General features: G+C 73.1%; 51 protein-coding genes, 1 tRNA gene and 3 pseudogenes (1 of these 55 only partly in view). 26 read left to right on the plus strand and 29 right to left on the minus strand.

Features of this window, described 5'->3' with window-relative positions; genetic code table 11:
• Nucleotides 1-1,041 precede the first annotated feature (1,041 nt).
• The 8 genes from JQN83_RS29515 to JQN83_RS29550 all read right to left on the minus strand — a co-directional run bounded on the left by JQN83_RS29515 (nt 1,042) and on the right by JQN83_RS29550 (nt 7,851).
• Entirely contained in the window at nt 1,042-1,764 is a 723-nt protein-coding gene (locus JQN83_RS29515; protein WP_208570426.1) for a hypothetical protein, read from the minus strand.
• A gap of 75 nt (nt 1,765-1,839) precedes the next feature.
• Nucleotides 1,840-2,556, minus strand: coding sequence for a response regulator (locus JQN83_RS29520; protein WP_208570427.1), 717 nt, complete (start codon nt 2,554-2,556; stop codon nt 1,840-1,842).
• A complete protein-coding gene (locus JQN83_RS29525) occupies nt 2,526-3,908 on the minus strand; it encodes a pentapeptide repeat-containing protein (protein WP_244253479.1) in 1,383 nt (460 codons plus the stop codon). Before JQN83_RS29525 ends, JQN83_RS29520 begins: the two co-directional genes overlap by 31 nt.
• The gene (locus tag JQN83_RS29530) at nt 3,898-5,121 is read right to left on the minus strand and encodes a sensor histidine kinase (protein ID WP_208570428.1); all 1,224 of its coding nucleotides are present in this window, start codon (nt 5,119-5,121) and stop codon (nt 3,898-3,900) included. The genes JQN83_RS29525 and JQN83_RS29530 overlap by 11 nt, the downstream gene beginning before the upstream one ends.
• 155 nt (nt 5,122-5,276) lie before the next feature.
• Entirely contained in the window at nt 5,277-6,110 is an 834-nt protein-coding gene (locus JQN83_RS29535; RefSeq protein ID WP_307799883.1) for an alpha/beta fold hydrolase, read from the minus strand.
• 25 nt (nt 6,111-6,135) lie between these two features.
• Entirely contained in the window at nt 6,136-6,675 is a 540-nt protein-coding gene (locus JQN83_RS29540) for a DUF4240 domain-containing protein (protein WP_208570429.1), read from the minus strand.
• A 97-nt stretch (nt 6,676-6,772) separates the two neighbouring features.
• Entirely contained in the window at nt 6,773-6,970 is a 198-nt protein-coding gene (locus tag JQN83_RS29545; protein WP_208570430.1) for a DUF397 domain-containing protein, read from the minus strand.
• The gene (locus JQN83_RS29550) at nt 6,967-7,851 is read right to left on the minus strand and encodes a helix-turn-helix domain-containing protein (RefSeq protein WP_208570431.1); all 885 of its coding nucleotides are present in this window, start codon (nt 7,849-7,851) and stop codon (nt 6,967-6,969) included. Before JQN83_RS29550 ends, JQN83_RS29545 begins: the two co-directional genes overlap by 4 nt.
• Nucleotides 7,852-8,105: 254 nt before the next feature.
• Here JQN83_RS29550 and JQN83_RS29555 point away from each other — a divergent pair, with 254 nt between their 5' ends.
• The 3 genes from JQN83_RS29555 to JQN83_RS29565 are packed head-to-tail and all read left to right on the plus strand — an operon-like array spanning nt 8,106 to nt 8,834.
• Entirely contained in the window at nt 8,106-8,285 is a 180-nt protein-coding gene (locus JQN83_RS29555; protein ID WP_208570432.1) for a hypothetical protein, read from the plus strand.
• 40 nt (nt 8,286-8,325) lie between these two features.
• Nucleotides 8,326-8,502 (plus strand): hypothetical protein, encoded by a 177-nt coding sequence (locus tag JQN83_RS29560; RefSeq protein ID WP_208570433.1) that lies wholly within the window; start codon nt 8,326-8,328, stop codon nt 8,500-8,502.
• The gene (locus JQN83_RS29565; protein ID WP_372444175.1) at nt 8,499-8,834 is read left to right on the plus strand and encodes a hypothetical protein; all 336 of its coding nucleotides are present in this window, start codon (nt 8,499-8,501) and stop codon (nt 8,832-8,834) included. The genes JQN83_RS29560 and JQN83_RS29565 overlap by 4 nt, the downstream gene beginning before the upstream one ends.
• A gap of 53 nt (nt 8,835-8,887) precedes the next feature.
• On the opposite strand, the gene JQN83_RS29570 is transcribed toward JQN83_RS29565, so the two are convergent.
• The gene (locus tag JQN83_RS29570) at nt 8,888-9,841 is read right to left on the minus strand and encodes a ketopantoate reductase family protein (RefSeq protein WP_307799886.1); all 954 of its coding nucleotides are present in this window, start codon (nt 9,839-9,841) and stop codon (nt 8,888-8,890) included.
• Nucleotides 9,842-9,918: 77 nt separating this feature from the next.
• Here JQN83_RS29570 and JQN83_RS29575 point away from each other — a divergent pair, with 77 nt between their 5' ends.
• Nucleotides 9,919-10,488 carry a TetR/AcrR family transcriptional regulator gene (locus JQN83_RS29575; RefSeq protein WP_208570434.1) on the plus strand — a complete coding sequence of 190 codons (570 nt, stop codon included), beginning with the start codon at nt 9,919-9,921 and terminating at the stop codon, nt 10,486-10,488.
• Nucleotides 10,489-10,591: 103 nt separating this feature from the next.
• Here JQN83_RS29575 and JQN83_RS29580 read toward each other — a convergent pair whose 3' ends face one another.
• From JQN83_RS29580 to JQN83_RS29590, 3 genes are all read right to left on the minus strand, one after another.
• The gene (locus JQN83_RS29580; protein ID WP_208570435.1) at nt 10,592-12,013 is read right to left on the minus strand and encodes a hypothetical protein; all 1,422 of its coding nucleotides are present in this window, start codon (nt 12,011-12,013) and stop codon (nt 10,592-10,594) included.
• A gap of 268 nt (nt 12,014-12,281) precedes the next feature.
• Nucleotides 12,282-13,982, minus strand: a complete 1,701-nt coding sequence (locus JQN83_RS29585) for an ArnT family glycosyltransferase (RefSeq protein WP_208570436.1) — start codon at nt 13,980-13,982, stop codon at nt 12,282-12,284.
• Nucleotides 13,983-14,155: 173 nt separating this feature from the next.
• A tRNA-Arg gene (locus tag JQN83_RS29590) sits at nt 14,156-14,228 on the minus strand.
• Nucleotides 14,229-14,378: 150 nt separating this feature from the next.
• Between JQN83_RS29590 and JQN83_RS29595 the strand changes: the two genes are divergently transcribed.
• On the plus strand, nt 14,379-15,062 hold the full coding sequence (locus tag JQN83_RS29595; RefSeq protein WP_208570437.1) for a hypothetical protein: 684 nt from the start codon (nt 14,379-14,381) through the stop codon (nt 15,060-15,062).
• Between the two features lie 17 nt (nt 15,063-15,079).
• On the opposite strand, the gene JQN83_RS29600 is transcribed toward JQN83_RS29595, so the two are convergent.
• The gene (locus JQN83_RS29600; protein WP_208570438.1) at nt 15,080-16,072 is read right to left on the minus strand and encodes an alpha/beta hydrolase; all 993 of its coding nucleotides are present in this window, start codon (nt 16,070-16,072) and stop codon (nt 15,080-15,082) included.
• A gap of 127 nt (nt 16,073-16,199) precedes the next feature.
• Nucleotides 16,200-16,628, minus strand: coding sequence for an HPF/RaiA family ribosome-associated protein (locus tag JQN83_RS29605; RefSeq protein ID WP_208570439.1), 429 nt, complete (start codon nt 16,626-16,628; stop codon nt 16,200-16,202).
• A 432-nt stretch (nt 16,629-17,060) separates the two neighbouring features.
• Here JQN83_RS29605 and ssb point away from each other — a divergent pair.
• The 3 genes and pseudogenes from ssb to JQN83_RS29620 all read left to right on the plus strand — a co-directional run.
• Nucleotides 17,061-17,765: pseudogene (gene ssb, locus JQN83_RS33525) on the plus strand (single-stranded DNA-binding protein); the annotation flags it as partial.
• A 416-nt stretch (nt 17,766-18,181) separates the two neighbouring features.
• Nucleotides 18,182-19,219: a cobalamin biosynthesis protein gene (locus JQN83_RS29615; protein WP_208570440.1), complete on the plus strand. Its 1,038-nt coding sequence runs from the start codon at nt 18,182-18,184 to the stop codon at nt 19,217-19,219.
• Complete coding sequence (locus JQN83_RS29620; protein WP_208570441.1) at nt 19,216-20,760, plus strand: cobyric acid synthase; 1,545 nt, start codon at nt 19,216-19,218, stop codon at nt 20,758-20,760. Before JQN83_RS29615 ends, JQN83_RS29620 begins: the two co-directional genes overlap by 4 nt.
• Nucleotides 20,761-20,894: 134 nt before the next feature.
• Here JQN83_RS29620 and JQN83_RS29625 read toward each other — a convergent pair whose 3' ends face one another.
• Nucleotides 20,895-21,296, minus strand: coding sequence for a rhodanese-like domain-containing protein (locus JQN83_RS29625; RefSeq protein ID WP_208570481.1), 402 nt, complete (start codon nt 21,294-21,296; stop codon nt 20,895-20,897).
• Between JQN83_RS29625 and JQN83_RS29630 the strand changes: the two are divergent.
• From JQN83_RS29630 to JQN83_RS29645, 4 genes and pseudogenes are all read left to right on the plus strand, one after another.
• A pseudogene (locus JQN83_RS29630) lies at nt 21,231-22,059 on the plus strand (uridine kinase family protein). The gene JQN83_RS29625 and the pseudogene JQN83_RS29630 sit on opposite strands and share 66 nt — an antisense overlap.
• A gap of 125 nt (nt 22,060-22,184) precedes the next feature.
• Nucleotides 22,185-23,537, plus strand: coding sequence for a dipeptidase (locus JQN83_RS29635; RefSeq protein WP_208570482.1), 1,353 nt, complete (start codon nt 22,185-22,187; stop codon nt 23,535-23,537).
• Nucleotides 23,538-23,615: 78 nt separating this feature from the next.
• Nucleotides 23,616-23,822: a hypothetical protein gene (locus tag JQN83_RS29640; RefSeq protein ID WP_208570443.1), complete on the plus strand. Its 207-nt coding sequence runs from the start codon at nt 23,616-23,618 to the stop codon at nt 23,820-23,822.
• Nucleotides 23,823-23,925: 103 nt separating this feature from the next.
• Entirely contained in the window at nt 23,926-25,545 is a 1,620-nt protein-coding gene (locus tag JQN83_RS29645) for an ATP-dependent DNA ligase (RefSeq protein ID WP_244253481.1), read from the plus strand.
• Between the two features lie 23 nt (nt 25,546-25,568).
• On the opposite strand, the gene JQN83_RS29650 is transcribed toward JQN83_RS29645, so the two are convergent.
• Together JQN83_RS29650 and JQN83_RS29655 are read right to left on the minus strand one after the other, a co-directional pair.
• Nucleotides 25,569-26,303, minus strand: a complete 735-nt coding sequence (locus JQN83_RS29650) for a hypothetical protein (protein WP_208570445.1) — start codon at nt 26,301-26,303, stop codon at nt 25,569-25,571.
• Between the two features lie 567 nt (nt 26,304-26,870).
• Entirely contained in the window at nt 26,871-27,686 is an 816-nt protein-coding gene (locus JQN83_RS29655; RefSeq protein WP_307799890.1) for an SURF1 family cytochrome oxidase biogenesis protein, read from the minus strand.
• A 179-nt stretch (nt 27,687-27,865) separates the two neighbouring features.
• On the opposite strand from JQN83_RS29655, the gene JQN83_RS29660 reads away from it, so the two are divergent.
• A complete protein-coding gene (locus JQN83_RS29660; protein ID WP_208570446.1) occupies nt 27,866-29,242 on the plus strand; it encodes a cobyrinic acid a,c-diamide synthase CobB in 1,377 nt (458 codons plus the stop codon).
• A gap of 58 nt (nt 29,243-29,300) precedes the next feature.
• On the opposite strand, the gene JQN83_RS29665 is transcribed toward JQN83_RS29660, so the two are convergent.
• Nucleotides 29,301-31,433 carry a transglycosylase domain-containing protein gene (locus tag JQN83_RS29665; protein WP_208570447.1) on the minus strand — a complete coding sequence of 711 codons (2,133 nt, stop codon included), beginning with the start codon at nt 31,431-31,433 and terminating at the stop codon, nt 29,301-29,303.
• Nucleotides 31,434-31,569: 136 nt separating this feature from the next.
• Here JQN83_RS29665 and cobC point away from each other — a divergent pair, with 136 nt between their 5' ends.
• From cobC to cobA, 3 genes are read left to right on the plus strand one after another with little or no spacing between them, the layout of a single operon-like run.
• Nucleotides 31,570-32,706: an Rv2231c family histidinol phosphate aminotransferase CobC gene (cobC, locus tag JQN83_RS29670; RefSeq protein WP_208570448.1), complete on the plus strand. Its 1,137-nt coding sequence runs from the start codon at nt 31,570-31,572 to the stop codon at nt 32,704-32,706.
• Nucleotides 32,706-33,812 carry a nicotinate-nucleotide--dimethylbenzimidazole phosphoribosyltransferase gene (cobT, locus tag JQN83_RS29675; protein ID WP_208570484.1) on the plus strand — a complete coding sequence of 369 codons (1,107 nt, stop codon included), beginning with the start codon at nt 32,706-32,708 and terminating at the stop codon, nt 33,810-33,812. The genes cobC and cobT overlap by 1 nt, the downstream gene beginning before the upstream one ends.
• Nucleotides 33,809-35,116, plus strand: a complete 1,308-nt coding sequence (gene cobA, locus JQN83_RS29680; RefSeq protein WP_208570449.1) for a uroporphyrinogen-III C-methyltransferase — start codon at nt 33,809-33,811, stop codon at nt 35,114-35,116. Before cobT ends, cobA begins: the two co-directional genes overlap by 4 nt.
• Before the next feature lie 98 nt (nt 35,117-35,214).
• Here the strand turns inward: cobA and otsB are convergent, their stop codons facing one another.
• Together otsB and JQN83_RS29690 are read right to left on the minus strand one after the other, a co-directional pair.
• On the minus strand, nt 35,215-37,776 hold the full coding sequence (gene otsB / locus JQN83_RS29685; protein ID WP_208570485.1) for a trehalose-phosphatase: 2,562 nt from the start codon (nt 37,774-37,776) through the stop codon (nt 35,215-35,217).
• A 41-nt stretch (nt 37,777-37,817) separates the two neighbouring features.
• A complete protein-coding gene (locus tag JQN83_RS29690; RefSeq protein ID WP_208570450.1) occupies nt 37,818-39,218 on the minus strand; it encodes an alpha,alpha-trehalose-phosphate synthase (UDP-forming) in 1,401 nt (466 codons plus the stop codon).
• Nucleotides 39,219-39,543: 325 nt separating this feature from the next.
• Here JQN83_RS29690 and ettA point away from each other — a divergent pair, with 325 nt between their 5' ends.
• The 4 genes from ettA (at nt 39,544) to JQN83_RS29710 (ending at nt 43,074) form a co-directional block, all read left to right on the plus strand.
• Entirely contained in the window at nt 39,544-41,220 is a 1,677-nt protein-coding gene (gene ettA / locus JQN83_RS29695) for an energy-dependent translational throttle protein EttA (protein ID WP_208570451.1), read from the plus strand.
• Between the two features lie 2 nt (nt 41,221-41,222).
• Nucleotides 41,223-41,669: an acyl-CoA thioesterase gene (locus tag JQN83_RS29700; RefSeq protein ID WP_208570452.1), complete on the plus strand. Its 447-nt coding sequence runs from the start codon at nt 41,223-41,225 to the stop codon at nt 41,667-41,669.
• A complete protein-coding gene (locus JQN83_RS29705; RefSeq protein ID WP_208570453.1) occupies nt 41,642-42,361 on the plus strand; it encodes a DUF8185 domain-containing protein in 720 nt (239 codons plus the stop codon). The genes JQN83_RS29700 and JQN83_RS29705 overlap by 28 nt, the downstream gene beginning before the upstream one ends.
• A gap of 131 nt (nt 42,362-42,492) precedes the next feature.
• Nucleotides 42,493-43,074 carry a type III secretion system chaperone family protein gene (locus JQN83_RS29710; RefSeq protein WP_208570454.1) on the plus strand — a complete coding sequence of 194 codons (582 nt, stop codon included), beginning with the start codon at nt 42,493-42,495 and terminating at the stop codon, nt 43,072-43,074.
• 30 nt (nt 43,075-43,104) lie between these two features.
• Here JQN83_RS29710 and JQN83_RS29715 read toward each other — a convergent pair whose 3' ends face one another.
• The 3 genes and pseudogenes from JQN83_RS29715 to JQN83_RS29725 form a co-directional block, all read right to left on the minus strand.
• Nucleotides 43,105-43,527, minus strand: a complete 423-nt coding sequence (locus tag JQN83_RS29715; RefSeq protein ID WP_208570455.1) for a globin — start codon at nt 43,525-43,527, stop codon at nt 43,105-43,107.
• A 51-nt stretch (nt 43,528-43,578) separates the two neighbouring features.
• Nucleotides 43,579-44,946, minus strand: a complete 1,368-nt coding sequence (locus JQN83_RS29720) for an MFS transporter (protein WP_208570456.1) — start codon at nt 44,944-44,946, stop codon at nt 43,579-43,581.
• 478 nt (nt 44,947-45,424) lie between these two features.
• Nucleotides 45,425-46,468: pseudogene (locus JQN83_RS29725) on the minus strand (mechanosensitive ion channel family protein); the annotation flags it as partial.
• A 307-nt stretch (nt 46,469-46,775) separates the two neighbouring features.
• On the opposite strand from JQN83_RS29725, the gene JQN83_RS29730 reads away from it, so the two are divergent.
• On the plus strand, nt 46,776-47,321 hold the full coding sequence (locus JQN83_RS29730; protein ID WP_208570457.1) for an HNH endonuclease: 546 nt from the start codon (nt 46,776-46,778) through the stop codon (nt 47,319-47,321).
• A gap of 18 nt (nt 47,322-47,339) precedes the next feature.
• Here the strand turns inward: JQN83_RS29730 and JQN83_RS29735 are convergent, their stop codons facing one another.
• The 3 genes from JQN83_RS29735 to JQN83_RS29745 all read right to left on the minus strand — a co-directional run bounded on the left by JQN83_RS29735 (nt 47,340) and on the right by JQN83_RS29745 (nt 49,316).
• Complete coding sequence (locus JQN83_RS29735) at nt 47,340-48,185, minus strand: class F sortase (RefSeq protein WP_307799898.1); 846 nt, start codon at nt 48,183-48,185, stop codon at nt 47,340-47,342.
• Between the two features lie 57 nt (nt 48,186-48,242).
• Nucleotides 48,243-48,767, minus strand: a complete 525-nt coding sequence (locus JQN83_RS29740; protein ID WP_244253482.1) for a hypothetical protein — start codon at nt 48,765-48,767, stop codon at nt 48,243-48,245.
• Between the two features lie 87 nt (nt 48,768-48,854).
• Complete coding sequence (locus tag JQN83_RS29745; protein WP_208570459.1) at nt 48,855-49,316, minus strand: Lrp/AsnC family transcriptional regulator; 462 nt, start codon at nt 49,314-49,316, stop codon at nt 48,855-48,857.
• Between the two features lie 146 nt (nt 49,317-49,462).
• Between JQN83_RS29745 and JQN83_RS29750 the strand changes: the two genes are divergently transcribed.
• A complete protein-coding gene (locus JQN83_RS29750; RefSeq protein ID WP_208570460.1) occupies nt 49,463-50,365 on the plus strand; it encodes a tryptophan 2,3-dioxygenase in 903 nt (300 codons plus the stop codon).
• A 97-nt stretch (nt 50,366-50,462) separates the two neighbouring features.
• Here JQN83_RS29750 and JQN83_RS29755 read toward each other — a convergent pair whose 3' ends face one another.
• A complete protein-coding gene (locus JQN83_RS29755) occupies nt 50,463-51,407 on the minus strand; it encodes a poly(ethylene terephthalate) hydrolase family protein (RefSeq protein ID WP_372444176.1) in 945 nt (314 codons plus the stop codon).
• Nucleotides 51,408-51,796: 389 nt separating this feature from the next.
• Here JQN83_RS29755 and ctaJ point away from each other — a divergent pair, with 389 nt between their 5' ends.
• Both ctaJ and JQN83_RS29765 read left to right on the plus strand, forming a co-directional pair.
• Nucleotides 51,797-52,099 carry an aa3-type cytochrome oxidase subunit CtaJ gene (gene ctaJ / locus JQN83_RS29760; protein ID WP_433229041.1) on the plus strand — a complete coding sequence of 101 codons (303 nt, stop codon included), beginning with the start codon at nt 51,797-51,799 and terminating at the stop codon, nt 52,097-52,099.
• Nucleotides 52,086-52,499 (plus strand): DUF5130 family protein, encoded by a 414-nt coding sequence (locus JQN83_RS29765; protein WP_208570461.1) that lies wholly within the window; start codon nt 52,086-52,088, stop codon nt 52,497-52,499. Before ctaJ ends, JQN83_RS29765 begins: the two co-directional genes overlap by 14 nt.
• A gap of 69 nt (nt 52,500-52,568) precedes the next feature.
• On the opposite strand, the gene JQN83_RS29770 is transcribed toward JQN83_RS29765, so the two are convergent.
• Nucleotides 52,569-52,802 (minus strand): hypothetical protein, encoded by a 234-nt coding sequence (locus JQN83_RS29770; RefSeq protein WP_244253484.1) that lies wholly within the window; start codon nt 52,800-52,802, stop codon nt 52,569-52,571.
• Between the two features lie 83 nt (nt 52,803-52,885).
• Nucleotides 52,886-55,432 carry an aminopeptidase N gene (gene pepN / locus JQN83_RS29775; RefSeq protein ID WP_208570489.1) on the minus strand — a complete coding sequence of 849 codons (2,547 nt, stop codon included), beginning with the start codon at nt 55,430-55,432 and terminating at the stop codon, nt 52,886-52,888.
• Between the two features lie 221 nt (nt 55,433-55,653).
• Between pepN and JQN83_RS29780 the strand changes: the two genes are divergently transcribed.
• Together JQN83_RS29780 and JQN83_RS29785 are read left to right on the plus strand one after the other, a co-directional pair.
• Complete coding sequence (locus JQN83_RS29780) at nt 55,654-56,277, plus strand: mycothiol-dependent nitroreductase Rv2466c family protein (protein WP_208570462.1); 624 nt, start codon at nt 55,654-55,656, stop codon at nt 56,275-56,277.
• A 123-nt stretch (nt 56,278-56,400) separates the two neighbouring features.
• On the plus strand, nt 56,401-56,946 hold the beginning of the coding sequence (locus JQN83_RS29785; RefSeq protein ID WP_208570463.1) for a DUF1015 family protein. The gene runs 657 nt beyond the window's last position; 546 of the gene's 1,203 nt are visible here — the first part of the coding sequence; it begins with the start codon at nt 56,401-56,403; its stop codon lies beyond the right edge, outside the window.

Raw genomic sequence — 56,946 nt, forward strand, 5'->3', positions numbered from 1 at the left:
GCTGGGGGTGCGGCGCGGGCGGTGCTGGGGGTGCGGCGCGGGCGGTGCTGGGGGTGCGGCGCGGGCGGTGCTGGGGGTGCGGCGCGGGCGGTGCTGGGGGTGCGGCGCGGGCGGTGCTGGGGGTGCGGCGCGGGCGGTGCTGGGGGCGGTGCGGACATTCCGGGCGGACGGAGGCTGGCGGGTCGGGAGGAGAGGGTGGTGTTCGCGTCCTTTCGAGCTGATGACGTCAGCGATTCAGGCATGACCGGTCCGACCGGCCGACCCGATCGGCGTGGCCGGCTGGTCCCCGCCTAGCCGGGGCGGACTACCCGGTTCGCCGGGCGGACCTGGCCGGTTCGGACAACCTGGCTCGCTGGTCCCGGCCTGGTCGGGCCGGACTACCCGGTTCGCTGGGCGGACCTGGCCGGGGCGGACTACCTGGCTCGCTGATCCGGCCTGGCCGGTCCGAACAACCCGATTCGCTGGGCGGACCTGGTCGGGCCGGACTACCCGGTTCGCTGGGCGGACCTGGCCGGGGCGGACTACCTGGCTCGCTGATCCGGCCTGGCCGGTCCGGACAACCTGGCTCGCTGGGCCGACCTGGCCCGGCCGGACTACCCGGTTCGCTGGTCCCCACCTGGCCGGTCCGGACAACCTGGCTCGCTGGGCCGACCTGGCTGGGGTTGGTCGACACGGCTGCCGGGTTCCGACCCGGCCAGGTTGGTCGACGCGGTGGCTCGACATCTGTGGGGGAAGCCGATACACGCCCCACCACTGAGAGCTTGCGACGCAACCGCCGCCCACCGGTCCGGTACCCGGGGGACGAGCATCGTCGGCGATTCGTCAACGTCATCAGGTCGAAAGGACGCTGAGTGGTACACCTACCGGCCGTCCCGGCCAGGCAGATTGGGCCAGATCCAGGCCCAGCCCAAACCCACAGCAGGCTCAGGCCCAGACCCACAGCATGCCCAGACCACACCCAGCCCAGACCCAGCCCAGGCCAACACCAGGCCTAGGTCCAAGCCCAGACCAGGCCCACAGCAGGCCCAGGCCAGGGTGGGGTCAGCTGCCGACCGCGTCCTTGCCGGCCCGTTCCGGGACGCGGTAGTAGTCCTCGCGGGACAGGAACTCCACCGGCAGTGATCCGGGCAGGGTCACCCGCCCCTCGCCGGTCACGGGTGCGGCGGTGGCCCGCCGGATCAGCACGTCCCGCTCCGGGGGCGCCAACTCCACCAGCTCGGGTCGGGTGACCCGGAAGCAGGCCACCGTCCGGCGGATCAGCCGGGCCAGTTCGGTCACCGTGCCGACCGTGCCGCCCAGCGCCAGGGCCGGCTGCTGGATCGTACGCAGCGCGTCGCAGACGACCAGCAGTTCCGCCTCCGCAGTGGCGTCCTGGGTGGGGCCGGTGGTCCGCAGCTCCAGCCGGGACGGCCACTGCCAGCGGATCTGTCCGCTGACCAGGCGGGGCAGCCGGACGTTGCGCCGGTGCCGGACCCCCGTCGAGTCGATCTTCCCGGCGACCAGGGCCAGGTCACCGGCGAGGCAGACGTAGGCGAGCCGGCGGTCAGTGACGGTGACCGAGGCGGGGGCGGGGAGCACCCAGTGTCCCCGGGCCCCGGTCGGGCTGACCAGGCAGCCGGCCACCGACGTCGGATAGCGGCCGAGCACCCGTTCGCCGGGTTCCGGGACCAGCTCGTAACGGCGGTCGAGCACCGGGGCGGCGTCGTCCTCCGGTGCGTCGAACCGGTGTGGCGCGATGAAGAACGGGGACTTGTCCTCGCGCATGGTCACGACCTCCCCCGCGCAGTGGTCTTCGGGCGTTCAGCCTTGTCGACCCCTGGTGTGCTGTCATGACACCCGTTAGGGGGTCGGCCGGTCGTACGACGCCTGTGACCGGTAGATGCCGATCTCCTCCGGCCGGACGAGGCCGTCCTCGATCGCCCGGGCCAGTAACGCGGCCTTCGTGGCGGCCGGTCGGCCCGCCCGGGTGTACTTGATCCGTGCCCGGTCCACATATTGTTTGACGGTGTGCTCGCTGATCTGCATCCGGCGGGCCACCGACGCCTTCGACATCGACTGGAACCACAGCAGCAGCGCTTCCCGTTCCTTGTCCGACAGGGCCGGTCGGTCCGGGCGCGGATCGCCCACCATCGCCCCGGCCAGCGCCGGCGGCACGTACGGGCGGTCGCTGGCGGCGGCCAGCACCGTCGCCACGCAGTGTTCCCGCCCCTCGTGCTTGGCCAGGAACGCGGTCGCCCCGGCGTCGAGCACGGCGAGCATGGTCGCCGGGTCGGTGTGCTCGGAGTAGACCACCACCCGTCGGCCGGCGGCGCTCAGCTCGGCCAGCTTGTCGAGCATCATCCGCCCGTGCAGTCGCAGATCCAGTAGGATCACGTCGGCCTCCGGCGCGGCCCGCAGCACCAGGTCCGGGTCGTCACCGGTGGCGAGCACCCGCAGTCGGGGCTCGGTGGTCAGCCAGGCCCGGACCCCGTCGATCACCACCGGATGGTCGTCGACGATCGACACCCCGATCGGGGCTTCCCCGCTCATGGCCGACGCCATCGGGTCTGCGTCCACCTGATCTCCCCGTCCCGTTCGAGTACGTGTTCCACCTGCTCGCCCACCGGGTCGGCTGGCGCATCGACGGCCGCTGGACCGTCCACGTCCGGCGTCACCAGGCTGATCACCACCTCCTGCGGGTTGGCCACCACCGTCAGCCGGGCCCAGCCGGTGGCGTCGGCGAGCGCGGCGGCCAGCGGGTCGGCCAGCCGTCGGCGGATCTCGACCGGCAGGGGTGGCGGCGTGCCGATGGCGATCAATTCGATCGGCAGCCCGTTGCGTTCGGCCAGGTCGGCGGCGGCCCGCAGCTCGTGCAGTAGCGGGTCCGGCACGTCGTCGGACTCGGCGATCAGCCGACGCAGCCGGGTCGCGGCGAGCACGCACCGGCGTTGCACGAGCGGGTCGGTCGGGTCGGCGCGGCCGTCGGCCAACTCCGCCAGCACCTGTTCGGCGGCCCCGCCGACCAGCGCCAGCCGGGCCCGCCGGTCCGCCCAGGCCCGCTCGGCGGCGTCCCGTTCGGCGCGGACGGCGAAGGTCGCCGTGGCGGTGTCGGCGCGTTCCCGGGCGAGGGTGGCGATCACCGCAGCCCCGGTGAAGACCGCCACCGGCAGCGACGAGGTGCCGTAGACGTACATCGCGTAGCGGGTCAGGTCGGCGGGGGCGGTCGCCCCGTCACCGACCAGCGCGGCGAGTGCGATCACCGCGTGCCCGGCCAGCAGGACGATCATCCAGCGGATCCGCCGGCTCCACAGCACCACCACGAAGAACCAGGCCAGCCCCGTCCACGCCCAGTTCGCGGCGGCGAAGAGCTGCTCGCGGCCGGCCGCCGCGAAGACCGCCGCGTCGACCACCAGCAGGGCCGCCGCCAGTGGCAGCGCCGGTGGCAGCAGGCCGTGCAGCAGCCGGTGCGCGGCGTACCCGCCGATGGCGCAGGCGGCCAGCCAACCCGCCGCCACCACCGTGGGGGCGGCCAGCGTGGGCCAGGCGCCGAGCAGTGCCGGCAGCCCGATCGCGACGTGCCACACCAGGGCGATGGCGACCGCCGCGATCCGGGCCCCCCGGTCCGAGGCGCGGGCCACGTCGACCGCCGGGCCTTCGGCCGCCGCCGGGTCCGTCGCCCTCTGCTCCGGCCGGGGTACGCGGGCCGAGGCGGTCGCGCCGAGGTCAGTCGCGCCGAGGTCAGTCGCGCCGAGGTCAGTCGCGCCGAGGTCAGTCGCGCCTAGGTCGGTCGTGCCGAGGTCAGTTGTGCCGAGGTCAGTTGTGCCGAGACCGGTCGCGTTGAGGTCAGTCGGGCTGAGGTCAGTCGTGCCGAGTTCGGTCGTGCTGAGGTCAGTCGCGCCGAGACCGGTTGCGTTGAGGTCAGTCGACATGCGGCCACTCCAGCGTGATCCGGGTGCCCATGCCAGGGGCGGAAGTCACCACCGCCCGGCCACCGACCTCGGCCATCCGGCCCCGGATCGACTCGCGGACCCCGTACCGGTGCAGGGGGATGGTGGCCGGGTCGAAACCGGGACCGTCGTCGACCACCTCGACCACGATGCCGCCGTGGCTGCGGCCCAGCCGCACGGTCACGGTGGCGTCCGGCGCGTGCCGGGCCACGTTGGCCAGCGCGGCGGCGGTGGCGTCGACGAGGGCGGCGGTCACCCCGGCGGGTGCCGCGCAGGGCGGCAGCGTTGCCGTCACCCGCAACTGCGGGTGGGTGGCGAGCAGCGCGCGCAGGCCGGCGTCGACGTCGACCGGACCGGCGTCGACCGGGCCGACTTCGGTCGGGCCGGCGTCGGTCGGATCGCCCACCGGGCCGGCCCGGGCGTGCGCGAGGCCGACCAGGGTACGCAGGTCGGCGGCGGCCCGGTCGCGTAACGCCGCCGAGCCGGCCGGTAGGGCACCCAACCCGACCATGGTGAGCGTGGCCAGGACGGTGTCGTGCAGGTCCCGGTTCTGCCGCCGTTCGACCTCGCGGGCCGTGCGGGCCAGCACCACGTGCCGGCGCAGCCGCTGGAAGTCGGCGAAAGCGGTGTCGGCCCGGCCGATCCACCGGCGCATCACCGCCGCCATCATCGCCGTGCAGGCCGTCTGCATGAGCAGGGTCGCCGCGTGCGCGCCGGCCTCGACGGTGTTGCCGGCGGCCGAGGTGCCGGCCGCGTATCCGGCGGTGACCAGCAGGCCGGCCGGCACCGACCAGCGGGCCGGCGCGGTGGCCTGCGCGTTGATCACGGTGGTGCTGGCCAGCACGGCGAGCCAGCTACCCTCGCCGGGCAGCACCTCCGGGGCGACCAGCAGCGGGGCCAGCAGGCTCGCCGCGACGGTGAACGTGACGTCCCCGGCGACGAGCCCCGGGCCGATGCCGACCCGCAGGGCGCGCGCCGCATACCACAGCGACCAGCCGGTGAGCGCGGCCACGGCGGCCAGCAGCAGCGGCACCCGCACCGGTGGGGTACGCACCGCCAGCGCGGTCACCGCACCGAACAGCCCGCAGGTCAGCCGCAGCAGGGCCGGCAGGGTGGTGAAGATGAGCTGGAGTGCGCCACCGGCCGGCCGGTCCAGCAACGACGGTGACGAGGTCGGAGCGGGCAGGGCCGACATCGGGGGGAGTGCGTCCTTCGGGCGGTGACCCGTCCGGGTCTGCTCGGCGGTGCATCGACGCCGGAGAATAACATGAGCAGCCCTAACTGTTCACCTTTGGTGTGCGGCGTGTCGCGTTGCGTTCGGTGAACATGTCGGTCGACATCCGGTGCCGATCAGCGGCGGAGCCACTCCAGGGCGGCCGGCGCACCACCCAGCACCGACAGGTGCCCGTCGTCGTCGGTGATCCGCAGCTCGGCCGCCGGGCAGACCCCGGCCAACCAGCGGCTGTGGCTGGCCGGCACCACCCGGTCGCGCCCGCCGTGCAGCAGCAGCACCGGGACGGTCACCCGGGCCGGGTCGAAACCCCACGGGGTGACGTAGGCGAGGTCGTCGTCGACCAGGCCGTCCGGGCCGCCCCGCACCGCCGGACCCACCACCTCTTCGAGCCAGGCCCACGGCCCGGCCAGGGTGGCGAGGTCGGCCGGGGTGAACTCCGGGTCGTAGTCGGTGTCGGACGCCGCGTGCCGCTCCTTGACCGCCCGGCCCTGGGTGGCGGCCCGCAGCGACTCCTGCCCGGACGGCGTCATCCCGGCGAACCAGTCGAGCCCGGCCGCACCGTAGGGGGCGAGGCCGGCGACGGCGACGACCCCGACCACCCGGTCGGGGTGCAACGCGCCGCTGGCCAGCGCGTGCGGTGCCCCGCCGGAGTGACCCATCGTGGCGTACCGGGGCAGGCCCAGCGCGTCGGCGACCCGGGCGACGTCACCGGCGGCCGAGGCCACGTCCCGCCCGGGGCGTCGGGTGGAACCGCCGTAACCGGGCCGGTCGTAGGACACCCAGCGCAGGCCGAGCCGGTCGGCGGCGGCGAACAGCGGTGCCGGCGGGGTGCCGATGTTGGGGGTGCCGTGGTGCCAGACGACCGGCAGCCGGCCGGTGCCGTCGTCGCCGGTGTCGTAGACGTGCAGGGTGCCGCCGTCGGGCAGCGCCACGTCACGCTCGGTCAGCACGACGACTCCCCGACGGGTGCGCGGCTCACCGGTCGGCCCAGCCGGCCGGGTTCATGCAGGACTCCCGGGAAATGCCGGAGCCGGTCTGGGGCGACCCGCCGAAGCGCTGCTGGTGCAGGCGGGCGAAGAAGTAGCCCATGCCCTGGAGGTAGCCGTCGGGCAACGCCCAGGTCGGGTCGGCCCGGACCGCCTCGTAGAACTCCCGCCCGAGCGCCACCACGTGGCCCCGGCCATAGAGGAAGCCGTCGTCGGAACCGTCGATCACCGCGTGCACGTCGGCCCGGTCGAGGTCGTACAGCTTGCGTTCGACGACCCGGTCGAGGGCGGTCAGCTCGGGGCCGGACAGGTCGGCGCAGAGCTGGCCCAACTGGTCGAGGAAGGCGTCCAGCCAGCCGTCGATCGCGTACACGCTGTCGTCGGCGGCGGCCCGGTCACGGGTGAGCAGCGCCCGGCGCAGCGCGGCCGGCTCGGGGCCGAGCCGCTCCCAGGCGGCCTCCACCAGGGCCCAGAACCGGGCCTCCTCCTCGGCCGTGGGCAGCCGATTCGCGGTTTCCGTGTCACTCATGAGCAGCACCGTAGCGGGTCACCCCGACGTTCTCCGGGCGACGCCGTGGCACCGACGCGTCGGGGCCGCCCACCGGGGTGGGCGGCCCCGCGAGGGTTCAGCGTGGTCCGCGAGGTACCGCGTGGACGAAGGTGGACCAGGCGGTGGGGTGGAACCGTAACGCCGGGCCGGACCGGTCCTTGCTGTCCCGTACGCCGATCAGGCCGGGCAGGTTGTCGGCCACCTCGACGCAGTCGCCGCCGCTCCCGCCGCTGCGGGTGCTCTTGCGCCAGACGGCCCCGGCCAGGTCAGTCATGCTCGCTCCTCGATGATCGCTCTGATCATTTTCTCTGATGCCGCCTCGTCCGCCGCGAGCGTCTCCAGGTCGGCCCAGACGCGGTCGTAGGCGGCGACCTCCGCCGGCTTGTCCAGATAGAGCGCGCCGGTGATGTTCTCCAGATAGACGGTAGTCGGCTCCGTCGATGCCCGTCCGAACGCCTGCGGGAAGTCCAGCAGGACGAAGGTGCCCGTCTCGCTGGCCAGCGGCGGGCCGGCGGTGAACGGCAGGACGCGCAGGCTCACGTTGGGCAGGGTGGCCATGTCGAGCAGGTGCCGTAGCTGCCCGGCCATCGCCTGCCGGTCGGGGAGGGTGCGCCGCAGCACCGCCTCGCTCAGCACCACCCTGAGGGTGGGCGCGCTGGGCAGCCGGCGGGTCAGGACGTGCTGGCGCTGCATCCGGACCTCGACGAGCTTTTCCCGATCCGCCGCGCTCATGGTGGGATTCTTGCGAAGAAACAATTCTGCGGCGTACTCGCGGGTCTGGAGCAGGCCCGGGATCAGCTCCGAATCGTATCGGCGCATGAGGGTGGCCGACGATTCGAGGCCGACGTAGAGCGAGAACCAGGAGGGGACCACGTCGCCGTAGGAATGCCACCAGCCCTTGGCGCGGGTCTCCCGGGCGAGCCCGGCGACGATGGACGTCATCTCCTCCGGCACCCGGTACATCGCACACATGGCACGGGCGTCCACCACCCGCACCGGCACCAGGCCCTTTTCGATGCGCCACACCTTCTGCCGGGAGCAGTCCAGCCCCTCGGCCGCGCTGTCCAGCGAGACCGAGGCGTCCTCACGGAGCTGGGTGAGCAGCCGCCCGAGCTGCCGTCGGGGGACGGTCGACCCGCTTGTTTCATCCGTCATGCAACATCACCGCACCCCTGGTGCAACAACAATTGTTTCCTCCGACGCATTTGTCTCCTCCATTCCTCGCGGATCAATTCGACCCGAGGTTAGGGGGAGGGGTGGGCGTTGCGCAAGGTGTGCGGCATGTTGCAGGCTGTGTATTGCCGGACGGAGATCCGAGGTGCCGGAAATGGCACCGACAATAGCCCGCTGTCCCGTCCGCTGCGAATAGCGCGTGGGCGGGGCGGCGCTATTTCCGGGAAGGACACCCGATGCGCGTGACCTATGAGGACTACCTGCTCGCCGCCGCGCTGACGCTGGCCCGTCGGCACCGGCCGACCTGGAGCTGGACCCGGTGGCGTCGGGTCTGCCGCTGCGGCGCGGAGTTGCCCTGCCGCGCCGGCCGCCGCAGCCTCCCCGCCCCGGGGCACTGGCCCGGGGCGGCGTCGTGACGGCCCGCCGTGCGCTGCCGGTGCTGATCCGGGTGGCGTGGTGACGGCTCCCCGCGAATTGCCGGTGCTGATCCTGGCGGCGTGGGACTGCCTGGACCGGCACCGCCGCAGTCGCTGTCCGAAGTGCGCCGAGGCCGGGTTCTGCCCGCTGGTGGAGGCCGCCCGGGGCCGGATCAGGCAGTGGCGCAGATTCCGGCACGTCTGGGGACGGCGGTGATCGCCCCACCGCCGAAAGCGGGTGACCTGGTGGTGGTCGGCCGGGCGGCCAGTGTGCAGTTCGTCGAGCCGATCAGATGCCGGGTGATCCGGGTGCTGGACTGGATCACGTACGACGGGTGGTGCTGGCTCGACGTCTACCAACTCGATGCCAAGGGGGACGCGGTGGCCCGGCGGTCGATCTTCGTACAACCGGCGGGGTTGCAGGTGTCGCCGGCCGCGCCGACGCCCCGGACGCCGGCCCGGTCGGGTGTGGCCCCGAACGCCAGGCGGCGGGCCCGGCCGGCCGTGGTGCCGCCGTCGGCACCGCGCCCGGCGGGCGGTGGCCGGTAGCGGCGTCAGCGGGTCGGGACGTCAGCGGGGCAGGGCTTCGGCAGGCCGGGGCGTCAGCGGGTCGGCGCGCTGGAGAAGTGGGGCTCGGCCGCCTCCAGCCTGGGCACCCGCACACCCAGCCGGCGGGCCTCCGCCAGGGTGTCGCGGCAGACCGCGCGCAACTCCTCGGGGTTGGCGTGCGCCTGCGTCACCCGGCGCATCGGCGGAAAATGCCCCATCAGCCAGGACATGGCCGGTGCCGCCAGCGAGAGGGGAGCGGTGAAGGGCAGCAGTTCGGCGCGGTGCCGTCGCAGGTCGACGCCCCGGGCCTCGACCAGCGGCAGCAGCTCGCGGGTGGCGAGGATCGCCTCGCGGAGGTCCCGGGTGGTCAGCCCGGACAGGGTGCCCCGCCGCAGGCTCTGGGTGTGCAGGCCGGCGTTCTGGACGAAGTGGACCGACAGCCAGCCACGGAAGTCGGCGTTCTCCCGGACCCGGAACCCTGCTCCCCGGAACACCTGGCGTACGGCCCGCTCGCGGTCGGTCGGCGGCCGGTCGAGCGTGCCGAGGAAGACCACGGGCAGCAGGGACGCGCGCAGCACGCCGTCGTCGCCGAACCCGCCGCCGGCCCCGGGAAAGCCCCAGGCCACCTGGTCGACGGGGAGGTCGGCGGTCGCGGTCAGCGGCTCCACCCACAGGTTGTTGAAGACGAGCACCGTGGCTCCGCCCACCCGGGGCCCGAGGAAGGCCGCCGCCTCGGCGAAGTTGTAGTGCTGCACGCTCAGCACGATCAGGTCGAAGTCGTGGTCAGGCTCCAACGTCTCGCGGTAGCGCACCGGCCACGTCTCGACGACCCGCCGGCCCCACGGCCGCCGCCGGGCGTCGAGCAGGTCGAGGTCGATCGCCTCCCCGTACGCCGCCGCCCGGCCCGGCCGGACGTAGAACTCCACGTGGTGGCCCGCCCGTTCCAGGGCCCATCCGTAGGTCGCGCTGATCACGCCACGGCCGAACATCAGGATCTTCACGCGCACCTCGGGGGCTATAATCGGAGACCATCTCCACTTACAAAATATGGAGACAGTCTCCACTTGTCAACGCGAGGCCCCACATGACCGACGCCAAGCCACTGCGCGCCGACGCCCGCCGCAACCGCGACGCCCTGCTCGCCAAGGCCCGCGAACTGTTCGCCGAGGGCCGCTACGACCTGCGCTTCGACGACTTCGCCACGCTGGCCGGGGTCGGCGTCGGCACGCTCTACCGGCACTTCCCCACCCGGGAAGCCCTGGCCGAGGCGGTCTACCGGGAAGAACTCGCCGCCATGTGCGACCGGGCCCGCGAGGCGCAGACCACCCTGCCCGCCGACGAGGCGCTGGAGTCGTTCCTGCGGGGATTCGTGGCCCACCTGCACGACCACGAGGGCCTCGCCCGCACCCTGTCCACACTGATGGCCGCCCGCTCGGGCGCGCTGGCCGAGGGCGCCGAAGCCCTCGGTCGGGCCGTCACCGACCTGCTGGCCGCCGCCGTGCGGGCCGGGAAGATCCGAGACGACGTGGGAGCCGGCGCGGTCATGATGGCCCTCCAGGGCATCTGCGCGGCCTACGGCCACCCGGCCTACCGGCCCGACGCGGACGGGGTGATCACCCTCGTCCTCGCCGGACTGCGCCGACCGGCACGATGAGCGCGGCCCGCGCCCCTACCGCTGGTGGCGGGGGAACGCGGGCCGGGCAGGAAGCCGGGGCGGGGTACGGGCCGCTCGTGGCTGCCCGTACCCCGCCGATGGCTCAGGTGTCGTAGCGGCAGGTACCGCCGGTGTTCGCCGTGCAGTCGTTGAGCTGGAGGCTGTCCAGGTTGATGGCCTGGTTGCCGGTGGTCGACTGGGTCGGCACGTTCACCGTGATCCGCACGCTGGCGGCGTTCGCCGGGGCGGTGGCGGTCGTCCGGTACTCCAGCCAGTTGCTGGCGAGCGTCTCGGTCGCCCCGGTGCTGGTCGACAGCAGGGTGCCGCCCGAGTTGTACCAGGCGAGCTGGAGTTGGGTGTTGACCGCCACGCCACTGCGCAACCGGGTGAACAACTTGTACGTCCGGCCGGCGGTGACCGTTGCCCGGTTCGTCAGCGAGATCGACGACGTGTTGGACGGCCCGGTGTAGGTGTTGAGCTGGACCGACCGGCGGCCGTCGAAGTAGGTGCAGGAGTTCGTCGAGATGCCGCAGGCGGGCGTCACCTGGTGCCAGCCGCCCGACGTGGTGAACGTCGACGTGCTGCTGCTCGGGGTGGCGGCCTCGACGGTGCGCTGTTCGGCGGTGAGCAGGTCGTTGTTCGCTCCCACGTCGCAGCAGACCGGGGCGGTCAGCATCGGGTGGTTCGCGACGTTCACCTTCGCCGTCGACGGGCTCGGGTCGATGTAGAAGCTGGCCGACAGCTCACTCGGGTCGTAGTAGCTGCGGAACCCCGGGTCGGTGTTCCAGTTGTCCCACCAGCCGTACATGATGTCGGGGACGTAGGAGGCCCCCGTCTCGGCCATCCAGGCGTGCCCCGCGCCGAGGACGTGCAGCAGTTCGTGCCCCGCGACACCGGTGGTCCACGACTCGGTGACCGCCGAGCAGTGCACGCCGCTGGAGTTGCCGCCGGTCGGGCACTGGTAGGCGTCGGAGTTCGACGCGAAATCGGTGAAGACCAGGTAGATCCGGTTGCTGTCCTGGTATCCGGCGGAGATCAGGTCACTGCGGACGGTGCTGGCGGGGGTGTTCGGGTTCGCCCCGGCGTCGATCTTCTCGGGCACGACCAGGGAGCGGGCGTAGCCGGCGTACGTGCTGGTGTCGTACCCGGTGCGGCAGCTGAAGTTGTAGTGCTGGTCGTAGTTGGTCGACTCGTCGAGCGCCCAGTCGATCCGGTCCACCACCTTGGCGATGTACTCGACGTTGGCCTCGTAGTTGTTGCCGACGCCGTCGTGCCACGCGTAGATCACCTGGACGGCGGGGGTCGCCCCCGTCGGTGCGGCCGGGTTGGCGACGGTGGACTGGCAGCCGCGCTTGGGCACGGTGGGCATGCTCGGTTGCGCGTACGGCTGGGCCGCCTCGGTGCCTGGCCCCCAGGCCAGGGCAGCGGTGGGGGCGGAGACCACCGCGAGGGCGGTGGCCAGGGCGGCGGTGACGACGGCGGTGAGGGTACGCGGCCGTCGGGTCCGGAACGGGGACCGGGGCAAGGGTGCTCCTCGATTGGTGGGGACACTGCCGGTGGGCAGCGCTTTCCATCCAAACCGAGTGACATGACATACATCAATGTAAATGAATGGTGAGCAAGGTCATTCCCAGGTCCTGGGTAAATGCTTGTCCCGGCGCACATAACGTGCAGTAAGCGAACGGTCACGGTGGGCGTCGGTGGTGGAGCCGGCTCACGCGGGCCACCCCGACCTGCCCGACCTCCGACCACCGCCCCGCAGGGCGGTGGATTCCACCCGCGAGGTGTTGCCGTCAGCCGCGCTCCGGCCGCTGGCGGCAGAGGTACACGTCGTAGCCGCCGAGCTCGTACCGAGAAACCACGTCGACGCCGAGCGCCGGGGTGGACCGGGCGAAGTTGACCGACATCGTGCCCGACGAGGGAAGGACGTAGGCCACCCGAGCGGACCCACGGACCTGGTCCCGGTACGGTCGATAGCGATCGAGACCGGGCGACAGGTCCTCATCGAGGACGGCGCACCGCACCTGCTCCCGACTGCGGTAAGCGAGCCGGTTGCACGTCCAGTACCCGGAATAGACGTGGCTGACGCCGGCCGTTCGCAGACCGTCCACAAGCCGCTGTTCATCGTCGGCCTGAGCGGCGTAGTCGGACCGGTGGGCGATCAACTGCCCGGTGGCGACCGACAGACCGACGACGAACGCACCGGCGAGTGCGATACAACCAGCGGCCAGGAATGCACCGCCCAGGCTCGGGCCGGTCACCCGCCGTCGGATTCCACCATGGTCGCCAGAGGTGCCGGACCCCACCTTGCCGACCACGGAGGCCGCACCGACCCACAGCGGCCAGAGAACGGCTGGCAGCGACACCAGCCCATAGTGGAGGTAGCGGGCACTCTCGACGGGGGTCATCGCCGACGAGGAACTCGCGACGTACGCGGCGAGGGTCATCGCGGCACCGGCGACGAGCGCCAACCGGCCGGCGTGCACGCGACGTCCACCGCCGTCGGCGCGACGAAACGCGGCGACCGCGACGGCCGTCGCCGCCACCAGCAGGACAAGATAGGTCGGCCCCCACCACAATTGCCAGGTGGCACAGTGGCTCGGCGCACACAACCCGGAGCTGAGCGGTAGGCCGACCAGGACCGCGCCGTGCAACCTGTCCGACCAGGCGGCCGGCTCGGTCGCACCACTGAGGGAAAGCAACACCGAAAACGAATCGGGACGGCCCGGGCGAAGATTGAACACGATCAGTGGCGCCGCACCGAGGAGGAATCCGCAGACCGCCAGGGACACCCGACGTAGCGTCATCCCCGCCCGTCCCACCCATGCCACGAGCAGGACGGCGGCGGCAACGTACGGCAGGGCGAGCCAGTGGGTCCAGACGATGTAGCCGGCCAACCCGCCCCACACGACGAGCATCGTCCTCGGCTTCTCCGGCCGCAGGACCAGCAGTGCGGACGCCAGCATGAGGCCGGCGACGGCGGTGGCGACGTCGGAATAGCCGCCGGCGCCGATGATCTGATCCTTGACCACCCGATCAGACCCGAACGCCAAGACTGCCGTGACGAAGACGGCGAACCAGGAAGAATAGAGGGTACGCGTCAACCGGAAAACGAGGAGGAGGAACACGGCGTACATGACGAGTGCCGGCAGCCGCAGGGTCCACCAGTGCGTGCCGAACACCTGCACCAACGGAGCCGCAAGATAGGAATAGAAGGTGCCCATGTAGTCCTGGCCGTAAAAGAAGGTCGGCCAATCCCGGCCTTCTCCGATGTGCAGAGCGGCCAGGCCGGCGGTGCCCTCGTCGCTGTTGGCCGGTGGGACGTCCACAGCTATCAGAATCGCCCGGTAGACGACACCCACAAGGCCGAGAATTGCTGCCGCGCACCATGGAAGCGACTTCCGCAGGCGAATCCCCGCAGTGGCTCCCACTGCCGTGTCTCCTGCGTTTCCCACCCGCCCGACGAGGTTGTTGCTTTCCGCCAGCTTTGCCACGGCCCCCCTTTCCGAGCGGCGTCCACATCCCCATCGGGCCGTACCGGGCGATTCTGCCACAGCGTGCGGCGGGCACCGGCCGCTGCGGAGCGGTTGTCGTTGGCCTGCCCGGCCGGGCCGCAAAGGTGTGCGGTGGCGGCAACGCGCCCCATCTACCGACGGAGGAGTATCTGTGCGCCCGGCAGGATTCGAACCTGCGGCCTTGGGATTAGAAGTCCCCTGCTCTATCCGCTGAGCTACGGGCGCGCGGCGTACGTGTCGCGCCAAGAGGGTACCGCCGACCCCCTGCCATCCGGGGGCACGGGTCGCGTCCGGACAGGCGTGATCAGCGTCGCACGACACCCCCCATCCGGGCACCCGGCTTCCGGCCGGCGCGTCGGCCCGTACCCTCGGTCCGTGCTGCTGGAACCGGACACCGAGAACGAGGTCGCCTACGAGCTGTGCCAGCTCCTGGGTCGGGCCATCCTGCCGGTCCACACGGCAGGTGACCCGGGCACCGCCTTCTTCCTCGACCACCCCGGGGGCGGTTTCCTGCTGACCGCCGACGTGGTCGCCGCGCAGGCGCGGTGGCTCGGCCTGCGGCCCAGCGTCACCGAGCCGACCGGCACGGCCGGGGAGTCGCTGACGCTTACGGACCTGCCGGCGCGGTGGGTACGCGATGCCCGGCTCGGGGTGGCCGTCCTGCCGGCCGCCGCCCTGCACGGGTTCGCCGCCGGGCAGGGCTGGCGGTGGCGGGTGCAGCCGGTGCCGGCCGCGGTCGCCGTCCGGGCGGACGACCTGGCCGGCTTCGGTGCCGGGCCGGTCACCGCGATCGTGCTGGCCCTCGGCGTCGGCGTCGACGGCGCCCGACCGCTGGAGGTCGCCGTCGAGCGTGCCGTCCGCGACGGCGACTCGCTGCGCATCGCCGCCGCCCTCCCCGCCGGCTACGTCGGCGCCCCCGTCTTCGGGGTACGCCCCGACGCCGACGGGGAGATCGGCCTGCGCTGCCTCGGCGTGGTCCTGCCCGGGGACGGTGCACCCGGGGACGGGCATCCGGTGGCGACCCTCGACCGCGTGCTCGCCGCCCTCCCCGCCGCCTGACCCGCCGCCGTGCCCGCCTAACCAGGCGGCGTGGTCGTCGACCCGGCGGCGGAAGGCGTCGGGCCGGCACCGAGGAACGCGTCGGCCCAGCGACCGACCTCGGCGAAGACCTGCTCGCGGACGGCGGGGCCGGACAGCACCAGGTCGTGCTTGCCGCCGTCGAAGCGGGTGACGGTGACGTGCCGGCCGAGTCGGGGCGCCCAGCGGACCATGTGTTCCACGTCCAGCACCGCGTCGGCCAGCGCCGCCGAGTCGTGCCAGCGGGTGCCCCGGAAACTCCGGGTCGAGCAGGCCATCAGCACCGGAACAGGGATGTCCAGCCCGGCGCGGAGCTGCCGTTGGGCGGTACGGATCGCGGTCAGCCAGCCGGCCCGGACGGGGAACCCGGCGAGCGGCTTCCAGGCCAGGTCGTACGTCCACTCGCCGCGATGGTCGGCGTGCAGGCTCTCGCCGTACACGGTGCCCAGGCCGAAGGGGAGGATGCGGTGCGGCGCGCGACGGCCGAACCGGGCGACGGCCGCCGCGAGGGGTCGACGGACCACCCAGGGGGCGTTGAGGTCGAAGAAGGGGCTGTTGAGGACGAGCCCGTCGACTCTGCCGGCGTCGCGGCGGGCGTGCGCCCAGAGCGAGATGATCAGGCCGCCGGTGGAGTGGCCCATGGCGAGCAGGGTGTCGTGCCCGTCCTCGTCGCGGATGATCTTGGCGGCGGCGTCCAGCTCGGGGAAGTAGTCGCTCAGGTCGCGGCAGAAGTTCGGGGTCTGGTGGGGTAGCAGGCTGCGGCCGTACTTGCGCAGGTCGAGGGCGTAGAAGTCCCAGCCGCGCTCGGCGTAGAAGTCGGCCAGGTGGGTCTGGAAGAAGTAGTCGACGAAGCCGTGCACATACAGCACCGCCCGGCCGGTCGGGCGGTCGGCGCGCCGCCGGACCAGCGTCGCGACCACCGGACCCTCGTCGTCGGTGCCCAGGTCGATCGACTGCCGCTCGTACGGCGGCCCCAGCACGTCCTGTTCCACGACCGCGACGCTACGCCCGCCGACTACCCGGCGGTAGCCCCGGTGCCGGGGTGGCCGAACCCCACGTCGACGCGACGGGTCGCCCCCACCCGGCGTGACGCCTGGGCAGGGGCGACCCGGTGACCGGTCAGGCGGTTTCGGCGTCCACCCGGTCGGTGTCGTTGTCGGCGTCGAGGTCCGGCAGCGGCGCGGGGACGGGCTGGGCCATCTCCCGGATGTGCTTGTTGTGCCGGGGCTCCTGCTTGGTCTTGGCGTCGTTGAGCTTGCGGCGCAGGTCGTCCCGGGCGTCGTTGAGGGCGGCCCGCAGATCCTCCTCGCTCGACGTGGTGACGATCTTCTGCCGACCGGCGATCCAGCACTCCAGGGTGACCTTCTGCCCGCGCGCCTCCCGGTCCTTGACCGACACCTCCAGCTCGGTGGCGTCGGCGTGGAAGGCGGCCAGCCGGGCGTCCAGGGTGCCGAACTGCTCGACGATCCAGTTCCGGTCGCCCTGGGAGAAGCCCGCGCCCATCCGCAGGCACTCGGCCACGGTCGCCGGGTTCGTCACCGCGCTCATCGCCGCACCTCCCGCTCGGTGCGGACGGAACCGGTGGTGCTGAGCGGGGTCCGAATCATCAGCACTGCCTTTCTCTTCGGACGTCGTGCCTGGTGGTACCTGGTTGATCAACTCATTACCCAGTCGGGGTCGACCTCACTCCGGGTAACGCCGTCTTCTCGGTGTCGTTGTCGCTCGATGCCGGTCGTTGCCTCCGATGCCGGTCGTCGCCCCGCCCCTGCGGTGGCCTCTGGTCCCATCCTGGTCCCGGCCCGGCAGGGTCCTCCAGGGCCGGTCGACCTAGCACGACGGGACCTTGATCAGGTCGTCGTCCACAGGCGCTCCGGTTGTCCACAGGGCGGGGCGCGGGGCTCGCGTCGTCCCGCCGCGCGGGTCAGGCTCGGTCCGAGTCGACTCGCCACCGCATCCGCAGGACCCCTGGGAGGGGGAACGATGTTTGACACTTATGTAACTATTGTCGGCAACGTACTGACCGCGCCGGAGTGGCGTCGTACCGCGCAGAGCAACACCCTGGTCGCCAACTTCAAGGTGGCCTCGACCGCCCGCCGCCTCAACCGGGACAGCGGCCGGTGGGTGGACGGCAACAGCCTCCGCGTCCGGGTCAACTGCTGGCGCAAGCTGGCCGAGGGGGTGGCCGCCTCCGTCATGGTCGGCGACCCGGTGGTGGTCGCCGGGCGGCTCTACACCCGCGACTGGACCGACGACGCCGGCAACCACCGGGTCCTCTACGAGTTGGAGGCGGTCGCGGTCGGCCACGACCTGTCCCGGGGCCGGTCCCGCTTCCTGCGCAACCGGCCGAGCATGGCCACCAGCGCGGTGGAGGACGACGAGGCGGCCCAGCGGGTGCAGGGTGAGCCGACCGAGCCGGTCCCGGTCGGGCAGGCTCCCGCCGGGCCCGACGACCGGCCCCTCGACGACGACTTCGAGCTGTCCGGCTTCGGCTTCCCGCGCGCCGGCCACGACCTGCCCGGCCACGACCTGCCCGGCCACGACCTGCCCGGCCACGACCTGCCCGGCCACGACCTGCCCGGCCACGACCTGCCCGGCAGCGGGTACGCCCCGGCGACCGACCCGTTCGACGGCGAGCCCGACGACGACCTCACCCCGCTGCCCGACGACGGGACCGACACCGGTGACGACCCGACGGCCCGGTCCGGCGACTGGGCCGAGCCGCACCGGTCGGGCGAACAGAGCCGGTCGGACGGACCGGGCGGGCCCGGCGGTGCGGTGCGGTCGGTCGGCGAGGGGCAGCCCGACGGCGCGGAGCAGCCGGCCGACGGGGGGCAGCCGGGCGACGGAGGGCAGCCTGGCGACGGGGACCGGTCCGGTGGCGCGGGCCGGTCGGGTGGTGCGGTGGCGACGCCGGGCGAGGTGGCCCTCGGTCCGGCGGGTCGGGCCCGACGTGGCCGGGGCCGGGTGCCGGCCCCCGCCTGAGCCGCCGACCCGCGCCGGGGAAGGGGCGCGGGTCGCGGTGCGTACGAACGGGGGCGGGGTGGCGACGGCGACGTGGCCACCCCGCGTACGACTAGGCTGGCCGGCCGGAGGTGGTGCGGGTGGGGCGGCGCACAGCGGCGGCGGACGCGGTCGGCCTGGTGGCCGGGTACGCGCTGGACAGCCTGCTCGGCGATCCACGGCGCTGGCATCCGGTGGCCGGTTTCGGTCGGGCCGCCGGTGCCCTGGAACGTCGGGTCTACCGCGCCGATCGTCGGGCGGGAACGGTCTTCACCGCCGTGGCCGTGGGTGCGCCGGTGCTGCTCGGTGCGGTCGCCAGCCGGGCCACCCGGCGACACCCGGTGGCCCGGGCCCTGGTCGTGGCCGCCGGCACCTGGACCGTGCTCGGCGGTCGGACCCTGCGCCACGAGGCGACGGTGATGGGCACCGCCCTGCGCGCCGGTGACCTGCCGACGGCCCGGCACCGGCTCGGACACCTCTGCGGCCGGGACCCGTCCCGGCTCGACGAGAGCGAGTTGGCCCGCGCCACCGTCGAGTCGGTCGCCGAGAACACCTCCGACGCGGTGGTAGCCCCGCTGGTCTGGGGTGCCCTCGCCGGGCTGCCCGGCCTGCTCGGCTACCGGGCGGCCAACACCCTCGACGCGATGGTCGGGCACCGCTCACCCCGCTACGCCCGGTTCGGCACCCCGGCCGCCCGGCTCGACGACCTGCTCAACCTGGTGCCGGCCCGACTGACCGGGCTGCTCACCGTCGCCGCCGCGCCCACCGTGCACGGCGACCGGGAGCGGGCCTGGCAGGTCTGGCGACGGGACCGCCACGACCATCCCAGCCCCAACGCCGGGCAGTGCGAGGCGGCCATGGCCGGCGCGCTGGGCGTCCGGCTGGGTGGCCGCAACGTCTACTTCGGGCGGTCCGAGGTGCGACCGTTCCTCGGTGACGGCCCACGCCCCGAGGCCCGGCACCTGAAACGGGCCGGCCGGCTGTCCGGGACGGTCGGCCTGGCCGCCCTCGCGCTGGCCGCCGCCTGGCCGTTGACCGGCCGCCCGCTGACCACCGCCGCCGGCCGCACCCTGCTGCGTCGACCGGCCCGGCAGATCGTCGCCCGTCTCGGCACCGCCAGCCGGGTGAGCGGACGGTGAGCGGAGGGCTGCTCGTCGCGGGCACCACCTCCGACGCGGGAAAGAGCGTGCTGACCGCCGGCATCTGCCGCTGGTTGCACCGGCAGGGGGTCGCCGTCGCGCCGTTCAAGGCGCAGAACATGTCGAACAACTCCGCCGTGGTGGTCGGCCCCGACGGACGCGGCGGCGAGATCGGTCGGGCCCAGGCGATGCAGGCCGCCGCCTGTGGCCTCACCCCCGACCTGCGGTTCAACCCGGTGCTGCTCAAGCCGGGCAGCGACCTGGCCAGTCAGGTGGTGCTGCTCGGGGAGGCCGTCGACACGGTCACCGCCGGCAACTTCCGTACCCTGCGACCCAGGCTCGCCGAGACGGCGTACGCGGCTCTGGCCGAACTGCGGGCAACGTACGACGTGGTGATCTGTGAGGGGGCCGGTAGTCCCGCCGAGATCAACCTGCGGGCCGGCGACTACGTCAACATGGGGCTCGCCCGGCACGCCGGTCTGCCCACCATCGTGGTCGGTGACATCGACCGGGGCGGCGTGTTCGCCTCGATGTTCGGCACGGTCGCCCTGCTCGACCCCGCCGACCAGGCGCTGATCGCCGGCTTCGTGATCAACAAGTTCCGGGGTGATCTCGGCCTGCTCCGCCCCGGGCTCGACATGCTGCACCGGGTGACCGGCCGGCCCACCTACGGGGTGCTGCCCTGGCAGCTCGACCTGTGGCTCGACGCCGAGGACTCGCTGGCCTACGGGCGGGTGCTCGGCCGGCCCGCCGCCCCGTACGGCACCGAATGGCTCGACGTCGCGGTGGTCCGGCTGCCCCGGATCAGCAACGCCACCGACGTGGAGGCCCTCGCCACCGAGCCGGGGGTCCGGGTCCGGCTCACCGTCGAACCCGCCGAGCTGGCCGCCGCCGACCTGGTCGTCCTGCCCGGCTCCAAGTCCACCGTCGCCGACCTGGCCTGGCTGCGGGAGACCGGGCTCGCCGAGGCGGTCACCGCGCACGCCGCCGCCGGCCGGCCGCTGCTCGGTATCTGCGGCGGGTTCCAGATGCTGGCCACAGCCATCCACGACCCGGTGGAGAGCCGGCAGGGCAGCGTCCCCGGCCTGGGCCTGCTGCCCATCGAGATCACCTTCGATCCGGGCAAGACCGTCCGGCCCGCCGTCGGCACCGCCGCACCCGACGTCCCGGTGCGCGGCTACGAGATCCACCACGGGTTCGTCTCCGCCGCCGATCCGGCGCTGCCCCCGCTGCTGCACCACGCCGACGGCCGTCCCGAAGGTGCCCGGCTCGGCGCGGTGCACGGCACCCACTGGCACGGTGCGTTCGAGTCCGACGGGTTCCGCCGCCGCTTCCTCACCGAGGTGGCCCGGTCGGCCGGGCGGCACGGCTTCACGGTCGCACCCGACACCAGCTTCGCCGCCGCCCGCGAACGCTCCCTCGACCTGCTCGGTGACCTGGTCGAGGAGCACCTGGACACGGCCGCGCTGTGGCGGCTCGTCGAGACCGGCACCCCCGCCGGCCTCCCGTTCATCCCACCCGGCGCACCACCGACGAACTGACCGTCCCGCCCGCACCGGGCCGGTCGCGGCGACCGTGCCGCCCGTGGCCCGGCCACCGGCGGGTCGTCAGAGCCGGACGTCGGCGGCCCCCGCCGGGCACCTTCCAGAGGTGGGCCTCGCCGTTGCCGGCCCGCTCAGAGCCGGACGTCGGCGGGGCGGTCGGACAGGGGCAGCCCCGCCTCCCGCCACGCCTGCACACCGCCCGTCATGTCGGTGGCGTTGCGCAGGCCCAACGCCTGGAGGCTGGCCGCCGCCAGGCTGGAGCTGTAGCCGTGCCGGCACACCACCACGATCTCCCGGTCGTAGCCGGTCGACTCGGGGATGCGCCAGTCGCTGGCCGGGTCCAGCCGCCACTCCAGCACTGTCCGGTCGATGACGATCGCGCCGGGCAGTTCCCCCTGCTCGCGGCGTTGACCCTCGGTACGCGTGTCGACCAGCAGCGCACCCGCCCGTACCGCCTCGACCGTCTGTTGAGGACTCAGCCGCCGCAGCCCGGCTCGGGCCTGTTCCAGCAGGGCGTCCACACCGGGACTCATCACGTCATTGAGCACGTCCAGATCATGCCCCGGCCCCCGCACCCCCGCCTGACGAACAGCACTCCCCACGGCGGAACCAGGCTCACGGGGGACACCCGCTAGCGTCACCGGTGTGACGGTGGCCCTGGTGGAGGCGTACGCGACGCTGGCCCGCCGGGTGCTCGGCGGACCCGCCCGGTTGGGGCGTACCCGACTGGTGGCCGTCGACGGGCCCAGCGGCGCGGGCAAGAGCGTGTTCACCGCGCGCCTCGCGGACGCCCTGGCCGCCCTGCCCGACGGCGGGCGGCCACCGGTGGTGCACACCGACGACCTGCTCGACGGCTGGGACGACCAGTTCACCTTCTGGGCCCGGCTGGAGCGACGGGTGCTCGCCCCGCTGCGGGCCGGCCGACCGGGGTCCTACCAGCGGTACAGCTGGGTGCGGCGGGCGTTCCTGCCCCGCGCGGTGCCGGTGCCGGTCGTGCCGGTGCTGCTGGTGGAGGGGGTGAGCGCGGCGCGGGCGGCGATCCGGCCGGAGCTGACCCTGTCGGTGCAGGTCACCGCCCCGGCCGGGCTGCGGCTGCGCCGCGCGCTGGACCGGGACGGGGTGCAGCTCCTGCCGGAGCTGCGGCGCTGGCACGCCGGGGAGCAGGCCCACTTCGCCGCCGACCGGACGGCCGCCGCCGTGGACCTGGTGGTCGACGGGGCACCGACGCTGCCGCACGACCGGGACCACTACTACGTCCGCCGCCCGCCACCCGTCACCCCGGTCGACCCGGCCTGACTCCGTTGACCCCGGTCTGACGCCCGTGCAGGGGACGGCCGCGCGGCCCGGCCGCTGCCGGTTCCGGCTCGCCGGGTACCTCCCGGTAAGGCCGGCATACGATGCCGGTCATGACCTCACCGATCATGTCCGAGTCCGAGGTACGGGCCGCCGTCGCGCGGGAGCTGCCCGGTGTCCGTGCCGACCTCGAACGCCTCGTCCGCATCCCCGGCATCGCGTTCGAGGGCTTCGACCACTCGCACGTCGAGCGCTCCGCCGAGGCGGTCGCCGAGTTGCTGCGCGGCTGCGACCTCGACGTGCGGATCGTGCGGTCGGGCGGCCAACCCGCCGTGATCGGGACGAGGGCCGCCCCGCCCGGCGCACCCACCGTGCTGATGTACGCCCACCACGACGTCCAGCCCGTCGGCGACCTGTCGCTGTGGGAGTCCGAGCCGTTCGAGCCGGTCGAGCGGGACGGCCGCCTCTACGGGCGCGGCGCGGCCGACGACAAGGCCGGCATCATGGCGCACGTCGCCGCCCTGCGCGCCTTCGGTGACCGGCTCCCGGTCGGCGTGGTGCTGTTCATCGAGGGTGAGGAGGAGTACGGCTCCGACTCGCTGGAGCGGCTGCTCGCCGAGCACCGGGAGGAGATCGCCTCGGACGTCATCGTGATCGCCGACTCCACCAACTGGGACGTGGGCGTACCGGCCCTGACCACCTCGCTGCGCGGCGTGGTCAACCTGTTCGTCGAGCTGCGCACCCTGGACCACGCGGTGCACAGCGGCATGTTCGGCGGTGCCGTGCCGGATGCGCTGACCGCGCTGGTGCGCCTGCTGGCGACCCTGCACGACGATGCCGGAGACGTGGCCGTCGCGGGCCTGACCAGCCGGACCGGTGCCGCCGTCGACTATCCGCAGGACCGGTTCCGGGCCGAGGCCGGGCTGGTCGAGGGGGTGTCGCTGATCGGCAGCGGCCGGATCACCGACCGGCTCTGGACGAGGCCGGCGTTGGCCGTGCTCGGCATCGACGCCCCGGCCACCGGTGAGGCACCGAACGCGCTGGTCCCGGCGGCGAAGGCCAAGCTGAGCGTACGGCTGGCGCCGGGTGACGACCCCAAGCGGGCGTACGACGCGGTGTGTGCCCATCTGGAGCAGCACGCCCCGTGGGGTGCCCGGGTGGCGGTGACCCTGGAGCACGACGGCGACCCGTGTGTCATCGACGCGTCGGGGCCGATGTTCGACGCGGCCCGCGCGGCGTTCCGGGCCGCCTGGGACGGCACCGAGCCGGTGGACATCGGCGTCGGCGGTTCGATCCCGTTCATCGCCACCTTCCAGGAGATGTTCCCGCAGGCGGCGATCCTGGTCACCGGGGTGGAGGACCCGCACGCGCGGGCGCACGGCCCGAACGAGAGCCTGCACCTCGGTGAGTTCGCCCGGGTCTGCCTGGCCGAGGCGCTGTTGCTGGCCGGGGTGGCCGAGCAGGGGCGGCAGGCCGGTTAGGCCGCGGAACCACAAATTTCGGGGTCGTTGTCGGAGTTTGCGGCGTGTCGGACGGCAGCCTGGTATAGCCTTTCGAACATGCGTACGAACGACGTGATGACGCGGCTGGAAGCCGCCGTGAGCGCTCTGGGAGACGTCGACGTCTCCGCGTGGCCCGAGGACACGCTCAAGGAACAGCTCGGCGAGCTTTCGGCGGTGTTGGTCGCCCTGGACGGGGTGTTGTCCCGGGTCGCCGACGGCGTCCGCGCCCGGGGTCTGCGCATCGAGGAGCCCGTCTCGGCCTGAGCCGTGGTCCGGGTGGTCACACCCGGTGCCGTTGGGGAGGACGGCCCGATCGGGACGACCCGGGTACGGCAATACCCGGGTGATGTCGGGGGTGGCTGGCAGGATGAGGTGCGTGCGGTTCCTCGACCTGGCAGCCACCTCCGCGGCCGTCGCGGCCACCTCCGGCCGACGCGCCAAGGTGGAGTTGCTGGCTGGCGCGCTGCGGGCGCTCGACCCGTCCGAGGTGTCGGTCGGCTCCGGCTATCTCGCCGGTGAGCTGCGCCAGCGGCAGACCGGCGTGGGCTGGGCCAGCCTGCGCGAGCTGCCGCCACCGGCCGCCGAGCCGACCCTGACCGTGACCGCTGTCGACGCGGCGATCGACGAGATCGCCGCCGTGCACGGCCCCGGTTCCCAGGCCCGCCGCCGGCACCTGCTCGCCGCCCTCCTGGGTGCCGCCACCGCCGACGAGCAGCGGCTGCTGGTCGACCTGTTCCGTGGCGAGCTGCGCCAGGGCGCCCAGACGGGCCTGCTCGCCGACGCCATCGCCCGGGCCGCCGAGGTGCCGGTGACAGCGGTCCGCCGCGCCCTGCTGCTCGCCGGTGACCTGCGGGCCGTCGCGCTGGCCGCCCGCACCGGCGGGGCCGCCGCGCTGGCCGGGTTCGGGCTCCAGGTGGGCCGGCCGCTCGCGCCGATGCTGGCCCAGAGCGCACCCTCGGTCGATGCCGCGCTCCAGGCCACCGGGGTCCCGGCGGTGGTCGACGTGAAACTCGACGGCATCCGCATCCAGGTGCACCGCAACGGCGACGACGTCGCGGTCTTCACCCGCAGCCTCGACGAGATCACCGACCGGGTGCCTGGCGTGGTGGCCGCCGTGCGTGCGTTGCCGGCCCGGGAGCTGGTGCTCGACGGCGAGGCGATCGGGTTGGACACCGCCGGCCGTCCGTTGCCGTTCCCGCAGACCTCCAGCCGGGCGGCCCGCCGGGCCACCGCCACCGCTGCGACCTCCGCCGACGGTGCCACTGCCGCCGACGGTGCCCCCGCCGCCAGCGCTGCGGCCGACGTGGCCCCGCTGGCCGAGGCGACCGCGCTCACGCCGTACTTCTTCGATCTGCTGCACCTCGACGGCGACGACCTGATCGACCTGCCCGGCCGGCAGCGGTGGGCCCGGCTCGCCGACGTGGTCGACGGGTCGCTGCTGGTCGGTCGGGTCGAGGTCGACGATCCCGAGCAGGCCGGCGCGGCGTTCGCCGCCGCGCTCGACGCCGGTCAGGAGGGGGTGGTGGTCAAGTCGCCGGACGCCCCCTACGACGCCGGGCGCCGGGGCACGGCCTGGGTCAAGGTCAAGCCCCGGCACACCCTCGACCTGGTCGTGCTGGCGGTGGAGTGGGGCAGCGGCCGGCGGGAGGGCTGGCTGTCCAACCTCCATCTCGGCGCGAGGGACCCGCGCACCGGTGAGTTCGTCATGCTCGGCAAGACCTTCAAGGGGCTCACCGACGAGTTGCTGCGCTGGCAGACCGAACGCTTCCTCGGGCTGGCCGTGGAGCGCGGCGACTGGGTGGTGCGGGTCCGCCCCGAGCAGGTGGTCGAGATCGCCTTCGACGGGGTGCTCGCCAGCACCCGCTACCCGGGCGGGGTGGCGCTGCGGTTCGCCCGGGTGCTGCGTTACCGCGACGACAAGTCGGCTGCCGAGGCCGACACCATCGACACGGTCCGGGCACTGCACGCCGGCCGGCTCACCGGCTGAGCCGCACCCGGTGGGACGGTCGGTCAGAGCGTGGACAGCGACCGGGCGTAGTTGACCTGGTTGTTGATCTGCTGGACCTGTGTTTGGTCGACGACCGGGATGCGGGCCACGTACTGGTGTCCGCCGTTGGTCACCGTCACCTGCACGGTGCCGTGGTGCCGCGTCTCCTTGATCAGCAGGAAGAGCAGGCTGAAGATGGTCAGGCAGAAGAAGCCGAGGATGGCGCAGACGATCGCCCAACTGGCGATCTTCTCCTCCCGCTGCCAGTAGTCGGCCACGTACCAGGTGGCGCCGGCCAGGGGCAGCACGCCGGTCGGGGTGCGGATCACCGGCGGGGTGACCATGATCTCGCCGATCTGCACCGCCACCGGCTGCTGACCACCCATCGCCCCCGGCAGCGGCGGGGTGAAGTGCGGCGGGTACGGCCCCGGCTGGCCCATCGAGGCGGCGTACGGGTCGACCCCGGCCGGTGCCGGGAACGGTGCCGATGACGTGGAGAACTGGGCCGGTGGGGCCGAGAACTGGTCTGGCGATGCGGAGAACTGGGCGGGCGGGGCCGAGTACGGTCCGCCGCCCATCGACGGGGTGGAGAGGTCGACCGGCACCGCCGGGGGAGGTGCGGCCGGGAACGGGGCCGTGGGAGGTGTCTGCTGCGCCGGGGCCGGGGGCACGTCCGGCGACGGCGCCCAGGGATCGTAGGCGGGGTTCGCCGGCGTGGGCGGATCGGACGGGTACGACGGGGCGGGGTCGGAGGTCACCGCGACACCTCACGCGCGTTGAACATCCTGCGGACCATACAGCGTCCGGCGTCGCCCCGTGTTCCGGCGTCGCCCCGTGTTCCGGCGTCGCCCCGTGTTGCGGCGCGCAGCCCGGTGTTCCGGCGTTGCCCCGGTGTTCCGGCGTTGCCCGGTGTTTCGGCGTGGTGCCGGCCTGTCGGCCCGGCCGGGTAGATGCCTGTCGTGCGTCCTTTCGAGGTGATGACGAGAACGAGTCAGTCCGACCGGGGCGTGGTGGGCCGAGTCGCGCGGTCCCGGCAGTCGGCCGGTTGATGCTGTGACGTCATCAGCTCGAAAGGACGCGCACCCATGATGCGCCGCCCCCGGCTGGTGCCAGGTCCGCCAGCGGTGGGGCGGCGCGGGTCGGCTGGGACCCGCACGGTCCGTCCGGCGGAACCGACCTGGTCGGCCGAGCCTGGTCGGCAGTGGAGCGTCGGGTGTTGCGCGAGCGGGCCGTTCAGCGGGGATGGCGGCCAGGCGGAGGTGCCGGTCCGGCGGAGGTGCCGGTCCGGCGGAGGTGCCGGTTCGGCGAAAGTGCCGGCCGGGCGGTCAGGCGGGCGTGACGGGTTCGGCGGCCCGGTCGACGGGCGGCTTCGGGGCGTCCAGGCCGGCGGCGCGGCGGGCCTCCCGCCGGGCCACCCAGCCGTAACCGAAGAGCGTCATCGCGGCGAACAACCACCACTGGACGACGTAGCCGAAGTTCTGCCAGTTGTTGGTGTGCCCGATCGGCACCGCCCGGAACGTCGGGTCGTTCGCCGGGGTCTGCTCGTCGAGCAGCAGGTACGCCCCGTGCAGCGGGTACGGCAACTCCCGGGCCAGCTTGTCCACGGTCACCCGGCGGGTCTCCAACCGGCCCTCGCGCCGGTCCACCCCGTTGCCGCCGCTCTCGGTGGGGTGCACCCGGCCGACGACGGTCACCGTGCCGGTCGGCAGTGCCGGCACCTCGGGCATCGCCAGCGCGCCGCCGGGTGCCGGGGGGACCCAACCCCGGTCGACCAGCACCGCCGTGCCGTCGTCGAGCACCAGCGGGGCGAGCACCTCGAAACCGACCCTGCTCTCCACCGTCCGGCCCCGGACCAGGACGACGTTCCCGGCGTCGAACCGGCCGCTGACGGTGACCCGGCTCCATTCGTCCTGCTCGGCGGGGGCTGGGCCGACCGTGCCCGCGCCGCCGGTCGGGGCGGGCAGCGTCGACCGTAGCGGTGCGGGGGTGCCCGCGGTGCCGGCGTCGATGCGTTCGTTGACGGCGGTGCGCTCCCGGTAGCGGTCCAGCTGCCAGTTGCCGAGCAGCACCATGACGGCGGCGGCGACCAGGGTCAGCGCGAGGATGCCCAGCCAGCGTGGGGTCAGCAGGAACCGGTACACAGCACGAGGCTACCCGTATGACCGGGGCCACCCTCCGCGACGGCCCGGGACCGGCCCGGGTGGCACCGGATCGGCGGTCCCACCTGTTGATGCGGGCGGGTATGGTCACGCGAGCGGATCGCCGCCGGTGTTCCTGGCGGCCGTCCGGGTCACCGTCCGTCACCACCGAGGAGTCGATGATGACTGCCGTGCCGCGCCTCGTGTTCAGCGCGCCGTCCTCCGGTCACGGCACCAATGCGCTCTCCGTCGGCCTGCTGGCGGCGCTGGCCGACCGGGGGCTCGACGTCGCCGGTTTCAAGGTCGGCCCGGACCACGTGGACGCCGCGTACCTCGGCCTGGCGGCCGGCCGTCCCGGTCGTAACCTCGACCCCCGGCTGATCGGGGCCGACCGCCTCGGGCCGCTCTTCGCCCACGGCGCGCAGGGTGCCGCGTTGGCCCTGGTCCAGGGCACCATGGGGCTGTACGACTCGGTCGCCGGCCGCCCCGAGGCGGAGTCCACCGCCGCGGTCGCGACCGCCCTGCGCAGCCCCGTCGTGCTGGTGGTCGACGTGGCGGCGATGGGGCAGTCGGTGGCGGCCCTGGTGCACGGTTTCCGCTCGTACGACGAGCAGCTCTGGTTGGGTGGGGTGATCCTCACCCAGGTCGCCTCCGGCCGGCACGAGTCCATGCTGCGGGAGGCGCTCGACGATGTCGGGGTGCCGGTCTACGGGGCGTTGCGCCGCCACGAGCTGCCCCCGGTGCTGCCTGCGCGCCGGCACGGCGTGGTGCCGGTCCTCGCCCGCGACGCCGAGGCGACCCGGGCGGTCCGCCGGCTCGGTGAGGCGGTCGCCGGCACGGTCGATCTGGAGCGCCTGCTCGCGCTGGCCCGCTCGGCTCCGGCGCTGTCCGTCGCGGCCTGGTCGCCGGCCACCGGGACCCCGGTGGCGGACGCGCCGGTGGTGGCGCTGGCCGGGGGGCCCGGTGGCAGCTACGGCCACCCGGAGACCGCCGAGCTGCTGCGGGCCGTCGGGGCGCAGGTGGTCACCGTCGACCCGCTGCGTGACGAGGCGCTGCCCGCCGGGACCCGTGCGCTGGTCGTCGGGGGTGCGCTACCCGAGTCGTACGCGCGGGACCTGTCGGCCAACCGGCGGCTCTGCATCGCGGTGGCCGAGCTGGCCCGTACCGGCCGCCCGGTGCTCGCCGAGGGCACCGGCCTGCTGTGGCTGGCCCGGGAACTGGACGGGTTGCCGATGTGCGGGGTGCTGGACGCGATCGGCGCGAGCCGGGACGGTCTGGTGGTGGGCTACCGGGAGGCGACCGCCCAGTCCGACAGCGTGGTCGCCCGGGCGGGTGCGACGGTGGTGGGCTACAAGCAGCACGGCGCGGTGCTCACCCCCCGGTCCGGGCCACGGGCGGCCTGGAGCTGGGAGGGTGGCACGCCCGAGGGTTTCGTCTGGCGGGGGGTGCACGCCTCCCAGCTCGGCCTGCACTGGGTGGCGTACCCCGAGATCGCGACCCGGTTGGTGACGGCGGCGGCGCTGCCGTCGCCGGTCGAGGGCGTCGCCGCCCCAGCCTGACCGGCCCGGTCGGCCCCACGGACCGGCCCGACCGGGACTGCCGCCGTCGGCCCGGGTTTCAGCCGACGATGGCGTCCGACGGTGGGGTGAACTGGCGGGTCGGGGTGCCCTTGAGACCGTCGCGCAGGGTCTGGGCGACCGCGTTGACCGGCACCTGGGACTGCCCGTCGCCGACGGCGTTGAACGGGTTGTCCGGGTCGGCGATGAAGCTCGCCGCCGCCAGTTCCGGGGTGTAGCCGACGAACCAGGCCGACCGGGTGCTGTCCGTGGTGCCGGTCTTGCCGGCGACCGGACGGCCCACCGTGCGGCGGACGCTGTCCGCCGTCGACCAGCCGCCGCAGGTGCCCTTGGCCGGGGTGTCGCCGGTGGGGCAGCGGGCGGCGTCGGTGGCGGCGCGGGCCGCGTCGGCGTTGACCACCTGCCGGCAGCGGGGCTTGGCAACCTCCCGTTCGATGCCACCGGCGGTCCGGTACGTGGCCGGGGTGCCGTCCCGGTTGGTGATCGAGTTGACCGGCATCGCCTCGCAGTACCGGCCGTCGGCGGCGATCGCGGCGTACGCGTTGGCCATCTCCAGCGGGGTGGCGTCGGAGACGCCCAGGGTGAACGCGCCCCACTTCTTGGCCTTCGCCGGTGACGCCTGCTCCTTGTCGACGTCGGTACGCCAGCGCAGGCCCAGCTGCTCCGCCAGGTGCACCCCCCGGTCCGCGCCGATCTTCTCCTCCAGCTGGACGAAGTAGGTGTTCACCGACTTGCCGAACCCGGACCACATGGTCTGCCGGCCGGTCATCGCCCCGCTGGCGTTGGACGGCGCCCACCCGTCGTAGACGGCCGACTTGTACCGGTACGGCGAGTCGAACGCGGTGGACAGCGGCATCCCGGCGTCCAGGGCGGCCAGCATCGGGAACATCTTGAACGTCGAGCCGGCCTGGTAGCCCGGGAGGGTGCCGCCGCCGAGCAGCGGGGCGACCGTGTTCGGGTAGTTCGCCTTCATCTTCGGATCGGCCTCGGGGTTCGAGCTGGGTCCGTTCTCGCTGACGTCCAGGGAGTACGTCCGGTTCACCGCCATCGCCTTGATCCGTCCGGTGCCCGGTTCGGCGACCACGATCCCGTTGGCGAAGGGACTGTCGACGCGGTCCTTCGCACCGACGTTCTTCTCGGCGGCGGCCTGCACCTTGGGATCGAGGCTCAGCACGATCCGGTAGCCGCCCCGGCGCAGCTTGTCCATCCGCTCCAGCCGGTTCTCCCCGAACGCGGGCTGCGCGCTCCACCAGTTCTTCACGTAGTCGCAGGCGAAGCCCCAGGTGTTGTACTTGTTGGGGATCGCGGCGCAGTCGTTGGCGGGGGTGGTGGGTCGGGTCCGGATGGGTTCGCTCTTGGCCACCGCGGCGGCGTCCGGGGACAGGTAGCCGAGCTGGGTCATCTTGTCGAGCACGTAGTTGCGCCGGCCGGTGGCCTCCTTCTGGTCCGAGCTGAGCGGGTCGTACTCGGAGGGGGACTTGACCAGGCCGGCGAGGGTGGCCGCCTCGACGGGGGTGAGGGTGGCCGGGGTCTTGGAGAAGAAGATCTGCGCCGCCGCGTAGATGCCGTACGCCCGGTGGCCGAAGTACGCCGAGTTGAGGTAGCGCTCCAGGATCTGCTCCTTGGTCAGCTCCTTCTCGATGTCCAGCGCCATCCGCATCTCCTTGACCTTGCGCAGGCTGGTCTGCTGGGTGGCCTCCTGGACCTCCTGCGGCGTCTGTGCGCTGTCCCGTAGCGCCATCCGGACGTACTGCATGGTCAGGGTGGAGGCACCCTGGGAGACGCCGCTGGAGCGGGCGTTGGCCACGAAGGCACGGGCCACGCCCTTCGGGTCGACGCCCGAGTGCTGGTAGAAGCGGTTGTCCTCGGCGGCGACGATGGCCTGCTGGATGTTCGGCGACATGTCCGACAACTTGGTGTACTGCCGGTACTCCTCGTAGAACATCGTCAGGATCGTCGTGCCGTCCGGCGCGTAGAGGTAGGACGTCTCGGCGGGCAGGGCGGTGCGCAGGATGTTCGTCTTGTGCTCCACGGCGTGCGCGGTGGCCTTGGCGCCCAGGCCGGTCACGGCGGCCAGCGGGTACGCCACGGCGGCGAGCACGACGCCGGCGATCAGCCCGGCGCGGAGGAGGGGAACGGAACGGCCTGCGGCGGAAAGGGGTCGATTGCTCACCTGGTCAAGTTATGACATTTCCGAATCATCCATGAGAAGAACTCGTGAACGCCTCCGAGGTGCGGCCCCACGCCGTGATGTGGCCCACGCCGGGATCGGCTGTCCCCCGCGCCGGCTTCCCGGCAGGATCGCGGTCATGCGTGGGCAATCGACCGGCACCGAGCCGCCGACCGGCCCGGGGCCCGTCGTTCCCGGGCCGTCCGCCGGGACCGGGCCGTCCGCCGGGACCGAGCCGGATCTCGCGCACCACGGGGACGCGGAGGCCACCCCCGGCCTGGTCGATCTGGCCGTCAACGTGCGCCGCGACCCGATGCCGGACTGGCTGGCCGGCCCGCTCACCGCCGCCCTCGCCGACCTGGCCGGCTACCCCGACCCCCGGGAGGCCCGGGCCGCCGTCGCCGCCCGGCACGGCCGCCCACCGGCGGAGGTGCTGCTCACCGCCGGTGCCGCGGAGGGCTTCGTGCTGCTCGCCCGCGCCCTGGGCGGGGTACGCCGGCCGGTGGTGGTGCACCCGCAGTTCACCGAGCCGGAGGCTGCGCTGCGGGCCGCCGGGCACCGGGTCGAGCGGGTGCTGCTCGACCCGGACGACGACTTCCGGCTCGACCCGGCCCGGGTGCCGGCCGACGCCGACCTGGTCATGATCGGCAACCCGACCAACCCGACCTCGGTGCTGCACCCCGCCGCCGACCTGGCCGCCCTGGCCCGGCCCGGCCGGGTGCTCGTCGTCGACGAGGCGTTCGCCGACACCACAGGCGTACCCGGCGTCGAGGGTGAGCCGGAGTCGCTCGCCACCCGCCGCGACCTGCCCGGCCTGGTGGTGGTGCGCAGCCTCACCAAGACCTGGGGCCTGGCCGGCCTGCGGATCGGCTACCTGCTGGGTGAGGCCGCGCTGCTGACGCGGCTGGCCGCCGTCCAGCCGCTCTGGGCCGTCTCCACCCCGGCGCTGGCCGCCGCCACCGCCGTCGCGTCCCCGACCGGGGTCGCCGCCGAGCGCGCCATCGCCGCCCGGCTCGCCGTCGACCGCGATCACCTGGTGCGCCGCCTGTCGGCCCTGCCCGGGGTACGCGTCGTGGGCCGACCGGCCAGCGCCTTCGTCCTGATCCACCGCCCCGGGGCCGACCGGTTGCGCCAGGTGCTGCGCGAGCGCGGGTGGGCCGTCCGACGCGGTGACACCTTCCCCGGGCTGGGGCCGGACTGGCTGCGGATCGCCGTCCGCGACCCGGCGACCACCGACGCGTTCATCGAGGTACTGAGGGAGATCCTGGAGGCATGATGCTGGAGACGACGATCGCGGCGATCGGTCCGCTGGACGGGTCGGCGATGACCGCAGCCCGGGACCTCCAGGCCCGGCTGACCAAGCCGGCCGGCTCACTCGGCGCCCTGGAGGAGCTGTCCGTACGCCTGGCCGGCCTGGCCGGGGCCTGCCCACCGCCGCTGCCCGAACCGGCGGCGGTGGCGATCTTCGCCGGTGACCACGGTGTGCACGCCCAGCGGGTCACCCCGTGGCCGCAGGAGGTCACCGCCCAGATGATCGGGAACTTCCTGGCCGGCGGGGCGGTGGTCAACGCGTTCGCCCGACAGGCCGGCGCCTCGGTCACCGTGGTCGACGTCGGCGTGGCCGCGCCGCTGCCGTTCCCGCCCGCCGACGCCGCGCCCGCCGACGTGCCCGCCCCGACCGGCACCACCCTGGCACCGCCGCGTCTGCTCGACGCGAACGTACGGCGGGGCACCCGGGACATGACGGTCACCGCCGCGCTCACCCGGGACGAGGCGCGGGCGGCGGTGGAGGTCGGCATCCGGGTCGCCGGTGAGCTGCTCGACGCCGGGGCGGGCGTGCTGATCACCGGCGACATGGGGATCGCCAACACCACGCCGGCCGCCGCGCTGATCGCCGCGTTCACCGGGGTGGACCCGGCCGAGGCGACCGGCCGGGGCACCGGGGTGGACGACGAGACGTACCGACGCAAGGTCGGCGTGGTGCGCGCGGCGCTGGACCGGCACCGGCCCGACCCGGCCGACCCGCTGGGGGTGCTGGCCGCCGTCGGTGGCCTGGAGCACGCGGCGCTGACCGGGCTGATCCTCGGCGCGGCGGCCCGCCGGGTGCCGGTGCTGCTCGACGGGGTGATCGCGGTCAGTGCCGCGCTCGCCGCCGCCGCCCTCGCCCCCGACGCGGTCGGCGCGATGGTCGCCGGGCACCGCTCCGCCGAGCCGGGCGCCACCGTGGCGCTGCGGCACCTCGGTCTCGACCCGCTGGTCGACCTCGGGCTGCGCCTCGGCGAGGGCACCGGCGCGCTGCTGGCCCTGCCGGTGGTCACCGGAGCGGTCCGGGTACTGCACGAGGTGGCGACATTCGACGCGGCGGGGGTTTCCGAGAAGTGAGCACCAACCCGTACCCCCTCGGCCTGCGGCTCGCCGGACGCCGGGTGGTCGTGGTGGGCGGCGGCGCCGTGGCCAGCCGCCGGGTGCCCGCCCTGCTGGATGCCGGCGCGGACGTCCTGCTGGTCGCCCCCGAGGTGACCCCGGCCCTGCAAGCGCACGTCGACGCCGGACGGTTGCACTGGCGGCCGCGCCGGTTCGCCCCCGACGACCTCGACGGGGCGTGGCTGGTGCAGGTCGCGGTGGACGATCCGCTCGCCGCCGCCTCGGTCAGCGCCGTCGCCGCCGAACGGCGGATCTTCTGCGTCCGCGCCGACGACCGGACGGCGGCCACCGCGTGGACCCCGGCGGTCACCCGGCACGGGCCGGTGACGGTGGCCGTGCTGGGCGGCGGGGACCCGCACCGGGCGATGGGGGTCCGGGACGCCGTCCGGGAGCTGCTCGCCGCCCGGACGGGCCCGCTCGTCGACCCCGGGGAGGTCGACCCGGGCGAACCGGTGGCGGACGCGCCCCTCGCGGGCCCGCCGGAGCCGACGCCGGCCGGGTCCGGCGACGCCGCCGCGACCCGTCCGGGTGGCCCGGTCGGTCGGGTGTCGCTGGTCGGCGCGGGACCGGGCGACCCGGAGCTGATCACCGTGAAGGGGTGGCGGCTGCTCACCGAGGCTGAGGTGGTGGTCGCCGACCGGCTGGTGCCCGGGTTGCTCCTGGACGAGTTGCGCCCCGACGTCGAGCTGGTCGACGCCGCGAAGATCCCCTACGGGCCGTCCCGCGCCCAGGAGGAGATCAACCGGATCCTGGTCGACCGGGCGCTCGCCGGCAAGGTCGTGGTACGCCTCAAGGGTGGCGACCCGTACGTCTTCGGGCGTGGCGGGGAGGAGTTGCTGGCCTGCGCGGAAGCCGGCGTACCGGTGACCGTGGTGCCCGGGGTGACCAGCGCCGTGGCCGTGCCGGCGTCGGTCGGTGTCCCGGTCACCCACCGGGCGGTGGCGCACGAGTTCACGGTGGTCTCCGGCCACGTCGCCCCGGACTCGCCGGTCTCCCTGGTGCGCTGGGAGGCCCTCGCCGGCCTGCGGGGCACCCTGGTGGTGCTGATGGGGCTCAAGAACCTGGCCGCCATCGCCGACACCCTGACCCGGCACGGCCGGGACGCGGCCACCCCGGTCGCGGTGATCCAGGAGGGCACCACGGGTGGTCAGCGCAGCCTGCGGTCGACCCTTGGCACGGTGGCGGCCGACGTGGTCGCGGCGGGGCTGCGGCCCCCGGCCATCGTGGTGATCGGCGACGTGGTCGACGCCCTCGCCACCTGACCCCGCCCGCCGGGCCACGGGGGTGATCGACCCCCGTTCGCGAAGGTGGCGGTGTCCCCGCCCGGGGACACCGCCACCTGGCGACCAGATGAGTCGATCTACTGCTTGAGCATGTTGTCCAGCAGCAGGGCGCAGCGGATCAGCCCGAGGTGGCTGTACGCCTGCGGGTGGTTGCCCAGCCCCCGCTCGGCCAGCGGGTCGTACTGCTCGGGGAGCAGCCCGGTCGGGCCGGCGGTGTCGACCATCTGGGCGAACAGCTCCTCGGCGTCGGTACGCCGACCGGTGCGCAGGTACGCCTCGATCAGCCACGCCGTGCAGATGTGGAAGCCGCCCTCGCGGCCCGGCAGACCGTCGTCCCAGTGGTAGCGGTAGACGACCGGGCCGCTACGCAGATCCGCCTCGATCTTGAGCACGGTGGAGAGGAAGCGCGGGTCGTCGCCCGGGAGCAGGCCGGACAGCCCGATCCAGAGCGAGGAGGCGTCCATGTCCTCGTCGCCGTACGCGACGCTGTACGCCTCGACCTCCTCGTGCCAGCCGTTCTCCAGCACGTTGGCGCCGATCCGGTCGCGCAGCTCCACCCACTCCGGCCGGTCCTCACCGTCGTGCTGACGCACCACGTGCAGGGCCCGGTCGACGGTCATCCAGCACATCACCTTGGAGAAGATGTGGTGCCGGGGTGGGAGGCGGGCCTCCCAGATACCGTGGTCGGGCTCGTGCCAGCGGCGCCGGACCGCCTCGACCATGTTGTCCAGCACCCGCCACTCGTCGTCGCGGACCGAACCGCGGGCGTCGGCGACGGCCGCGATCAGGTCGGCGATCGGGCCGAAGACGTCCAGTTGGAGCTGGTGGTTGGCGAGGTTGCCGACCCGGACCGGCCGGGAGCCGGCGTACCCGGGCAGGGTGTCGATGACCGCCTCGGCACCCAGCTCGTAGCCGTCCACCGTGTAGAGCGGGTGCAGCCGCTCGGGGTGCCCGCCGGTGCGCTCGATGCAGCCGTCGACCCAGCGCAGCAGCGCCTCGGCCTCCTCGATCGAGCCGAGGTCGACCAGGGCCCGCGCGGTCATCGCCGCGTCGCGCAGCCAGCAGTACCGGTAGTCCCAGTTGCGGACGCCGCCCAGCTCCTCCGGCAGCGAGGTGGTCGCCGCCGCCAGGATCGAGCCGGTCGCCTCGTGGCAGAGCCCGCGCAGGGTGAGCGCGCTGCGGGCGACCAGGTCCCGGGCGGTGGCGGGCAGCCGCAGCGAGGCCACCCAGTCCTTCCAGGGCTGCTCGGCCTTGGCCTGCCGGTCGTGGACGGCGACCGCGTGGTCCTCCAGGCTGTGCGTGCCGAAGCGCAGCTCCAGCACCACCTGGCCGCCGGTGGCGGAGAGGTCGACCACGGCGTGCGCGGTCTCGTAGCCGCCGTCGTTGCGGACCTGCCAGGTCACCCCGGGGGAGTAGAGCGCCACGGGTTCGTTGGAGCCGAGCACCAGCAGGCCGTCGTCCGACGGCTGGAGCTGGGTGGCGACCTGACCGAACTCCGGGCGGGGGGCGAACTCGATGCGGGCCCGGCCGGAGCCGGTGAGCACCCGGACGAGGGTGGAGTCGCCGGTGATGACGGCCGGGCCGTCCGGGGTGGTCTCCCGGGCCGGCAGGTCCAGCCAGTCGGTGACGGTGAGCCCCGACCAGCGGGTCTCCACGGTCATCGTGCCGTTGCGGTAGCGCTGGCCCAGCGGGATGCCGCCGCGCTCCGGCCCGACGGTGAAGTGCCCGGCCGGGCTGCCGCCGACCAGGTCGGCGAAGATCGCCGCCGAGTCGGGCTTGGGGTGGCAGAGCCAGCTGACCTTGGCCTCGGGGGTGAGCAGCGCGACGGTACGCCCGTTGGCCAGCATCGAGTGCCGTTCGATCGGCACCGCCCGCTCGCCGAAGAGCCAGTGCCGTCGGGTCTCCAGCAGCAGGCCGAGCGCCCGGGCCGCCTCGATCGGTTCGGCCACCCGGTAGTGCGCCTGGGTGTCCCCGGGGCCGATCTTGATGCCGAGGTCGGGGCCGCGCAGGGTGCCGAAGGCGTTCTCGTCGGTGACGTCGTCGCCGATGAAGAGCACCGCACTGGCCGAGAGCTGGGTGCGGAGCTGGTCGACCGCGGTGCCCTTGTGGGTGGCGACCACCGACAGCTCGATGACCTCCTTGCCCTGGGTGACGGTGACGTCGTCCCACTTCGCGGGCCCGTTGCGGACGGCCTCGACGGCGGCGGCGGCGACCTGCGGGTCGACCCCGCGGGTGTGCACCGCGACGCTGGCCGGCTTGCGTTCCAGCCGTACCCCCGGGTGGGCCTGGGCGATCTCACGCAGCGCGTCGCGCAGCCGGGTGCGGACCGCGACCAGCTCGGGGGAGAGCCGCTCGACGAAGCCGATGTCGAATTCGGAGCCGTGGCTGCCGACGAGGTGGATCTCGTTGGGCAGCCGGGACAGCGCGGCCAGGTCGCGCAGTGCGCGCCCGGAGACCACCGCGACGGTGGTCTGCGGCAGCGCGGCCAGCGCCCGGACGGCGGCGACCGACTCGGGCAGCGGCACCGCCTTGCTCGGGTCCTCGACGATCGGCGCGAGCGTGCCGTCGTAGTCGCAGGCGACCAGGAGCTGTGGTACGCGGGCGATGCGTCCGATCGCGGCGAGCAGCTCCGGGTCCATCGTCCCGGCGGCGGGGGTGATGATCTCGGCGGTGGGGGCGTTCACTCGGCCTCCGTCCCCGGTGCGCCCAACTCGGTCAGAAAGGACTTCGCCCAGTGCCCCACATCGTGGGTGCGCAGATGACGTTGCATGATCCGCATGCGTCTGCGGGCCTCCGGCTTCTCTACGTGTACAGCCCGCAGGAGGGCGTCCTTGACGGCGTCGGGGTCGTGCGGATTGCACAGGAACGCCTGACGCAGCTCGGTGGCCGCGCCGGCGAATTCGCTGAGCACGAGCGCACCGCCCTGGTCGGCGCGCGATGCGACGTACTCCTTGGCCACCAGGTTCATTCCGTCTCGCAGCGGGGTCACCATCATCACGTCGGCCGCGACGTACATCGCGGCCAGTTCGGAGCGACTGTACGACTGATGCAGATAATGCACCGCAGGCACGCCGACCCTGCCGAATTCGCCATTAATCCGACCAACCTCGCGTTCCACCTTGACCCGAAGTGCCTGGTAGTGCTCCACGCGCTCGCGGCTGGGCGTGGCGACCTGCACCATAACCGCGTCCGGAACTGTCAACTTTCCGTCAGAGAGGAGTTCCCGGAAGGCCTTGAGGCGGAGTTCGATCCCCTTGGTGTAGTCGAGCCGGTCGACGCCCAGGATGATCGTCTTCGGGTTGCCCAGCTCCTCGCGGATCTGCTTGGCGCGGGCCTGGATCGCCGGGTCCTCGGCCAGCCGCTCCATCTCCTTGGTCTCGATGGAGATCGGGAAGGCGCCCGCCTTCACCTGCCGCCCGTCGACCTGGATCATCTGGCCCTCGTAGCGCAGCCCGAGCAGGTGCCGGGCCAGCCGGACGAAGTTCTGCGCCGCCAACCGCTGCTGGAAACCGACCAGGTCGCTGCCGAGCAGACCGCGCAGGATCTCGGTACGGAACGGCATCTGCATGAACAGCTCGATCGGCGGGAACGGGATGTGCAGGAAGAAGCCGATCTTGAGATCCGGCCGCAGCTCGCGCAGCATCGCCGGGACCAGTTGGAGCTGGTAGTCCTGCACCCAGACCGTCGCGCCCTCGGCCGCGACGTCCGCCGCCGCCTCCGCGAACCGGGCGTTCACCAGCCGGTACGCCTCCCGCCAGCGACGCTTGTAGGCGGGGGTCTCGACCGCGTCGTGATAGAGCGGCCAGATGGTCGCGTTGGACTGGCCCTCGTAGTAGCGTTCCAACTCCTCGGCGCTCAACGGCACCGGATGCAGGCGGATGCCCTCCAGGTCGAACGGCTCCGGGGCGGCGCCGGTGCCACCGGCCCAGCCCACCCAGGTGCCCCGGTGCTCGGCCAGGACGGGGTGCAGCGCGGTGACCAGCCCACCCGGGCTGCGTCGCCACTGCCGCCCCTCGGGTGTGCTCACCTCGTCGACCGGCAGTCGGTTGGCCACAACGACAAAGGAGCTACGGACGGTCACGATCGGCCACCTCCGGGTGCTGACGGGTCCACCGCGATGAGCGTACTGAGCGTAGCTGCGGCATCTGGGACCCCGTGCCGGAGTTACCTACCCTTCCCACGCCCGCTGAACCCGTACCGTGATCTTGTCAACATCACCAGCTCAGCGGTAGCGAAAGTGACGAGGACCCGACCTGGCGGGGTGATGTGGGCGCGGCGGGCCGTACCTGTCAGGATTGACGGTGGCGTGCGCGTGGCCGGCCCCCGGCCGGCGGCGGCGGGCGAAGTCGCAGCCCGCGCCGCGCCGCCGTCCAAGGCGACAGCAATCGACGGAGGTAGCCCGCACCGTGGCCCAGTTCATCTACGTCCTGGAAAAGGCGCGCAAGGCGCACGGCGACAAGGTCGTGCTCGACAACGTGACGCTGAACTTCCTGCCGGGGGCCAAGATCGGTGTGGTCGGCCCGAACGGCGCCGGTAAGTCCAGCCTGCTGAAGATCATGGCAGGGCTCGACAAGCCGAGTAACGGCGAGGCCCGGCTGATGCCCGGCTACACCGTCGGCATGCTCGCCCAGGAGCCCCCGCTCAACGACAGCAAGACCGTGCTCGGCAACGTCGAGGAGGCGGTCGCCGAGACCAAGGCCAAGCTGGACCGGTTCAACGCCATCGCCGAGCAGATGGCCACCGACTACTCCGACGAGCTGATGGAGGAGATGGGTCGGCTCCAGGAGGAGCTGGACCACCTCGACGCCTGGGACGTCGACTCCAAGCTCGAACTGGCCATGGACGCGCTGCGCTGCCCGCCGCCGGACGCCGACGTCACCCAGCTCTCCGGTGGGGAGCGTCGCCGGGTCGCCCTGTGCAAGCTGCTGCTGGAGGCCCCCGACCTGCTGCTGCTCGACGAGCCCACCAACCACCTCGACGCGGAGAGCGTCTCCTGGTTGGAACAGCACCTGGCCAAGTACGCGGGCACCGTCATGGCGATCACCCACGACCGGTACTTCCTCGACAACGTGGCCAACTGGATCCTGGAGCTGGACCGCGGCCGGACCTACCCGTACGAGGGCAACTACTCCACCTACCTGGAGAAGAAGGCCGCCCGGCTGGCCGTCGAGGGTCGCCGCGACGCCAAGATGAAGAAGCGGCTCACCGAGGAGTTGGAGTGGGTCCGCTCCAACGCCAAGGCCCGGCAGACCAAGTCCAAGGCCCGCCTGGACCGCTACGACGAGATGGCCAGCGAGGCGGAGAAGACCCGCAAGCTGGACTTCGAGGAGATCCAGATCCCGCCGGGCCCGCGCCTGGGCAGCACGGTGATCGAGGCCAACCACCTCAGCAAGGGCTTCGGCGACCGGCTGCTGATCGACGACCTGTCCTTCTCGCTGCCGCGCAACGGCATCGTCGGCATCATCGGCCCGAACGGCGTCGGCAAGACCACCCTGTTCAAGACGATCGTCGGGCTGGAGCAGCCGACCGGCGGCGAGGTCCGGGTGGGCCCCACCGTCTCCCTGTCGTACGTCGACCAGAACCGGCAGGGCCTCGACGGCGACAAGACGGTGTGGGAGGTCGTCTCCGACGGGCTCGACTACCTGATGGTGGGCAAGGTCGAGATGCCGTCCCGGGCGTACATCGCCGCCTTCGGGTTCAAGGGACCCGACCAGCAGAAGCCGACCAAGGTGCTCTCCGGTGGCGAGCGCAACCGGCTCAACCTGGCGCTCACCCTCAAGATCGGCGGCAACGTCATCCTGCTCGACGAGCCGACCAACGACCTGGACGTCGAGACGCTGTCCAGCCTGGAGAACGCGCTGCTGGAATTCCCCGGGTGCGCCGTGGTCATCTCCCACGACCGGATGTTCCTCGACCGGGTCGCCACCCACATCCTGGCCTGGGAGGGCGACGACGAGAACCCGTCGAAGTGGTTCTGGTTCGAGGGCAACTTCGACGCGTACGAGAAGAACAAGATCGACCGGCTCGGCGCCGAGGCGGCCCGCCCGCACCGGGTGACCTACCGCAAGCTGACCCGCGACTGAGCATGGCGGACCGTTTCGTCTACCACTGCACCCTGCGCTGGTCCGACCTGGACGCGTACGGCCACGTCAACAACTCGCGCTTCCTCACCCTGTACGAGGAGGCGCGGGTGGCGTTGATGTTCGCTGGCGGCAAGGCGTGGGGGGTCGGCTCGTTCGCCGACGGGGTCGTCATCCGCCGGCACGAGGTCGACTACCTGCGCCCGGTCGACTACGCGCTCGGCCGGGCCACCGCCCAGGCCGCGCCGACCGTCCGGATCGAACTGTGGGTGGAGCGCATCCGGGCCGCCTCGTTCACCGTCGCCTACGAGCTGTACGACGGTGAGGTGCTGGCCAGCACCGCCCGCTCGGTGCTGGTCCCGTTCGACCTGGTCGAGAAGCGGCCCCGGCGGATCAGCGACGACGAACGGGCCTTCCTGGAGTCGTGGGCGCTGACCGACGGGGCGGCGTGAACGGCGGGCCCACCGTCCGACCCGGGCACGGGCTGGCCGGTGCCGCCGACGCGGGAGCCTTCCTGGCCCGGCTGGTGCGCCTCGACCCGGCTGCGGTGGTCCGGTTACGCCCGCTGCCCGACGTCGGCCGTACCGCCCTCTGGGCCCGGTTGCCGTGGGACGTGCTGGTGGTCCGGACGGTGGCCGGCCTGGCCCCCGCCGACGTGACCGTGGTGGCGGCCGAGTTGCTGGCCCGGTTGGCGGCGGCCGACGCCGCGTTGCCTCCCGGCCGCGACGACCGGTGGCGCTGGCCGTTGCCGCCGGGGGCGAGTCGACCGGTCGAGGTGCTGCCCGCGGCCGGGTTGCGGCGGATCGCCGAAGCGGCGGCCGGCACCCTGCGCACGGCCGCCACCGAGGGGGTACGCGGCCGCGCGGTGGGGCAGCGGGTGCTGCGCGACGCGTTGCTCGACCACGTCGCGGTGACCGTCACGCCGGACGCCGACCCCACCGAGCCGGTGGAGGTGACCCAGCGGTTGGTGCAGGGTGTGGTCCGGATGGGCTTCCTCGGCCCGGCCGAGGTGACCGGGGCGCAGGAGGTCCAGGTGCGGGTGGCGGGCCGGTGGGTCGGCCTGGTGGGACCATATGGAGCCGCCTGGTCGCGGAAAGTTTCGGATCTCGCAATTCGTCCGGCACGGGATCAGCCGAAAGTATGACCCCGGCTCATTCTTCCGGGTTGGTGCTGCCGTTGGGGGGGTGTCTCAACCCGGCTGTCCGGGTACCGTCCATCCTCGGATCCAACGCACCGTAGGCGATTGGATCCGCTGGGGAGTGAGGTGCGCGAGCGATGCCGTGGTGGTCATGGCGCCCTGGTCCCGCCGCTGGCGGCGACACGGAAACTCGAAGCGGGATCTCGGTGGACAGCCCCCGGGTGGGGCCACCGGCTCCCCGCCAACCGGCGGAGGACTGCCCCAACACCGAGCGGCCCGTGGTGACCGACCGACCCGTCTCCGTGGCACCGGTCACCCTGGCCCGGGTGTGCGACGCACTCGACCTGCTCGACGTGCGTTACCTCGCCGACGGCGACGGCAACCTGCTGGCCATGTGGGAGCGGCACGCGGTGCTGGTCACCCTCGAAGGCCCGGAGGACGAGATCCTGGTGATGCGGGCCCGTCCGCACGCGACCGTCCCGCCGGACTGGGCCGACCGGGCCTACCGGGTGGTCAACGAGTGGAACCACACCCGCCGGTTCTGCAAGGCCTACATCGGTGACCCGACCGAGCGCGGCCAGTTGCCCATCTACGCCGAGTTGCAGGTGCCGCTCGGTGCCGGGGCACACGACGCGTTGCTGGTGGAGATGCTGGACTGCGGGGCGGCCGTGGCCACCACCTTCGTCGACTGGCTGCACGACGAGGGTGCCCTGCTCTGACGGGCGACCGGAGGACCCGCCCCCGCCGGTTCACCGGGCGGCCGGGTCCTCCATCACGTTGACCATGAAGTAGGCCGACCGCTCCAGGTAGTCCCAGAGCGTGGCGGCGAGCTCCGGTGGCAGCGCCAACTCGTCCACCGCCCGGCGCATGTGGCTCAGCCACGCGTCCCGCTCGGCCGCGCCGATCCGGAACGGTGCGTGCCGCATCCGCAGCCGGGGATGCCCCCGCTGGGCGGAGTAGGTGTTCGGGCCGCCCCAGTACTGCATCAGGAACAGGGTCATCCGCTCGGCAGCCGGCCCGAGGTCGCCCTCCGGGTACATGGGACGCAGCAGCGGGTCGGCGGCGATACCGGCATAGAACCTGTCGACCAGCCTGCGGAAGGTGGGCTCGCCACCGACCGCGTCGAAGAGGGTCGTCGGCGGAACGGGCCGGGATTCGCCTGCGGAGGTCACCCTCTCATCCTGCCAGGTGTGCCGGTGCCACGGCCGCCGCCCGCCGGCCGATCACGTCACAGCGTGCCGTTGGGGGGCCCGCTCCCCGGGCCGTGTCGCCGTGCTGTCGGGTCGGTCCTCGGCGGGCCTGCCGGTGCCGGCGTTGGCCCGGTCGGCGGCGTTCACGGCGGCGTCGACCGTCGTGCGGTCCGGCCAGTGCAACGCGGTGAACAGCATCAGCACCACCCCGGCGGCGCTCCACACCCCGACCACCACCGGCACCGAGAAACGGTCGGCGAGCAGGCCGGTGGCGAGCACCGCACCGCCCTGGATCACCTGGATCCCGGTCGCCATCACGCCGAACGCGCGGGCCCGGTAGCCGTTGGGCAGGGCCCGCACGAACAGACCGTTCGCGGTCGGGATCAACCCGGCGACTGCGAAGCCGCAGGCCGCCGCGAGCAGGGCGACCACCACCGGCGGAGGATTCAGCAGGGCCGGCACCAGCGCCAACGGGGCCAGCACCGCCAGCGGGCGCATCAGGGCGAGCCGGCCGCCGGGTGACACCAACCGCCCCACCAGCAACCCGCCGACGATGTAGCCGACCGGGTTGGCCGCCATGATGACGGCCTGGGCGGCACCGGAGTTCAGGCCGTTGCCGGAGCGCTCCCCGGCCCAGGCCGCGGCCAGTCCCTCCGGCACGATCGAGAAGAGCATCGCGCTGAACACCAGCAGGCTGATCGCCCGCAGGACGGGCGTGCCGAACACGATCCGGAAGCCCTCACCGGTCTCCCGCAGCAGATGGGTCCGGTGGGCCGCGCTCAGTGCGGGCTCACGGTCCCGTACGCCGAACTGGACGATCAGGGCCGACAGCCCGAACGTGGCCGCGTTGAGCAGCAGCGCCGCTGTCGGACTGACCGCGGCGACCGCCGCGCCGGCCAGGTAACCGACCACCTGCGCGGCCTGGCCGGCGCTGGCGTTGAGCGACAGCCCGAGCACCAGCCGGTCGCCGGTGAGGATCGCCGGTAGCAGCGCCGACCGGGCCGCCTGGCCGGGTGGGTTGGCCAGGGTGGCGGCGAAGAGCAGGGCCAGGATCGCCCAGACCGGCAGACCGGGCAGCACGATCAGGGCGGTCAGCACCATCCGGATCACGTCGCAGGTCACCATCACCTGCCGGTGCCGGTAGCGTTCGGCGAGGGCGGCGAGCAGCGGACCACCGACCAGCCAGGGCAGGTAGCTGACCGCGAACGCGGCGGCGGAGAGGGCGACTGACCGGCTCTCCTGGTAGACCAGCACGGTGACCGCGGCCTTGGCGACGTAGTCGCCGACCCAGGACAGGATGCTGGCGGTGAAGACCGCTCGGAACTCGGCCCGCCCGAACACCTCACGGAAGGTGGCCGGTTGGTCCGGGGCCGGTCGATCGTCGGACACCGTCGCCTCCATCGGGCCCCGGCACCGGCCACTTGTGATGGCCCGGCGGGGCCCCGTCGTCAGATTCGCGGATCAGCGATGACGTGATCACGCTCCCGGGAACGCGTGCACCGGATTCTGCCCGATCGTCTGACAACTGACTAGGGCGAACGGATTGATCGTCGCATCCCCGACTGAACGAACGGACGATACCCGAGGGGCCGGCCGGTAGGCGAGCCCCGACTTTCGGGCCGGTGTGCACGGTGGTGCCAACCGGGTGGAGGTGTGTCCACCAGGGGCGGAGCCCACGATCCGCCCCGTCGGGCAGATGCCGCGAGACCTGCCCGACCGGTCGACCGGCACTGTGGACCCCGACCCCGACCCTGATCCGGTCCGGGCCCGCCGGACGGCTTCCCGGTGGTCGTCAGGTCCGGTCGCCGGACCCGGTGCCGCCGGACCCGGTCGGACCGGTGGTGGTGGGTGCTGCCGGGCCGGTGCCGGCCGGGCCGGAGCCGGCGGGGGTCGCCGGGAAGGTGGTCGTGCCCATCGGGGGCAGTCCCGGATAGAGCCGGGCGGCGGCGATCCGCGCGGTGATGCCCGAGTTCTCCAGCGCCTCGGCGAGTCGGCGGCGCAACTCCCGGCCCACCGCGAACTGTCCCTCCGCAGTGGTCTTGACCACCGTACGGAGCACCGCACCGTCGACCGTGACCTGTTCCACCCCGAGCACCTCGGGCGGCTCGACGATCTCCGGGGCCAGGTCCGGGTCCATCGCGACCGAGGCGGCGGCCGTGCGCAGGACCGCGTTGGCCTCCTCGGTGCCGGCGAACCCGATCGGCAGGTCGATCACGACCAGCGCCCAGCCCTGACTCTTGTTGCCCACCCGGATGATCTCGCCGTTGCGGATGTACCAGAGCACCCCGCGCCCGTCGCGGACCGTGGTGACCCGCAGCCCCACCGACTCGACCACCCCGGTCGCCTCGCCCAGGTCGACCGTGTCACCGACGCCGTACTGGTCCTCGATGAGCATGAACAGCCCGGCGATCAGGTCCTTCACCAGACTCTGCGCGCCGAAGCCGAGGGCCACCCCGGCGATGCCGGCGCTGGCCAGCAGTGGGGCCAGGTCGAAGCTGAACTCGCGCAGGATCATCAGCAGGGCGATGCCGAAGACGAAGGCGGTGACCATGCTGCGCAGCACCGAACCGATGGCCTCGGCCCGTTGGCGACGCCGCTCGGGGACGAACTCGGTCGGATCGAGCGCGGCCGTCGGCACCCGCTCCCGCAGGGGACGCAGCAACGTGGGCACCGACCCGTGCGCGGTGGTACGGACCAGCCGGTCGATCGTCCGGTGCAGCGCCCAGCGGGCCACGAACGCCAGCAGCAGGATCAGCACCACCCGCAGCGGCTTGAGCAGGATCCAGTAGCTGCCCTCGGCGAACCAGGCCGACCCGGTCAGCCGGTACAGGTATTCGCAGGAGGTGCTGCCCAGACAGTCGGCACCCGAGCCGCTCCCGGCCCCCGGGCTGCCACTCGGCGTCGGGGTCGGTGCGGCGGACAGGACGACGGTCGACAGGCTGAGGGCGCTCACCCTGTCTTAGTACCGCAGCGGGTGCGGCGGCTGACGGCCGGCCCACCGGGGAGTCCCGGCCCATGATCGTACGACGTCGAACCGGACATCTTCCTACACCGTGCGGAGGGTTCCGCGGGTACCCCGGATTAGTGCGTGCATTACGGGGTCCGATCAGGGACGATTGGCGTCAACGGACGACGGTGATCCCGCCGGAGTCGGTCGTGGCCCTCGGCTGCCCGGGGGGTCGACCGGCGCAGCCAGCGGTGGGAGCGGCTGGACCGGGAGGGTGAGCACGATGCCTGACATACGACCCACGGTGGGCTCCGGCGCGCTGGTTCTCAACGCCACCTACGAGCCGCTGTGCGTCGTGTCCGTGCGTCGGGCCGCGATCCTGGTGCTCACCGCCAAGGCTGTCTGTGTCGCCGACGGCGACGGCATCCTGCACAGCGCCCACGACGCGTTACCGGTCCCCTCGGTGGTGCGGCTGACCCGTTTCGTCCGGGTGCCCTACCGCACCCACGTCGGGCTGTCCCGCCGGGCCATCTTCGCCCGCGACGGTGGCCGATGTGCCTACTGCCGGGGGCCGGCCGAGACCATCGACCACGTCTTCCCGCGCAGCCGGGGTGGTCGGCATGCGTGGGAGAACGTGGTCGCCGCGTGCGCCCGGTGCAACCACACCAAGGGCGACAAGACCCCCGCCGAGCTGGGCTGGCGGCTGCACAGCCTGCCGGCGGCACCGAAGGGCAACGCCTGGCGGGTGCTCGGCCACCGCGCGCCGGACCCCCGCTGGGCGGACTGGCTGGACCTGCGCGACCCGCTGCGCGAGGCCGAGGCCGCCTGACCGGGGTTGCCCGACCGGTCAGTGGGCCCGGACCAGGGTGGCGTAGACCACGACGTTGTCGGCGTAGCCCGTCGCGCCGCCGACCCAGCGGCCACCGCAGGTGATCAACCGCAGGTTGGGGCGGCTGAAGTCGCCGAATATCTGGTCGGTCGGCAACCGCTCCTTGCCGTACCGCTGCACCTCGTCGACCGTGAAGACGGCCACCTGACGGTCGGCGCGGGTCACCTCGATCTCGTCACCGTCGCGTAGTTCCTTCAACCCGTGGAAGACCGCCGGCCCGGTGGTGGTGTCCACGTGCCCGACGATCACCGCCGGGCCGTACTGGCCGGGGGTGGGGCCCTGGTCGTACCAGCCGGCCTCCTGGGCGCGGGTGGCGTCCGGGACGGCGATGCTGCCGTCCGGGGCGATGCCGACCTGGTGCACGGGGGCGCGCAGGTCGAGCCGGGAGATGGCGATCTGCGTCGGAGGGCTCCCCGACAGCACGGGGAACTTCTTCGGTGGTGGACGCAGGCCGGCGATGAACCGGTCCGGCAGGACGCTCAGCCCGGTGACCCGTTCCACCCCGAGCATCGTCACGATCAGCAGCATCACGGCGGCGATCGCCAGCACCGGAAGGCCCGGCCCGGTGCCGGCGAACCGGCCGCCGAACGCCGGTTGCCGGGGCACCGGGCGTACCGGACGGGCCTGGGTGACCGGGTCGGCGGTGGTCACGCTGGCGGAGAACGCCTGCCCGGCCACCCGGCGGAAGCGGACGGTCACCCGGCGGAGGCGGCGTGCGGTCCGGCGGGCGCGGGCGGCGACCCGGCCGGCGGCCCGGCGGCAGCGGGCGGCGGCCCGCCCGGTCCGTTGGGCCGCCGCCCGTATCCGGTTGCCGCCCGGCCGGGGCCGACGGTGACGGGTACGGGCCATGGCGGCGGGCGGTCAGGAACCCGGCCGGGTCCGCCGACGGTTGCCGCCGAAGACACCGAGCCCGGCGACCACGGCGACCACGGCCAGCCCGCCGACCAGCAGCAGCGAACCGGCACCCCGGTCGCCCGCCATGCCACCGCCGCCGGTCGCCGGACCCTTGCTCGGCTGCGCCATGTTCAGCACGGTCAGCATGGTGGAGGCGGTGTTGCCGTTGGCGCAGCGCAGGTCGACCGGGTAGTCGCCGGCCTGCTTGTTGCCCGGGATGGTGACCGCACCGGTGAGGAACCCGTTGCCGGGGCGCAGCACCACCCGCCCGAAGGCGTCCGAGTGCACGGTGGCCTGCTGGTTGTTGGCGTTGTCGCAGTTGGCCCGGACGGTGACCCGGGTGCCGGCCTGCGCGCTGTTCGGCGTGACCTCGACGAAGGTGTTCTCGCCGGCCCGCGCCGCTGGGGCCGCCATCAGGACGAATGCCCCGACCAGGGCGAACATCGTGATTACGGCGTGGATGGCACGACGGTGCAGAGTGAGCCCCCGCATGATTCCCCCCTCCCGGCGACGATTCGCCGGAATCCTGCGACGGGTGTGCGGACCTGCATTCCCGCTGGCCCGGGGGCAAACCCGGACTCAGGCCCGCCCGGGGGCGGGGGTGGGCGGCAGCGGGGTGACCGGATGCCACTGCAACGGGCTGGACAGCACCATCGTGCTGGAGGGCTGCCCGTACGGGGCGAGTCGGTCGATGACCGCCTCGAACTGCCCGATCGAACCGGCGGCGACCTTGAGCACGCTGCACGCGTCCCCGGTGATCCGGTGGATCTCCTGGATCTCCGGCCAGTCGACGACCTGCGGGTCGTGCAGGATGCAGCGCGAGCCGTAACAGGACATCCGGATCAGCGCCACCACCGGTCGGCCGGCGCGGGCCAGGTCGACGTGGGCGTGGTAGCCGGTGATCACCCCGGACTCCTCCAGTCGCCGGACCCGCTCGGCGACCGCAGGTGGGGACAGGTGCACCCGCCGAGACAACTCGCTGTACGACAGCCGTGCGTCGGCCTGCAACTCGCGCAGCAGGGCCCAGTCCATCTCGTCCACGCACCGACCTTATCTTCGGCAGGCTGATCCGCCGAAGTGCCTTTCGTTCGTGAAGTGAGAGTCGCCCAGCGCCGTCGAAGCGGCATTCCACCACCCCGGCCCGTCGGGAGATCATGTCGGACAAGGCATCCGGAGGAGGCGAGACGGTGGAACAGACGGACCTGCGGGCGCGCGCCACCACCCCGGCGGTGCGCCCGGTCACCCCGCAGCAGCGCAGCGCCCGGGCCGCCCGCAACGGCGGCGAACCCACCCTGGAGTTCGCCGACCGGGTGCCCTACGACGCGTACGTGCACGCCAGCACCCTGCACACCCTCCAGCAGCCGCTGAGCAGCGACCCGGGGGAGATGTCCTTCCTGATGGTCAGCCAGATCATGGAGCTGTACTTCGGGCTGACCTGCCACGAGCTGCGCCAGGCCCGGGACGACCTGCGGGCCGACCGGGTCTGGCCGGCGCTCGCCCCGCTGCGCCGCGCCGCCCTGCACCTGGAAGGGCTCAACGCCGCCTGGCGCGGGCTGCGCTGGATGACCCCGGCCGACTTCAACCGGTTCCGCAACCTGCTCGGTGAGGGCTCCGGTTTCCAGTCCGCGATGTACCGCCAGCTGGAGTTCCTGCTCGGGCTGCGCGAACCGGCGCTGATCCGCCCCTTCCGCCGGCAGACCCAGGTCTACGACGAGCTGCACGCCGCGCTGGCCGAGCCGAGCCTCTGGGACGAGGTGGTCGCCCTGCTCGGCCGGCACGGTCACGACCTGCCCGCCGAGCTGCTCGACCGGGACGTCGCCGTCGAACACCTGCCGCATCCCCGGGTCGAGGCGGCCTGGGTGGCGGTCTACGACGACGACGGCCCGGACAACCACCTGCGGCAGCTCGGCGACGCGCTGGCCGACGTGGCCGAGCAGTTCGGCGACTGGCGCTGGAACCACGTCAAGGCCGTGCAGCGCACCATGGGTGCCAAGGTGGGCAGCGGCGGGTCGGCCGGGCTGGCCTGGTTGCAGCGCAGCATGTCCCGGGTGGTCTTCCCCGAACTGTGGTCGGCCCGCACCGCGATGTGACCCCGGCGGCCCGCGCCCGCGGCGCACCACGGCACCGCGTCCGGTCCACGGGCCGGCCCCGCCGCCGGGCGGGGCGACGGGACCGGCCGGTGTGCGGTCAGGAGTGCGGGCAGGTGTCCCGGTACTCCTGGATCGCGCTGCCCCGGGGCGCCGGGCAGAGGAACTGCTCGTAGCGGGTGTCGTCGTCGACGAACCGCTTCAGCCAGGAGATGCTGTACTTCGCCACGGTGACGTTGGGCGAGGTCGGCGCGGAGTGACCGGCCGCGTTCAACTCCAGGTACGCCTTGTCCAGGCTCGCCGGCAGGCTGGTGTAGAACGGCTCCGAGTGCGAGGCCACCGGGGCGGTCGAGTCGTTCTCCGCGCCGATCACCAGCGTCGGCACCCGCACCGACGACCAGTTCTTGACCGTGTGCCAGCCGGTGAGCGGGATGGCGGCCTGCAACGCGGGCCGGGTGTTCGCCGCCGACAGGCTGCCGCCGCCGCCCATCGAGTGCCCCATCACCGCGAGCCGGGTGCGGTCGATCCGGGTCCGCACCGCGCTGCTGCCGGTCAGGTAGTCCAACGCGGCGAGCAGCTGGGTGCCCCGGGAGGCCGGCTGGTCGTACACGGAGAGGGTGTCGATGGTGATCACCACGAAGCCCTGCGAGGCCAGCCGGGGGCCGAGCCAGGCGACGCTGGACTGGCTGGCGGTGTAACCGGGGGAGATCGCCACCGCGCCGAAGGTGCCCTCGGCGGTGCTGGTCGGGTAGTAGATCGTGCCACCCCGGAACCCGCTCACGGCGGACGCCGCGACGGTGCTCTGGGCGATGGCGAACGGGCCCCGGGTGGCCTCGATGCTGGCCGTCGTCGGGGCGGGGCCCCGCTCGTAGGGGCTGGCGGCGACCGCTGCGACCGTCCGGCCGTCGGCGGGTGCGGCGGTCGCGGCGGGTGCGGCGACCGCGCTGCCGCCGACCAGGGCGAGCGCGAGCAGCGGGCGGGTGACCAGTCGGGGCCAGGGCCGACGGGACGGGGGCCGGGTGGGGTGGGGGTGGAGGGCGGGCACGGGTTGCACGGGGGCTCCTGCGGGTGGGCGGACCGGAATCGATCGAAAACGTCCGATCGGTACGGGCCATCCTCCGGGTCCCGGCACCGAGACCGGCAATCCCGGCCGGGTCATGTCAGACGGAATATGGGGCGCACGCCACACCCGTGCCGGTCGTGTCGTCCCGGCCCGATCGGGTGCCGAACCGGCAGGATGGGACCGGTTCGACCCGACTCGTCGCCACCGCGGGGCCGCTGGAACACTGGAGTGACAGATGGGATCGGCACCCCGCAGGCTCGCGGGGCGTCGGCTCCGCTAACGTGAATGGCAGCGGAGTCGGGAGCCTGTCGTCACGATCGTCCACCCGACCCGGAAGCTCTGGTCTCTCTTACCGCCTGGGGGCGTTGGGATTGTCTGTCACTGACACGTTGCTGATCTTCGTCGGCATCCCGGCGGCGGTGGTGCTGGTGATCGTCGGGCTGGTCTTCGCCGCCAACCACGGCAGCGCCGGCGGCGCCAAGCGTTACCGGCCGGGCCGACGCTTCGACTTCACGCCGGTCTGGTTCCTGGGCCGCCCGGAGCAGCTGGCCGACTCGGCCGGCACCGCCCTGGCCGCCGGCGCCCAGGCGCCGGCGCTGACCAGCCACAAGCAGCAGCAGGCCGGCATCGAGGCGCCGGCAGGTGGAACCGGAGGCGCAAGTGACCGTTGGTGAGCAGGTCGACCAGGCCGGTACGGGCACCCCGCCCGAGGTGCTGGACGGGCCGTTCTCGACCCGGCAACTGCTGCGCATCGACGAGGCGCTGCGCCTGGCCGACCACGGCAGCGGCCTGGTCTTCTCGGTCTATGTCGGAGGTCTCGACGAGCCGGTCCGGGAGCACGCCGAGCGGCTGCACCGGCAGCTCGCCGAGCCGGACAAGTCGGTGCTGATCGCCGTGTCGCCCAACCAGCGCCAGCTGGAGGTCGTCACCGGCCGGTACGCCCGCAAGCGCATCCCCGACACGTACGTCAAGCTGGCCGCGCTGTCCATGGTGGCGTCCTTCGGCGGCGGTGACCTGGCCGGCGGCATCATCCAGGGCCTCGACCAGCTCGCCAGCCACGCCGGTCGGGCCTGAGCCCCACCGCACGTCCCGAACAGTCCGGAGCCCGGCCCGCACCACGCGGACCGGGCTCCGTCGCATCCGTCACACCCGTCGGGGCCCGATCTCGCGGATCACCCGCCAGCCGGCCGGCGCGTTCTGCCGCAACGCCATCCGGATGTCGTCCGCAAGCTCGTGATGGTACGGGCCGGCCGGAGGGGTCCCGTGCAGACTCCCGTCGACGATCTCGTAGCGGTTCCCGTCCTCGGGCAGCTCACCCAGGTCCTGTTCGCGCCAGTCCCGCCCGGGTGGCCGCCACTCGTACGTCGGCTGTGCCATCGCTCACCTCCTCGGCCCACGGTAACGGCCCGGGGCCGGCGTGGGCTCGCACCCGCGCCGGCCCCGGGCCGTGCCGTTCCGCGTCAGCTGCTGCGGGCGTCCCGCGCGCGGGCCTTCAGCGCCCGGACCACCCCGTCGCGCCCCTCGGCCACCAACCGGCGCAGCGACGCCGGGTGGCCGTCGCCGGCCAGCCACGCGTCGGTGGCCGCCACCGTCTCCTCCTCGACCAGGTACGCCGGGTACGCCAGCTGCACGAACTCCTGCGCCGGCTCGCTGTCGCGCTGCGCCCACACCTGCGCCACCGTGGCGAAGTACCGCTCCCGGTACGGCGCGACCAGCGCGACCTGCGCCGGGTGGGTCAACCCCTGCAACAGCGCCCGGTTACGCCAGTTCGGCAGCGCGTCCGGGCCGGTCAGCAGGGACCACACCGTCGCCTTGTTCGCCTCGGTCGGCACCAGCGCGTGCGCGTACGCGGCCTCCCGCTCACCGGAGGCCGTCCGGTCGCCGGCCAGTTCCGCCTCGATCTCGGCGGTGCCGGCCGCCCCGTTGGCCACCAGCGACTGCAGGATCGTCCAGCGCAGCTCGGTGTCGACGGTCAGACCGGTGGGCACGTCGGTGCCGGTCAGCCAGCCGCGCAGCGTCGCCAGGTCCTCGTCGGCGCGGGCCGCCGAGGCGTACGCGCGGGCCCAGGCGAGCTGGAATCCGCTGCCCGGCTCGGCCGCCGCCAGCGCGTCCTTCGCGGCCCGGGACAGCCCGGCCCAGCCGGTCGGTGCCCACGCCGGGTCGGCGTAGAAGATCAGCGCCGTGCTGGCCTGCCGCAGGGTGGCGGTGACCAGGTTGATGTCGGTCTCGGCAGGCAGCCCGGCCAGCACCAGCGCCACGTAGTCGCGGGCGGACAGCTCGGCGTCGCGGACCATGTCCCAGGCGGCCGTCCAGCACAGCGCCCGGGCCAGCGACGAGTCGAAGCCGGCGATGTGCTGCACCACCGTCGCCATCGACCGCTCGTCGAGGCGCAGCTTGGTGTAGGTCAGGTCATCGTCGTTGAGCAGCAGCACGTCGGCGGCCGGGCGGCCGTGCAGCACCGACAGGTCGGTCGCCTCGCCGGTGACGTCGACCTCGACCCGTTCCCGGCGGACCAGCCGGCCCTCGGTCAGGTCGTACAGGCCCACCCCGATCCGGTGGGTACGCAGCGTCGGGTGGCCGGCCGGTGCCTCCTGCCGGACCAGCACCCGCTCGTAGCCGCCGTCGGCGTCGATGGTCACCTCGGGGCGCAGGGTGTTGACCTGGGCGGTCTCCAGCCACTGGGCGGCGAACTTGCGCAGCTCCCGGCCGGAGGCCGTCTCCAGCTCCGAGAGCAGGTCGTCGAAGGTGGCGTTGCCCCAGGCGTGCTTGGCGAAGTAGGCCCGCAGCCCGGCCAGGAACGGCTCCTCACCGACGTACGCCACGAGCTGCTTGAGCACGCTGGCGCCCTTGGCGTACGTGATGCCGTCGAAGTTGACCTCGACGGCCTCCAGGTCGGGCATCTCGCAGTAGACCGGGTGGGTGGAGGAGAGCTGGTCCTGCCGGTAACCCCAGTTCTTGCGGATCGACAGGAAGGTCGTCCACGCCTCGGAGAACCGGGTGGCGTGGGTGTTGCACCAGTGGCTGGCCCACTCGGCGAACGACTCGTTGAGCCACAGGTCGTTCCACCAGCGCATGGTGACCAGGTCACCGAACCACATGTGGGCCAGCTCGTGCAGGATCGTGTTGGCCCGCTGCTCGTACTCGAAGTCGGTGACCTGCGAGCGGAACAGGTAGTGCGACTCGGCGTGGGTGACGCAGCCGAAGTTCTCCATCGCGCCGGCGTTGAAGTCGGGCACCCAGAGCTGGTCGTACTTGGGCAGCGGGTAGCGCACCCCGAACTGCTCGTGGAAGAAGTCGAAGCCCTGCTTGGTGATCAGGAACAGGTCGTCGGCCTCCAGGTGGGGGGCCATCGACGCCCGGCAGAAGACCCCCAGGTCGATGCCGTCGTGGCTGTCGCGCACCTCGTGGTACGGCCCGGCGCACAGCGCGGTGACATAGGTGCTCATCCGCGCCGAGGTGGTGAAGTGGACGGTCTTGAGCCCCTCGCCGGCCGGTTCCTCCCGCTCGACGGGCATGTTGGACACCACCCGCCAGTGCGCCGGGACGGTGGCGTGCCAGGTGTAGACGCTCTTCAGGTCGGGCTGGTCGAAGCAGGCGAAGACCTTCTGCGCGTCGGCCGTCTCGAACTGGCTGTAGAGGTAGGTCTCGCCGTCGACCGGGTCGACCGTGCGGTGCAGGCCCTGCCCACTGTTGGAGTAGCCGAAGTCGGCCTCCACCACGAGCACGTTCTCGGCGGCCAGCCCGGTCAGCGCCAGGCCCTTCTCGGCCGACCAGCCGGCGAGGTCCACCGGTTCGCCGTTGAGCGTGGCCGCGTGCACCGCCTCGGCGGCGGTCTCGATGAAGGTGCCGGCGCCGGGTTCGGCGCAGCGGAACCTGACCTCGGTCACCGACCGGAAGGTGCGGCCCTCGGCCTGCACCGCGGTGGACAGGTCGAGGTTGATGTCGTACCCGGTGACCTCCAGCAGGCGGGCCCGCTCGGTGGCCTCGACCTGGGTCAGGTTGCGCACTCCTGGCACTTTCGTCTCCATCCCACTCTCGCCGCCTTCCGGCTGCGCCAGCCCCTGCCGGCCGCTCGTGGCGGCGACCCGAGCCGAGTCTTCCATGCACCGACCCTGCGGTGGTCGACGTCACGCTCTCATTCCGCTACCGATCGATGCCGTTCGGGGTGAGGATCGAATCAGCCGCGTCGGGTCCGCCGACGTGCCTGATGTCACGAAGGGACTCCACCGTGACCGAACGTGTCGCCGTCGACATGTGGTTCGACCCGCTGTGCCCGTGGGCCTGGATCACCTCCCGTTGGCTCCTGGAGGTCGAACAGGTCCGGGAGGTGGACATCAGCTACCACGTGATGAGCCTGTCCGTGCTCAACGAGGGCCGGGAACTGCCCGAGCAGTACCAGGAGATGATGAAGCTGGGTTGGGGGCCGGTGCGGGTCTGCATCGCCGTGGAGCAGGCGCACGGCGGCGCGACGCTGGCGAAGCTCTACACCGCGATGGGCACCCGGATCCACCTCGGCAAGGAGTCGCTCGGCCGGGAGATGATCACCGCGGCGCTCGCCGACGTCGGGCTGGACCCGTCGTTCGCCGACGCCGCCGACTCCACCGAGTACGACGAGGCGCTGCGGGCCAGCCACGAGGCCGGGATGCGGCCGGTCGGCACCGACGTCGGCACCCCCGTGGTGCACGCCCCCGGCCCGGACGGCGAGAAGATCGCCTTCTTCGGCCCGGTCATCACCCCGTCGCCGAAGGGGGAGGCCGCCGGTCGGCTCTGGGACGGCGTACTGCTGGTCGCCGGCACCCCCGGCTTCTACGAGCTGAAGCGGTCCCGCGAGCTGGGCCCGATCTTCGACTGATCCCCACCCCGGTCGGGTCCCGGTCCGGTCGGGCCGGGACCCGACCCGGGGGACGGTTCATCTGGTGGACCCGGCGCGGGGTCGGCGTCGCCTGGGCCGTCGTCGCCGGTAGCGTCAACCCCCATGACGGTCGTACATCCGATCGCCCGGGCCTGGATCACCACTGGCGGCACCGGCGCGCAGAACTACGACGAGTTCGCCGACGACGCGGAGATCACCGCGATCATCGAGGCGAACCCGCACAGTGCCCTCGGCATCGAGATGCCCCACCGGGCGCCGGAGAGCCTGGGGAAGTCCTTCCTCGACGCGCTCGGCGACGCGGTGTCCCGGCTCACCGAGGCCAAGGACGACGGCAGCTACACCCCGGCCGAGCAGGTGGTGGTCCTCTACCGGATCAGCGCCCCGGGGGAGGAGTCGGCGTACGGGCTGTTCGCCATGGTCGACACCGACCAGATCTCCACCAGCGCCGACGAGCCCGGCCTGGTGATCCGCAACGAGGACGTGTTCATCGCCAAGGTGCGGGAGCGGGTCGCCCTGGCCGAGGCGCTGGGGCACCTGCTGTCCCCCGTACTCCTACTCCAGACCGGGCGCGGTGACGAGCTGCACGCCGCGCTCGCGGCGGCCACCGACCAGGCCGGGGTGCCGGCCGCCAGCGACACCGACCAGGCC

The organism is Micromonospora antibiotica (assembly GCF_017599305.1).
Taxonomy (GTDB): Bacteria; Actinomycetota; Actinomycetes; order Mycobacteriales; family Micromonosporaceae; genus Micromonospora; species Micromonospora antibiotica.

Excerpts from the sequence above, each read along its gene's own strand:
- JQN83_RS29515 (WP_208570426.1), bottom strand. The coding sequence starts at position 1,764 with ATGCGCGAGGACAAGTCCCCGTTCTTCATCGCGCCACACCGGTTCGAC.
- JQN83_RS29525 (WP_244253479.1), bottom strand. The coding sequence starts at position 3,908 with ATGTCGACTGACCTCAACGCAACCGGTCTCGGCGCGACTGACCTCAGC.
- JQN83_RS29530 (WP_208570428.1), bottom strand. The coding sequence starts at position 5,121 with ATGTCGGCCCTGCCCGCTCCGACCTCGTCACCGTCGTTGCTGGACCGG.
- JQN83_RS29540 (WP_208570429.1), bottom strand. The coding sequence starts at position 6,675 with ATGAGTGACACGGAAACCGCGAATCGGCTGCCCACGGCCGAGGAGGAG.
- JQN83_RS29545 (WP_208570430.1), bottom strand. The coding sequence starts at position 6,970 with ATGACTGACCTGGCCGGGGCCGTCTGGCGCAAGAGCACCCGCAGCGGC.
- JQN83_RS29550 (WP_208570431.1), bottom strand. The coding sequence starts at position 7,851 with ATGACGGATGAAACAAGCGGGTCGACCGTCCCCCGACGGCAGCTCGGG.
- JQN83_RS29555 (WP_208570432.1), top strand. The coding sequence starts at position 8,106 with ATGCGCGTGACCTATGAGGACTACCTGCTCGCCGCCGCGCTGACGCTG.
- JQN83_RS29575 (WP_208570434.1), top strand. The coding sequence starts at position 9,919 with ATGACCGACGCCAAGCCACTGCGCGCCGACGCCCGCCGCAACCGCGAC.
- JQN83_RS29605 (WP_208570439.1), bottom strand. The coding sequence starts at position 16,628 with ATGAGCGCGGTGACGAACCCGGCGACCGTGGCCGAGTGCCTGCGGATG.
- JQN83_RS29625 (WP_208570481.1), bottom strand. The coding sequence starts at position 21,296 with ATGAGTCCCGGTGTGGACGCCCTGCTGGAACAGGCCCGAGCCGGGCTG.
- JQN83_RS29635 (WP_208570482.1), top strand. The coding sequence starts at position 22,185 with ATGTCCGAGTCCGAGGTACGGGCCGCCGTCGCGCGGGAGCTGCCCGGT.
- JQN83_RS29640 (WP_208570443.1), top strand. The coding sequence starts at position 23,616 with ATGCGTACGAACGACGTGATGACGCGGCTGGAAGCCGCCGTGAGCGCT.
- JQN83_RS29645 (WP_244253481.1), top strand. The coding sequence starts at position 23,926 with ATGAGGTGCGTGCGGTTCCTCGACCTGGCAGCCACCTCCGCGGCCGTC.
- JQN83_RS29660 (WP_208570446.1), top strand. The coding sequence starts at position 27,866 with ATGACTGCCGTGCCGCGCCTCGTGTTCAGCGCGCCGTCCTCCGGTCAC.
- cobC (WP_208570448.1), top strand. The coding sequence starts at position 31,570 with ATGCGTGGGCAATCGACCGGCACCGAGCCGCCGACCGGCCCGGGGCCC.
- cobT (WP_208570484.1), top strand. The coding sequence starts at position 32,706 with ATGCTGGAGACGACGATCGCGGCGATCGGTCCGCTGGACGGGTCGGCG.
- otsB (WP_208570485.1), bottom strand. The coding sequence starts at position 37,776 with ATGGACCCGGAGCTGCTCGCCGCGATCGGACGCATCGCCCGCGTACCA.
- JQN83_RS29700 (WP_208570452.1), top strand. The coding sequence starts at position 41,223 with ATGGCGGACCGTTTCGTCTACCACTGCACCCTGCGCTGGTCCGACCTG.
- JQN83_RS29710 (WP_208570454.1), top strand. The coding sequence starts at position 42,493 with ATGCCGTGGTGGTCATGGCGCCCTGGTCCCGCCGCTGGCGGCGACACG.
- JQN83_RS29720 (WP_208570456.1), bottom strand. The coding sequence starts at position 44,946 with ATGGAGGCGACGGTGTCCGACGATCGACCGGCCCCGGACCAACCGGCC.
- JQN83_RS29730 (WP_208570457.1), top strand. The coding sequence starts at position 46,776 with ATGCCTGACATACGACCCACGGTGGGCTCCGGCGCGCTGGTTCTCAAC.
- JQN83_RS29740 (WP_244253482.1), bottom strand. The coding sequence starts at position 48,767 with ATGCGGGGGCTCACTCTGCACCGTCGTGCCATCCACGCCGTAATCACG.
- JQN83_RS29770 (WP_244253484.1), bottom strand. The coding sequence starts at position 52,802 with ATGGCACAGCCGACGTACGAGTGGCGGCCACCCGGGCGGGACTGGCGC.